This window comes from Acidaminococcus nyctereutis (assembly GCF_052216985.1).
Classification (GTDB): Bacteria; Bacillota; Negativicutes; order Acidaminococcales; family Acidaminococcaceae; genus Acidaminococcus; species Acidaminococcus fermentans_A.
On record NZ_JBQOUY010000013.1, the window covers coordinates 1 to 57671 of the forward strand.

The window sequence follows — 57671 nt, forward strand, 5'->3', positions numbered from 1 at the left end:
GATTCCGTTCTCGGATTTTACTGCTTTCGATGGTGAAATTAAAATAAAAACAGACATGAGCAAAAATCGCTCACGTCCGTGTGTGGTAGATGAATTGGAGCTTACCCCAACATTTGACAAAGAACCAGACAAAAGAACTGCGAAAGCTGCTGATAAATCATGTATGGCAGCTTTCGCAGTTTTTACTTATTTTACCGGGCACAGGGCTTTTTACTCTTGGCGGAAAGGATATCGGCGAACTTCCGGTCACCGTGCCAGAAGTTCCGGCGGGCGGCGATATAGAAGCCCAGCCAGATGATGAAGCTTCCGATCCAGATCTGCCAGGCCGGCAGTTTGGTGGACAGCAAAGGACCCAGAACTACATAGGGAATGGCCAGGGGATACAGGAGGGAGACAGCGGAAGCGACGGATTCCTGGCCGGTGGTCTCGAATTTAGGGTCTACTACCCGCAGCAGCATCAGGCCGGTTGCCAAGACGCCGCTTTCCAAACCGTAGCTGGCTACGGCCCGTTCGAACCAGTCCACATCGAAGATCTTCCAGGGGAAATAGAAGTTGGCAGCCAGGTTGACCAGGATCATTGCGGTGATGGTGACCAGAAGAGGCACCATGTACAGGGAGAATACCTTCAGGGATAGGGTGGCGATGGCGGCGCAGAACAGGTAATCCAGGGCTACTCCAGAAATCCGGTTGATGGTGGCACGGTCGATGTAATCCTGCCAGTCCAGTTTCCGCATCACGTAATTGAGGAAAGCTCCCAATACCATGGCACAGGCGAAATGAGGGATCTCTTTTAAAAGAGGATGGATCATCGTCAAGCCTTTGGACATGAGAGTGGCACCGCCGAAAATCAGGCCGGTGATGGCCAGCTGGAGTGCCAAAGGATCCAGGGCGTCATTGTAGGTGACGCCTTTGCCTATGGCAGTCCGCTTTTCCAGGGGGACGATCCCTTCCCGGATGTCCTGGGGAATTTCCTGGGGCTTCAGGACTTTTTGGGCATAGCCCCGGCGGACTCCGATGTTGATGACGATCATCCCGATGACGATACCGGAAACTAGACCGGCGGTGGCCATGGTGTTGGCTACGGAGATCCCTTCTGCCCAGCCGTACTGGGCCAGTGCCACACCCACGGCGTTAGCGGTCCCGTGGCCGCCGTGGAATCCGTAGACCGGGGTCAGTCCGAAGCTGACGGGCAGATTGGGGAAAAAGGGAATCAGCAGGATGGTGAGGCCCAACCCCACCAGTACCTGGGTCTGATGGACCAGGCCGGAAACCGTTACGGCAGAAGCGGCGACTCGACCGAAATTCTTGCTGGGTTTGGTTCCTACAAAGCCCAGCCCCAGGACTACAGAAGTCAGCTGGCCGGGCCATTGGGTGATGGTTTTGCCGATGGGCAGGGAAACGCCAGTGAAGTGACCCAGGATCTGGGGCCCCAGCAGCAGGCCGATGAATCCAGCCAGCAGGGAAGCTGGCAGGTAGAGGTTCTGGAGAGGCCGGCAGTGTTTGCGCAGGGCCAGGCCGGCCATCAGCAGGAGGCTCAAAGTGAAGAAATCAGCGAAAGCAATTTTTAAGGGGTTCATTTGTTCTATCCTTTCGAGAAACAGGGCTCATTGCAGAGAAACCTGGCATCAGGCTTCTTCCTCTTCTTTGATGGCGGCGGCCAGCCGGGGCAGATCATCTTCCGTAAGGACGGTCCCTGTCCCTGGGGCAGAGAGCTGACAGATCTTTGCATAGAGGCGGGGGAGTTCTTCTTTTGACAGGGAAAGATGCTGCTTTCCGGCCAGGAGCTGAAGGACTTCTTCCGTGATGTTCTTGGAAAGGAAAGCAATGCGCCGCCCTCCGAAAGTCTCCGGACGGATCCCTTCTACGGCAAAGGGATCTTGGAGGGATAGGGCGATATGGGCTGCCAGGCTGTCGGAGAAAGCGTATTTTCCTACAAAAGGTGCATTGGACGGCACTGGGATGCCGGAAATCTCCGCTACGTAGCGGGACAGCTCCAGCAGCTTGGACAGCTGGACACCGGTGGGGATGCCATAGAGGCCTTCCAGAGCCACGATGATCTCGATGAGGGAGGCGTTGCCGCAGCGCTCGCCCAGGCCGTTGACGGAACCATCGATCAAGGTGGCACCGCCCCGGATGCCGGCCAAGGCATCTGCCAGCCCCAGACCGAAATCATTATGGGTATGGATCCCCAGGATCACCGGGTGGAATCCTGCTGCCTGACAGGCCAGCTGGCACATGTTCTGGATCCCTCCCGGGGAAGCGACGCCCACTGTATCGGCCAGGCGCACCCGGGCTGCTCCGGAGCGAGCAGCAGCTCCCATCATGCGCTGGAGGATCTGGGGATCGGAACGGGTGGAATCCAGCAGGCTGATATTGCATTCGATATTTTTGCCGGCAATATATTCTGCGGTTTCTTGGATCTTCCGTTCTCTTTCGCACAGTTCGTTTTCTCCGGCTGCCTTCAGAGAAAAAGAAGCATGGATCACATCTGGATGGGTCTCTGCTTGGAGGTCGATCATCTGTTTCAGGCGAGGCAGGTCCGATGTGTTGAAATTCAGGACTTCCGTTTTGATTTGTCTGCGGGGCAGGGCGCACAGGCCTGCATTGATTTCCAGGGCCTTTTCATCGGGCTGGTCCCCGTGCCAGGTGTTGTAGAGCTGAACTTGCTGGATCCCGGCTTTATCCAGCCTCTGCACCAGGCCCATCCGTTCTTCCTGGGAGAAGGAGACACCGGCTGTCTGTTCCCCTTCCCGCAGGGTGACATCGCACAGGACCAGAGGCCCGGAAGGGGCCAGATTTTCGTTGTAAGGGCTTACGCTGCGTTCCATTGACAAAATCCTCCGTTCTTTTTTATAGTATAAGGAATAGCAGTCAAGAGGTGAGTCAGATGTTTTCTAATCCCAATCCTCATTATTTCATTGTATTAAGCCAGTCCGACAGTATTTCTGCCGCTGCGGAGAAGCTCCATGTTTCTCACCAGAACCTCAGCAAGTACATCAAAAACCTGGAACAGGAATACCAGATCACGCTTTTTACCCGTGTGCCCCGGCTGAAGCTTACGGAAGCCGGAGAAATCATGCTGGAAACCATGCGGGAACTGGCTTTTTCTGAAGAAAATCTCCAAATCCGGTTGGAAGAAATCCGTCATGCCAAAATCGGGAAGCTGCGGATAGGGGCGCCGGAGGGCCGGTTCCGCATTGTCTTTCCGGAACTCCTGGTCCGCATGAAAGAACTGTATCCCCAGGTGCGGATCGAAGCAGTGGCTGCGCCTTCCCATGCTCTGCAGAAGCTGCTCAGGGAGAACGAACTGGATCTGGCGCTCATCGACCGGTATTTTGCCGATGTCATCCAATTCCGCCATCTGTATCATCTGGACGAAAGGCTCTTCCTGGTTATTTCCCACAATCTGCTGCAGACTGTTTTTTCAGAAAAATCAGCGGAACGTCTGACAGACTTCCAGCAGGGAATCTATTTGGAAGCGTTTGCTAAGGTCCCGTTCATCCTGAATTCGCCCAATTCGATTTCCCGGTATTATCTGGACCGGTGGCAGGCAGAACACCAGCTGCAGCTTCCTGCCATCATGGAACTGCCCCAGCTGGATATGCAGATCCTGCTCAGTGCCAGGGATTACGGGGCCAGTTTCTGCTGGTCCATGTACCTTCCCAGTATCCGGCAGCAGAACCGGCTGCATCCGGATAACCCTCTTTATGCCTTCCCGATTTTGGAATTTCCCGCCCGGAACCAGGTGGTCCTGGCTGCGCTGAAAAATAAGAAACTGTCTGCTTTTGCGGCGGCATTTGCTCGACTGCTGCGGGAACAGTGTGAAAAGCTCGCTTCTTTCTGAACGACTTTACCATATCATATCTATTTGCAACAAAAAAGAATTTTATACTTGAATGGATGCAACTGAATAGTTGCAAGTATTTCTATGGAAAAGGGAAGTGCTGCCTGAGAAATATCACCGTCACGGTCAAATGCCGGAAATACAGAATATAAATAAACAATGGGCTCTACCGGTTTTGGTCGGCAGAACCCATTGTTTTAAAGTCGTACAAGGTTCTTTTAAACGTTTACTGTTTTGAGTCCGCTCTCTTGGGGGGATAAGCAGCGGTTTTTCGTTTCCCGCTTCTAAGTTTTCCTGATTGGATTCACCAAATCTGCTTCTGGGGAAATAGTTCCGCCAGTTTGGCATCTACAGCATGTTTTGTGCCATGGAAGTACGTTGTCAGAAGGCGTTTGAATAAGGTTATCTCGTAGCGCCGCAGTTTCGCGGTATTGCTTTCTACCGCCAGAAAGACATCGTAGGTAGGGTTCGATCCGGCCAGGGCAGAAATGGCGCACTGTTCTCCATTGGCCAATTGTTCTTTTACAAAACAGATCGGTGCGAAGAACCAGTAGTCGTTTTTCATCAGTTTCCAGGCGAGTTGGTAGGAATCGACAGAGTAGGTAGGCGTGACTCCTATGGGAACGTAGCGCTGATACCATTTCCGGAAACTGTGGCCACAATTGATGTAGATCATTTTTTCCATATCCAGTTCCCGCGGTGTCAGCAGTTTCTTTTTGCGGATGGGGTTTGCACTGAGGATGAGCAGAGGTTCTGAATACAAGAGTTTGGTGCTGATGCCGGGTTCCAGTTTTTCCTCAAGGCAGAGTCCCAAGTCCATTTCATTCAGGCGGAGCTCTTCATAAATGGATGCTGTATGGGTGGTCCGGATGGTAATTTTCCACTTCTTTTCATTCCTTCCAAGGGATTCGAAAAAGGCGCGGAGCAGGTAGTTGTTGATGCTATTCGTGCTGCCGACTTTCAATTCCAGAGATTCTTTGTGCTGGGCGAAGTTTATTAGGGCGTTGTCCATATCCAGCCATGACTGGGCTAGAGGGAGAAAGCGCCTGCCATTTGTGGTCAGCAAAGTCTGGCGGGTCCCTTTGCTGCGCTGGATCAGAGGCGTGCCGAGTTTCTTTTCCAGCAATTTGAGCCGATAGCTGACTGTTGCCTGGGATACATAGAGCATCTTGGAGGCTTTGCTGATATTATTGACCTTGGCAATGATAAGGAATGTTTCAATCAGTTCTTTTTCCATGGTATGCAGGACCTCCACGAAAAATACAAAAAGAATTAATATATTACATAATATCATTGATAATTAAAAATCACAAGAACAAATGAAAAATTCTGAAATTTAGAGACGGAGCGATTCTACTGATTAAAAATAGTGCAGGGAGGATTTAATTATTGATTTTTTTGATATTGGTTTGAGTGTTATTTTATTTTTAATTGAGACATAAAGAGCGTAAAATTTGAAATGCAAAAATTATTAAATAATTCAATCAATATACAGGAGGCAATGGATATGAAAATCATGGATTGTACGCTTCGGGACGGTGCGAATGTGGTAGGCGCCGGCTTTTCCAAAGAACTGACTGAGCTCATGCTGGAAGGCCTGATTGAAAGCCATATTGATACCATTGAAATGGGACACTGCACCGGACTTGGCAGCATGAAGCACGGCGGTAAGAAAGCCCCTGTCACCGATGAAGAATACTTTGATGTCATGGCACCTTTCGCTGGAAAGGCCCATATCGGGATGTTCCAGGCTGCTGCCAATGCAGACGAGGAGCTGATTGCCCTGGCGAAAGCCAAAGGTCTTTCTTTCCTGCGGGTCGGCATCAATGCCAGTGATGGGGAAAAAGCGGAAAAAGCGGTCAAGATGGTCCGCAATGCTGGTCTGGAATGCAAATTCAGCCTGATGAAAGCCTACGTTTCCACGCCGGAAGAACTTGCCGAAGAAAGCAAAATGCTGGAATCTTTTGGTGTCCAGGCCATCACAATCATGGATTCGGCCGGATATATGTTCCCGGATCAGGCCGCTGCCTATACGGAAGCCCTTGTGAAGGCAGTATCCATTCCTGTCGGGTTCCATGGCCACAGCAATATGGGACTTGCCATTGCCAATGCTCTAGCTGCTGAAAAAGCCGGAGCCGCTTTCATTGACTGTGGACTGATGGGCATGGCCAGAAGTGCTGGCAATATCCAGACCGAAGTTGCCATTGCTGCTTTCCAGAGGGAAGGTAAGGCTGGGGAATATCCCCTCTACACACTTCTTGATTTTATCGACCAGCGTCTGATGCCGGCCATGGACAAAGAAGGGTACCATAATCCGGTGAAACCCCTTGACCTGATCCTGGGGATGTCCGGCTGTCATTCCAGTTTTGTCCCGGTTTTCAGAGAAGTGGCTGCTGATAAGGGTGTCAGCCTGTACGAGCTGATTGTAGAGACTTCTAAGATCAACCGCAAGAACCCAGACCGGGCTCTGATGGAAAAAGTGGCTGATTCCCTAAAAAAATGAGGAAAGAATCATGCTTGTTTATTTGACTGAATATCTTATGCCTTACATCGTATAAGGAGGTAATGGAATGAATATCGCAGCTGGCAAAGTATTTATGACAGCGACCAATGATCTGGCGCTGCTTATGGTCTTCATGGTCATTGGCGTAGTACTCCTGCAGGTGGTAAAACCCCTGCAGAAACTCTTCCTGCCGGCCGGACTCATCGGCGGCACCGTTGCACTGATCCTGGGGCCACAGGTCCTGGGGCTTATCCAGCTCCCCAAGACATGGGGAGGTCTGCCGACACCTATGATCAATGTGGTCCTTACCTGTGCTCTTTTTGGTGTAACCATCAATCGGACCAAGATGAAAAACTATCTGGGCGCTATCAACCTGATTGTGCTGACCTATTTTGCCCAGATGTTTGTAGGGACCCTTGTCGGGATCGGACTGGGAACGATCTGGAAAGACCTGCCGTATAGCTGGGGCCTTATGACGGTCTACACCTATTGGGGCGGGCACGGTGCGGCTACTACAGCTGGTACAGTCTATGAATCTCTGGGCATCCAGAACATGGTCAGCTTGGGCATCATCATGGCCACGTTCGGTCTCATCATCGCCATGGTTGCCGGGATCCCTCTCGTCAATTATGGGGTGCGCAAGGGATGGGCGACCAATATGTCAAAGGAAGAACTGAATGTAGGTGCTCCGACGATCCTGCTCCCTGAAGAGAAACGGAAACCGCTGGGATTTGCTTCCGTGACTTCTGAATCTATCAATGGCTTGGCTTTACAGCTTGGTTTTATCCTGCTCAGTATGTTCATCGGAGGAGCCCTCTTCAAATCACTGGCCAAGGTGCCAGTTCCGGCTTTTGCCTCCGTCATGAAGATGATACCCGCTCTGCTGCACGGAATCATCGGCGCCATCATCTTGTGGGCTTTCATGCGCAAAACTGGGACTGATAAATATGCGGATATGGCATCTGTCAACACCATTTCCGGTGTGGCACTGGATATCTGTGTCTGCTCAGCTACAGCTACACTGAACTTGAAGTTGTTTGCTTCGTTCCTGGCCCCTCTCTTGATCCATATGGTTTGCATCATTGCGCTCATGCTCTTTATCTGTGTGACTTTGCTGCGCCGCTGGATGAAGCATGACTGGTTTGAGCTCTGCCTGATGGCCTTTGGCCAGGGCCATGGCTCTACGCCTTCTGGTCTTGCTTTGGCCCGCTGTGTCGATGCAGACCACAAATCAACGAGCTGGGAAGGATTTGGCGTGGCTCTCGGCGTGTTCACCCCGATTACGTCTACACTGGCTGCATTGATGCCTTTCATAGCCGTCCAGAACCAGTGGATTCCCGTGGGAATCGGACTCGTTGTGACGATTGGCTGTCTGCTCTTTGGTGAACGCGTGATCATGCGTCAGGCTTGATTGGAATTAGAAAGTTAAAAATAAAGGAGAATGGTCAATATGGCAAAAGTATTATATACGGAGAATGTGGATCCTATTGGTCCGGAGATGCTGCAAAAAGCCGGTATCGAGGTCGTTATGGCTGACCGTAATGAAGAAATCATCAAAAAAGAAATGCTGACGGCTGATGCAGTAGTCGTCCGGATCTATGAATTGCCGATTCCTATGCTGGAAAAAGCTGCCAATCTGAAAGTCGTCAGCAAACATGGCGTGGGGTATGACAATATCCCTGTGGACTGGTGCAAGACCCACGGCATCGCTGTTACGGTAACCCCTGGTGCCAACAGCCAGTCCGTAGCGGAACATACGATTGCTTTGATGATGGCGCTTGCCAAAAATCTTGCCATCGTTACGAAAGCCTATAAAGAAAAAGGCTTTGCTGCAAAAAATACGGCTCCAGGGTTGGAAATCCTTGGCAAGACGCTGGGCATCATCGGTATCGGTCATATCGGAAGCCGGGTGGCTAAGATGGGGCTGGGCCTTGGCATGCGTGTGATAGCCTATGATCCGTATGTGGAATCTGTGCCGGAAGGTGTAGAACTCGTCAGCGATAAGGATGAAGTCATTAAAAATGCAGACGTCCTAACCCTGCACCCAGTGCTGAATGAGGAAACGAAAAACATCGTGGGGGCTCGGGAAATCGGAATGATGAAGCAGGGCGCTATCTTTATCAATTGCGGCCGCGGTCCTCTTGTGGACGAAGAAGCACTGATCAAGGCTCTCCAGGAGAAAAAGCTGGGCGGAGCAGGTCTTGATGTGACAGCTAAGGAACCGTGCGATCCCGATTCTCCACTTTTTGCAATGGACAATGTCCTGCTGACACCGCATTATGCGCCGACGACCAACGAAAGCGCCATCAATGTGTCTCGTATGGCGGCTCAGAATATCCTGGATATCCTGGCAAGCAAAAAGCCGGAAGGGTTGCTCTGAGATAGAACTTCATACAAAGTTGCAATTGCCCTAATCGAAAGGGAGTGTGGAAATAAGTATCCACACTCCCTTTTGCGTTCTTTTAAATCGTATACTTCTTTTCCAGTTCCTTGATGGTCCCGTCTTTCAGGCAAGCCTGGACAAAGTCTTCGGGCACTTTGGAAAAATCAGAGCCTTTTCTTATTACGATCCCATAATCCTGGGGAGCGAATTCTTCCTTAATGAAAACCCTGTTAGGAGTGAGAAATTATTGCTTTTCCAATAATGTTCGATTCGTATCGAACTGTATAAAAAAAGCATCCTTACATAGAGAAAACAAAAATTATCAAAATTATAAAATAAATGTATTTTACCTCTGATAATCCCTAAAAATGGCTTAATTTGTTAATAATAATAATACGGAAAACAGGTGTGTATACAGTATAATGTGAAAAATATGTGAAGTTATACTCAACGAATGAAAAAGACGATAATATAATAATCGTTCATAATAGTAGTTTCTTCAAGGGAGGGGTCAATGATGACAACATCAACAGGCACCAAGAAAAAGACAACTTGGGAAAGAATCAAAAATATGGGACCGGGAGCCATTGTGACAGCAGCGGTAGTCGGGCCTGGGACGGTCACCACCTGCGGCCTGTCTGGGTATAGTTTTGGATATTCCCTGGCCTGGGCGTTGATCTTCAGTGTGATCGCCATGGTGATCATGCAGTTCATGACATCCAAGATTGGGATTGTAGGGGAGATGGGATTAGCCGATGCGGTACATAAAGTATTTTCCAAAAGTCCCTTTCGGGGGCCGTTGTTCCTTTTGCTCATCGTTGCCATCTTTTGCGGGAACTGTGCTTATCAGGCAGGTAATGTGGTGGGGGCTTCTGTTGGCCTCGGCATCGTCTTTGCCCCGTATCGGACTCTCTTCTGCATCATTATCTCTGGGTCTGCGCTGGCTCTGGTGCTGAGCGGCAAAATCAAATATATTGCTAATGTGCTGACTGGGCTGGTTTTCCTGATGGCTGTTGTATTTTTGATTACGGCTATTATCGTTGGTGTGGATGTGAAGGCTCTGCTGCGTGGGATGTTCGTTCCCAGCATCCCTTCTGGATCCCTGCTCAACGCCATCGGGCTGATCGGGACCACTCTCGTTCCGTATTGTCTGTATCTCCACGCTTCCACCACGGCCAGTGAAAAGGCAGTGGATAAGGAAGAAGCTTTGATCGATGCCAAATATGATTCTGTGACCAATGCCGTCCTGACGGCTATCATTTACGTCAGCATCATGGTGGTAGGCTTCAGCCTGTTCCAGCGGGGTGAAACGGTGAAGGGTGTGGCTGATTTGGCCATGGGTCTGGAACCTCTGGCCGGGACGGCTGCCAAAGCGATTTTCTCCATCGGGATCTTCGCTGCCGGGATCAGTTCCGCTACCACGGCTCCTCTGGCTGCTACCTATGTAATCACCGGGATATTAGGGTGGTCCACGGATCTGAAGGATAAGAGATTCCGTGCCATCACTACGGTGGTGTTCATCCTGGGCTGTGTGGTGGCCATCATGGGCGGCACTCCTACCAACATCATCACCATTGCCCAGGCTATCAATGGGGTGGCACTGCCTCTCAGCGTCTGCCTGGTGGTATATGTGGCCAATGATGTGGGTGTACTGGGCAGCTACAAGAATACCGCCATCCTGAATGTGGAAGGTTTGGCTGTTGTAGTTATCACCCTCTTCATGGCATATCGTACTTTCATGGTCTATGCACCGAAGATGGCCCAGATGATCGGCTGAGAAATCTCACAAAAAAAGAAAAATTCCATCGGTTGTTCTATGATACACTGGATGGAGCTTTTCTTTTTCTCTCATGATTTTGTTTACTAATAGAGGAGGATGCAACGATGGAAAACAAATATGCTCATTATACACCCCAACAGGTCCGGGAACTGATCCGCAAGGGAGATATCACGTCCAGTACGTCCGGAATGGCTACCGGATATGTCCAGGCCAATCTAATCTGCCTGCCGGGGGATTATGCTGAGGAATTCTACGAATTTGCCAAACTGAACCCCCAACCCTGCCCGGTCTTGGAAGTCTTCGAGAAAGTTCCGGTCTCTACTTTCCTGGCTCCGGGAGAAAATGTCCTGAGCAGCATTCCCTGGTACAATATCTATCGGGACGGGAAACTGGAAAAGACCATCCTGGATGCCAATGCATACTGGACGGAGGATATGGTGGGGTTCCTGATCGGCTGCAGCTATTCTTTTGAAGAAGCCCTGCTGAAAAATGGCATCGAGATCCGCCATATGACACTGGGGACACCGGTCCCTATGTTTCGGACCACCATTGCCTGCAAGCCTTATGGCCGGTTCCATGGGAATTATGTGGTCAGCATGCGTCCTATGACGCCAGAAAATGCCGAAAAAGCCAAAGAGATCACCGAACAGTTCCCCCGGGTCCACGGCGGCCCTGTCCAGATCGGAGATCCGGCGGCCATCGGCATCAAAGATGTGGACCAGCCGGATTATGGCCAGCCGGTTCCCTTCCATGAAGGAGAGATCCCTGTGTTCTGGGCCTGCGGGGTGACGCCCCAGTTCGTAGTGGAAAATGTCAAGCCGCCCATCGCCATTTCCCACCGGCCCGGGTACATGTTCATCAGCGATATCTTGAACACTGAAATCGAAGAAAAACTGGCGGCCAAGGAGAAATAAAAAAGTAGGGCTGTTGTACGCAGCGTGCAACAGCCCTACTTTTTTATTTATGCTTATGCTTCCTTATAGATTTTGGCGCAGGCTTCTGCCAGGCGTTTGCAGCCTTCTACGATATTTTCGTAGCTGTTGGCGAAGGAGAGCCGGACGTAATATTTTCCTTCCGGTCCGAAGACACTGCCAGGGACCAGGGCCACCTTGGCGTTTTCCAGCAGGTAGGGAGCAAATTCATCTCCCGTCATCCCTAGTTTCTTGATGTTGATGAAGATATAGAAGGCTCCTTTGGGATTCTTGCAGCTGAGGCCGGGGATGGCATTGATGGCTTTCACTGCGTAATCCCGGCGGCGGGCATATTCTTTCACCATGTCTTCTACTTCATCTTTTTCTTCGGTCAGGGCCACTACGCCGGCTTTCTGGACGAAGGCAGGGGCACAGGTAGTCACATGCTGATGGAGCTTGTTCATGGTCTTGATCAGCTCTTCATTGGCTGCAGCATAGCCCAGGCGCCAGCCGGTCATAGAATAGGCTTTGGAGAACCCGTTCAAGGTGATGGTGCGTTCCTTCATACCGGGCAGGGAAGCGATGCTGAAGGTTTCCGCCCCATCATAGCGCAGCCGTTCATAGACTTCATCGGAAATGACCATGATGTCATTTTTGATGGCGATGTCAGCCAGTTCTTCCAGTACCTGTTTGGACAGGATCCCGCCGGTGGGGTTGCTGGGAGTGATCAGCACCAGGGCTTTGGTCTTAGGGGTGATCTTGCTGCGGATTTCGTCCAGATCCAGCTGGTAGTCATTTTCTTCTTTCAGGGTATAGAAAATAGGGACAGCTCCCAGCAGTTTGGGGACATTCTTATAGTTCAGCCAGCCCGGGTTGGGTACCAGGATTTCATCCCCTTCGTTCAGGATGGCTTCCATGGCGCAGAAGACGGCTTCGGACAGGCCGACGGTGACCAGGATTTCTTCCGGTTTATAGTCGATGCCGTTCTGGACCTTCAGCTTGTTGGCGATGGCTTTCCGCAGTTCCATGGTGCCGAAATTGGAAGTGTAGAAAACATCCCCGCCCTGGATGTCCTTGATGCAGGCGTCTTTGATGTAAGCAGGGGTATCGAAATCCGGACGGCCCAATTCGAAATGGATCACCGTTTCTCCAGCCCGTTCCATGGCCAGTGCTTTTTCATTGACTTTGCGGATCCCGGACGGTTCCAATTCGTTCATTCTTTCAGCAATGAAATTTCTCATAAGCAGACTCCTTTACAACATGCAGACTAGGCTTTCGAGCCCTGAAGGCTTATCTTCTTTACGGGTTTAGTATACTCTTGCCTTCAGGAGGAAATCCAATACCAAAGCTTTTATAAAGGAATAAAAAATCCTTTATAGAGAAAATTGCGATATGAAATGTTCGATAATATTCAAATAAAAAATGAAGTATAATATCTATAGTTCGGAAAATAAAAGATGAGTTTGAGGATAGAGGCCTCTTTTCTTTTATCCGAGCTGCAAAAAGTGTAAAATAGGGCAGAGAGAATGAGAAGGAGTCATTTATGAAAAACCACGACTATGAATATGTCCGGACCATTGTCCAGGAAGGGAACTTTTCCAAGGCTGCCCAGAAACTGTATATCTCACAGCCTGCCCTGAGCGCGGCCATCAAAAAGATAGAAAAAGATTTGAACGGGATTCCCCTGATCGACCGGAGTGTAAACCCGGTCAGGCTGACGGCGGAAGGGGAGTACTGGCTGGAAAAAGCAAGAGAGATCGACCGGATCGAAAAGCAGATCCGGGACCATTTTGCCGCTGCTGCCGGAATCTGGAGCGGGACGATTTCTGTGGGGAGTTCGGCTTATTTCTGTGCCTATCTCCTGGCCAACTTGATCCGAGAATATCACCGGCGCAATCCGTCCTGTGAGATCGACCTGACAGAATGTGATGCCACCTCCATGGACCGGGGACTGCGGAAGGGGAACCTGGATGTAGGAATCGATGTGGAACAGTTGGATCCGGAACTGTTCGACAGTTACAATCTAGGGAAAGAATACCTGCTCCTGGCCGTCCCAGCTTCGTTTTCCATCAACCGGAAGGTAGCGGAGTTCCAGATCCGGCGGGAACAGATCCTGGACCGGAGTTTCCTCCAGGACGAGGTGCCATCTGTGGATCTGGGCCTTTTCCAGAAGGAACCGTTCGTGCTGCTGAAAAAGAACCAGGACAGCTACCGGAGAGGCATGGCGCTCTGTGAGGAGGCCGGATTCGAACCGGATGTGACCTTGTATCTGGACCAGCTTCTGACAGCCTACAGTGTGGCCCGGAATGGGCAGACCGGCTGCGTATTCTTCCGGGATACCATCGTCCAATATGCGGAAGATACGGATAAACTCTGTTACTATAAACTGGGCAGTCCTTTGGCCGCCCGGGATATTCGGCTTTCTGTACGGAAGAATCCCAAACCAACGAAACTTGTCCGGAATTTCATCCGGTTCATCCAGGAAAAGATGCAGGGCCAGGCCCTTTCTGCAGCAGGGGCTGATCTTTGCTCTCAAGGGAAGGAGGCGCAGGGATGAGCAGTTTCAGTGTGGCAGCAGGGGCCGTAGCTCCTTTGATGTTTTTCATGGTCCTGGGATTCTGTGTCAGTCGGAAGGCCTATTTTGACGAGGTGGCCATCGCCAATTTCAATAAGCTGGTATTCAAGGTATTCCTGCCAGCCAATATGTTTTCAGCCGTATACTTTTCTGATATTTCCAAAGTCCTGGATCCCCGGCTCATCTCTTATGCAGCGGGAGGAATCTTGACCGTCTATCTCCTGGCCTATTTCTTTGTGGTCCGGCTGGTCCGGGATGACCGGAAACGGGGGGCCATCATCCAGATCATCTATCGGAGCAATTTCGTGATCCTGGGGGTCCCTTTGGTGGAGAATATCTATGGACCGGAAGCGGTGAACATGCCCTTGATGTTGGTCACCATCATTCCGCCTCTTTACAATGTCCTGGCGGTGTTCACCCTGGAAAAATTCCGGGGTGGCAGGATGGACTGGCGCCATATCCTCCGAGGCGTTGTGACCAATCCCATGATCCTGGGGGCACTGATCGGGGGGGCAGTCAAAATGCTGCCTTTCCCCCTGCCAGATTTCCTGGCGAAAGCTCTGAAGGAAATGGCAGTGGGGACGACACCTCTGTCCCTAATCGTCCTGGGGGCTTCCTTCAATTTTGAAAGTGCGGTAGGAGAACTCCGTACTCTCCTTGTCTGTATCCTTTCCCGGCTGGTTTTGGCTCCAGCGGTTTTCCTGGCCGGGGCAGTCCTCTGCGGTTTCCGAGGAATCGAACTGGCCACTCTTATGTGTGTAACCATCACTCCCTGTGCGGTGGCCAGCTATACTATGGCTCAGCAGATGGACAGCGATGGAGAATTGACCGGGAACTGTGTGGTCTTCACTTCCGCCTTGTCCTGTGTGACTATGTTCCTATGGATCTTCTGTGTGAAAACCCTGGGACTGATTTAATACAATGAAAGCAGGGCTAGATTTTTATGCAAAAATATGCATAAAAATCTAGCCCTGCTTATTGGTAAAAACATTCTCTCTTTTCTTTCTTTAAAAATATGGAATCCTTTTTAAGAATTTCCGAAGAATAGTTACACTATTATAGTATAATAGGCAAAAAGTTATAATGTAAATAAGATAATAGAAATTACAAGTTTTTTCTGGAAACTATGAAAACTGAGTGGTATAATATCCACGTATCCAGTTTGAAGGCTGCTGAAAGGAGGGGAAAAGCATTCTTCAAACTTCTATCATACAGGAGGACGAACTATACAAATTCCGAAGACTGTATAGAGCCAGGAAGGCAACCTGCTATAATAATTTATCTTTCATAGATGGAGCCGGCTGTCCCCCTGTGTTGAATTGATGCGAAATTTCTTGTTTTCACAGACAAGATTCCAGAAAAAAGGAGAGGAGAAAACCATGCAGTTTGATATCATGCATTTTGAAGCTTTGGGTGCTGAATCCCAGCATTTGGAAGAGGCTACCAAGGAAGCCCAGGCAAAGGGCCTGCTGCCAAAAGATTTAAAGTATGAAATCACGCCGGATGACCTGCAGACCTATCTGAAAAAACATCCTGACACTGTCCTGCCAGACATCATCACCACCAAGACCCATTCTGTTTTGCCGCCTGAATATCTGAAAGGGACCAAAAAGAGTATCGTGACCCGGAGTGCTGGATATGATCATTTTGAAGCCCTGGCTGATGCAGCCAACATCACTTCTCTGCGGAATTACTGTGTAAATGCGGTGGCCCAGACCGCCATCAAATTCGTGTACTGCACCTGCGGCATGCTGAACCAGTACACTAAAAATACGGCAACTTTTGAAAGAAACAAGGCTACTTCTTTCATGGAACTGAATGACAGACGGACTGCCACCGTTTACGGGGTAGGGAAAATCGGCAAACGGGTCTATGAACTGCTGGAAGCCAATGGGCTGAAAGTCAAGGCTGTGGACTTGCGGGCCAAGGAACTGGACAAGCTCTACAACCATACGGTGAACTTCGTTTCCAAAGAAGAAGGCATCAAAGATACGGATATCGTCGTGAACGTAATGAACCTGACCCGGATCAAAGAAAGTCCGCTCTACAATGTGGGGTATTTCTCCAAGGAATACCTGCTGCAGGCAACCCGGCCCATTGAATTCATCAATGTGACCCGTGGGGATATCGCTCCGGAATCCGGTCTGCTGGAACTGTACAAGGAAGGGAAAATCCTGGGGATCGGCACCGATGTATTCACCGACGAAACGGCCTTCTCCGAAGCCCTGAACGGCAGAGGGGAATTCAATACGCCGGATTTGAAGGCTGCCAAGGAAATTCTGGACAAGGCTATGGACCGCAGCGAGAACTTCTATGTGCAGCCGCACCAGGGCTTCAACTCTGACCGAGCTGCTCTGGAAAAGGCCAAGGACGCCATCATCCACGTCTGCGAATGGTATAAGAATGGCGGCAAGAAGTTCGATGAACAGCTGCCTTATTACACCCTGAAATAATCACCGGGTACTTTCTAAAAGAAGGAGTCTGTAAAAGGCTCCCTACATACGAGAAATGAGGGATTGATATGTCAAAAGCAATTTGGCAAGTCTTCATTGATTTCGGCATCATGGCGATCCTCCTGCTGATCGGCCAGATCTGCCGTGCAAAGATTTCATTGTTCCAGAAAGCATTGATTCCTGCCTCCCTGATCGGCGGGGTCCTTGCCTTGATTTTCGGGCCCAGAGGCTACGGCTTCCTGCCCCTGTCTCCCCAATTCGGCGTTTATGCCGCTGTGCTGATCGTGGTCATCTTCGCTGCTACCCCTATCGGGGATACTCCCAGCAAGGATAAGGTCAACAGCAAGGTCATCGGGGGCATGTTCTTCAACCTGACCGGGATCGCCATCCTGCAATATGCGGTTGGTATGTTCCTGACCATCTATGTGATCCAGTTCATCTGGCCGGAAGTTACGGATCCCTTTGGCCTGATGATGGCTACTGGGTATTATGGTGGCCATGGTACGGCAGCGGCTGTAGGGCCTGTGCTGGAAAGCCTGGGCTATGCCAACATGACGGACCTGGGGTACACCACTGCAACGGTGGGTATTGTAGGCGGTATCCTGCTGGGGATTGTGATCATTGGCTGGGGTACTAGAAAAGGCTATACCCATTATGTAACTGACCCGCAGGAACTGCCTGTTGAACTGCGGACTGGTTTGGTTCCTCCTGAAAAACAGAAAGCTGCCGGCAGAGGCACCATTTCCGCCATCTGCCTGGACCCCATGGCCTTCCATGTAGGTCTGATCCTCCTGGCTTCCATGCTGGGGTATTACAGCTCTGCCTGGTTCAAGGTATTCACCAAAGCCACCATCAACTATGGTGTACCTATCCCGGCATTCTGCCTGTCCCTGATTTGGGGCTTGATCATCAACAAGTTCTTGAACAAATCCGGCGCCATTAAATATTGTGACCGGTATTCCATCAGCCGTATCCAGGGCATGAGCACTGACTTCCTGATGGTTTCCGGGATCGGTTCCCTGAAACTGAGCGTAGTATTGGACTTTGCAGGCCCTCTGCTGATTGTCTGCTTGGCCGGTTTTATTACCAACTGGCTGTGGTTCATCTATATCGGCGGGAAGAGCTCTTTCAGCGACTGGTTCGAACGGAACATGATGGTCTGGGGCCATGCTAGCGGCGTAGCTGCAACGGGCCTGCTGCTGCAGCGGATCGTTGACCCTGACCTGAAATCCAGAGGGATTGAAGACTCCGGTATCGCCGATATCTTCAACCGTCCGCTGATCATCGGCTATCAGGTCATTCCGCCCATCATCATGAACTTGTATCCGCAAAATGGCGGCGTCATCGTCACCTGGGCAACCTTCGGGATCGTGGCCATCATGTGGATCGTAGCCTATAAGTGTGGCTGGTGGGTTCCTTCCATGAAGCTGCAGAAATATGATCACAGCAAGGATGCTGCGTAATTGAATAAGTAAGTTGAAGGGGCTGTTGCATAGGCGACAGCCCCTTTTTTTATCCCCTCGATGCGGGCTGGAGACGCCAGGCAGCCAGGGCCAGGAACAGGGCCGGCAGCAGGATGGCTGTGTCTCCCCGGATCTGGGTGAGGACGTAACCCCAGGCGGAGCCCAGGCAGAATATGCCATTAATGAGGACATAGATCAGGGCTTTCCGGAGGGAAGCGGGCTGGTGGTCTTCCAGATAGGATCCGAAGGCTTCCACTGTCCGTTTCATGTTCCCCATGACCATGATGCTGGTGTATTCCCTGTCTCCCACCCGGTGGAAGGTCTCCATCTGGAGACCGCTGGCGCAGCCCATGAGGCAGAGGGAAAGCCGAGTCATCAGGGCCGAGGCAGGGAGCTGGCTGGTCAGGAGCAGGAGGAAACTTTCCAGCAGGAGGATGTATTTCTGGAAACGGACTTGGTCGGCCAGCCGTTTTTCCAGCTGCCGGGCGGCCAACAGGCCCAGCATATAGGAAAGAGCCGGCAGCAGGAAGGGGATGATCTGCCAGAGATGGCCAGAGGCCAGGACGTGGCCGGAATAGATGATGTTCCCGGTCTGGGCGAAGGCAAAGACACCGCCCCGGGCCAGGAAGCTGTAGGAAGCGGAAAAACCGCCGGCAGCCGTTACCAGGATCAACAGAGGCCAGGAATCTGTCAGGAGACCCAGGGCCAGGGTCCTTTTTTCAGTTTGCAGGTTTTGTACCGTGGAGCAGGTAGTCATAGGGCATCTCCTTTCTGTACGGAGAAAAAGTACAGGATTTTTTCTTGGACTTAGTATATAATGGAAAAAGCAATTTGTATAATATATTTTATTTGTTATGATATAGAAAAGATCTATTGGAGGAAAATGTGAACCTGATCCAGCTGCGTTATTTCCAAACGGTCTGTGCCTGCGGCAATATGACCCAGGCCGCGGAACTTCTGAAAGTCTCCCAGCCGTCCCTATCCAGTGCCATCCAGTCCCTGGAAAAAGAATTCGGAGTGGTCCTGTTCATCCGGCAGTACCGGGGCATGGAGCTGACGGCGGAAGGAGAACGGCTGCTGAAGATGTCCCGGTCCCTGACGGAAGATGCGGACAAGCTGACCCGGATCATGGGGGACTTGGGAGCCGGACGCCATACCCTGCGGTTGGGGGTCCCTCCCGTCCTGGGAGGATGGCTGCTGCCCCGCCTGTATGAAGATTTTTTCCAAGAGCATCCCGATCTCCAATTGGACATCCTGGAAGAACGGCGCAGCGTAGTCCAGCAGAAACTGGAACATGAACTGCTGGATATGGCTTTTGTGATCCATACCCAGCCCCTCAGCGGGAATTATAAGACCCTGTGTGCAGCCAAACTGGAATCGGGTGGGATCCTCAGCCGGCGGCACCCGCTGGCGGGAAAAGAAAAACTCCGGCTGGAAGAGCTGACGGGAGAAAAGATGGTCCTGATGCCGGAATTGTTCTTTCAGTCGGAACTTTTGGAGGAACGGTTTGCCAAGGCGGGGATCCAGCCTCAGATCTTGTTCCGGACTTCCCAGATCTATACCATGCTGCAGCTGGTGAAGAAACGGCAGGCTGTGGGATTTTTGTATCGGGAGATGGTCCAGGAAGATCCGGAACTGATCTTTGTGCCCTTCCAGGATCCCATGGAAATCCAGCTGAGCCTGATTTGGAAAGAACACCATTACCGTTCAGCCGGGATGGCAGAGCTCCTGGGCTTTTTCCGGGAAAAGGAGCGGCAGGGATGCTGTGCTGGAAAGCCCGGACGGGCTGGAGCCCTGACGGGAACCATGGTATAATATACAAGTTCAGTCTGTCAGTGAAAAATCATCGGGAAGGAATTTGGGTGGAAATCATGGAAAGCAGTCTGCCATTTATGCTGGCCAGCCCTTTGGCGGTCATCGGTCTTACGCTTTTTAGCTGTGTGGTTGTGAAACGGTTTGTATACTGGAAGGTGGGCATCATCCATTATCTCCTGGGGGTGGCCTTGCTGCTGTATTTCTTTGTCCGGGGGATGGTGAATGTATCCGGGGAACAGCCTTTGTTCGCCCACAGTTCCTGGGTGATCTTGCCCGTGGGACTGACCCTGGCCTTCCGGGGGCTCACCGAATGCCTCCGGTCCGAATTCCTGTTGACCCAGGACCGGAAACTGGTCAGCAAGTTCGAATGGACCAATCGGTGCTTCGGGTACTGCTGCTTCTTGGATTTGATGATCCTGTTTGTGTATGTGGGGTCGGTGTTCTTTTAAAAGATTAAGGGGTTGTTGCACGTGTGAAAATCATCCACGTGCAACAACCCCCTTTTCATTGATACCCAAAAATCTCTGCAATCTCCTTATGGTAGCGTTTGATCTCGGTGGACAGGATCCGGAGGAAATCCTGCATGTACCGGGGGACGAAGGGGCGTTTGGGAACAAAGAGATGGGTCTGGATCCGATGGTCGGCGTGGAGGATCCGGAGGGGGACCAGGGGGGCCGAGCCAGGGAAGGTCCGATTGCATTCTTGGATCACATGGTACATGAAGGAAGAAGAAAAAGTGGCTGCCAGACCCTTCTTGCAAAGCTCGAACTGGGTCCCATAATCACTGATGGATACGATCTGCTGGGCGTAGATATTTTGGCTTTTGAGGAAAGCGGTGTACAGGTGCTGGACGGTACTTTTCTGCCGGTTCCCCACCAGGGGTAGGGCCACGAACTGCCGGAAATCCAGGAAATCCCCGGGATGGAGATCCTGCCAGGGACCTGGACCCCGATAATGATTTTTCAGGAACTGGTTGGTGGCGGTGAGAATCAGGATCTCTTCTCCCACTGGAATCGGGGTCAAGAGAGGATCCGGAGGATAATCCACTCCCAGCAGCACATCTAATTTCTGGTTTAGCATCAGCTGGACCAGTTCCTCTGTATCCTGGAGGGTGATGATAATGTTCACTTTGGGATACATCCGATGGAACTGGGGCAGGATGTTGGGGAGCAGGATATGGGCTCGGGTGGCATTGAGACCCAGATGGATCTCCCCGATCTGTCCTTTTTCGATTTCCTGGATTTTCTGGGAGAGGTTCTTTTCCAGATTGGAGATCCGCAGCAGGGTCTTCCGCAGGGCAATGCCCGATTCTGTGATGGTCAGCCGGGGCGTGCGCTGGAACAGCTTGGTCCCCAGTTCCGTCTCCAGATGCTTGATATGTTCACTGAGGCACTGCTGGGTCACATGGGCCCGTTTGGCGGCCCGGGTGAAGTTCATTTCTTCTACGGCCAGCAGGAACATCTTCTGTGAGGTATCCATGGCTTCCTCCTTCAGGGTTCAGGAAAGATTTGCTTTCTCTATTTTATCACAAGGTAATCATTGTGAATATAGTGAAGATGTTTTGTTTTACATTGTGAGAAAAATGTGTTACTTTTATTATAAAAGTCAGAGAATAATGAAAATACTGCTAGAGAAAAGAGGTGGAATGACCATGCTGAGAAGAAGCCTGCGTATCCATCCGGAAGATTCCGTCATGTGCGTGCTGGAGGATGCCTATAAGGGAGATACCGTGGAAACTCCGGAGGGAGAGACCATTGTCCTTCTCGAAGATATCGAATTTGGCCATAAGGTGGCAGTCAAGGATTTGAAAAAAGGCGACTCCGTCATCAAATACGGAGAAGAAATCGGATATATGCTCAGTGATGCACCCAAAGGGACCTGGATCCATATGCACAATATGGGATGTGACCGTGGGAAGATCTGACGGACGATAGGGGGTAAGATACATGGAACGTACATTTATGGGATACCAAAGGGCGGACGGCTCGGTGGGGACCCGGAACTATCTGGTGATCCTGCCTTCCGTGTTCTGTGCCAATTCCACGGTGCAGAAGATTGCTGCCCAGATTCCGGGAGCCGTCCCCATGACCCACTGTGTGGGCTGTGCTCAGGTGGGACTGGATCTGGAACTGACGGCTAGGACATTGAAAGCCATGGGATGCCATCCCAATGCAGGGGCAGTAATCGTGGTAGGTCTGGGCTGTGAGCGGTTCGACCCAGAAGAATTGTACCAGGCTGTCAAAGCCACCGGGAAACCCGTGGCGAAATTCGTGATCCAGGAAGAGGGGGGACCGACGAAAATCGTAGAAAAAGCTGTGGCCACAGGAAAGAAATTTGCAGAGATCTTGGCTCAGCAGCAGCGGGTGCCCTGCCCCCTCAGTGCCCTGATGGTGGGGACGAAATGCGGAGGGACCGATGCCACCAGCGGTTTGGCTTCCAACCCGGCGGTAGGGAATATGGTGGACCGGCTGGTAGATGCAGGTGGCAGTGCTATCCTCAGTGAGCTGAATGAACTGCTGGGAACAGAAAAGTTCTTGGCCAAACGGGCAGTGAATGCTCAGGTGGCACAAAAAATCTACGATGCGGTTTATGAAATCGAAGATGTACTCCGGGGTGGGTTGGACTTCAGCCTGCCGGAAAACCGGAACCACCTGATCAGCCGGGGCAATTTTGCCGGAGGGGTCAGCAGCGTAGTGGAAAAGGCACTGGGAGGCGTCCACAAAGGCGGGACCCATCCTATCCAGGATGTACTGCCCTATGCCATTCCGCCCCAGAAAGGGCAGCACGGGCTGTTCCTGATGGATTACGAAAGCCAGGACGGGGAAGTAGTCACCGGGGAAATCGGATGCGGCAGTCAGCTGATCGCCTTCACCACAGGACGGGGCCATGCTACGGGGCATCCTTTGGTGCCGGTGCTGAAAGTGACGGGGAATTACAAAACTTATGCTGCCATGATGGAATGCTTCGATTTCGATGCCTCTCCCATCATCAGCCAGGGAGCCAGTATCGAAGAAGAAGGGGAGAGACTGCTGGATCTGGTGATCCGGGTGGCCAGCGGAGAACAGACGGCAGCGGAAAAGCTGGGAGGTACGGAACTGTTCTGTGTGGCCCGGCGCCATGGATACCACAAAAAGGACCCGGCGGAGCTGCGGAAACACGAAAAAGAAGTGGGTAACTGCTGACATCATATAAAGAGACAGGAGAGAGACGAATGGGACGGTATGATAAGATTACGGATGCGTATTATCAGGGGCTGATGGCTTCAGTGGGGTATCGGAGAAAAGATATCGACAAACCCCTGATCGGCATCGTGAATTCCTGGAATGATGTGAATCCGGGCCACAAACCCTTCAAGGAATTAGCCCAATATGTGAAAGAAGGGATTTGGGCAGCAGGGGGAACGCCGGCCGAATTCGGAGTGCCGGCTCCCTGTGACGGGATGTCCCAGATGCTGGGGATGCAGTATGTTCTGCCCCAGCGGGATATGATCGCGGCTTCAGCAGAAGCCATGGCACGGGCCCATCATTTCGACGGGATGGTGTTCCTGTGTTCCTGTGATAAGATCGTCCCCGGTATGCTGATGTGCGCTGGGGCTCTGGATATCCCAGCATTGGTCCTCACCGCAGGGTCCATGGTGCCTTATCAGATCCCGGGACGGGATCATCCCATGGCTACAAGCGACCTGAAGGAATCCATAGGGGAAGTGAAGGCCGGTCGGATCACCCAGGAGCAGTTCCGGGATTATGAAGACCATGTGTGCTATTCCTGTGGCACCTGTTCCATGTACGGGACTGCCAATACCATGGGGGTCTTTGCTGAAGTACTGGGCCTCTGCCCTCCAGATTCTACCGCTATGCTCTATTGTGCCTCTGATAAAGTGAAACAAGCAAGGAATGTAGGAGAAAAAATCGTCGAATTGGTAAAGAAACAGGTAAATGCCCGGACCTTTATGACCCGGGAATCCTTGGAGAATGGAATCCGCCACGTGTCTGCCACCGGAGGGTCTACCAACTTTGTCATGCACGTGATGGCCATTGCCAAGTGTGCGGGAGTTTCCCTGACTCTGGATGAATTCGATGCCATCCAGGAAAGCGTGCCGGTGGTAGCCAAGATGAAACCGTCCAGCAAATACAACTTGTGGGATTATTACCTGGCCGGAGGCGTACGGGCTTCCCTTAACGAAATCCGCAGCCAGCTCCATCTGGATGTGCCCATGGCCTTTGGCGGGACCATGCGGCAGCTCCTGGACAGCTTCCAGGGACCGGTGGACCGGGACGTGATCCATACGGCGGAAGATCCTTTGTATCCGGACGGCTGCTTTACCATCCTCCACGGGAATCTGGCTCCCCGGGGCGCCGTGGTGAAAAAGAGTGGCGTGGACCCGGAGATGTTCCATCACAGAGGACCGGCAGTGGTCTTTGAAAGCGAAGAAGAACTGATGCAGTCCTTCATGGCCGATAAAATCAAACCGGGCTGCGTGCTGGTCATCCGGTATGAAGGGCCCAAAGGGGGACCGGGCATGCGGGAGATGTCCATCCCAGCTGCCACTTTGGTGGGGATGGGCCTCCATAAATCCGTGGCCATGATTACTGACGGACGGTTTTCCGGAGCCTCCCGGGGTCCCTGCGTAGGCCACATCTGTCCGGAAGCCTATGAGGGCGGTCCCATTGCTGCGGTGCGGGACGGGGATATGATCACCATCGATCTGGACAAGAAAATTCTGGAATTGGAAGTGCCGGAAGAAGAAATCGCCCGGCGCCTGAAAGAGGCCAAAGCCCCGGACCACAAGGCTCCCGGTATGCTGGCAGCCTACCAGGAATGTGTCCATGGGGCGGATGAAGGGGCTCTGTGGCTGTATGATCGGAAGAAATGATAAACCCCGGATAGTCCGCGGGCTGGTTATTGCTCCAGAAAGAACAAACAACTGAAAATGGAATAAGGCTGTGAAAGAAGCTCCCTTTCTTCGAATCGGAATCTTTGCACAGCCTTATTTAGTTTTCTATACGTCTACTTTTATTTTAAAAGCCGATAGACTAGCTTGGGACGGCCTCCTGTATGATAATCGATGGTTGTCTTTAATTTCTGTTGGTCTACTAGATAATTTAGGTATCGTTGGGTGGTGACAATGGACAGCCCGGTACCCACTGCTACTGCTTTACAAGTAAAATTTTCTAGAGAAGCGATAAAATCTAGGACTTTTTTCAGGGTTTGGGCTTGCAGGCCTTTGGGGAAAGATTGAGATTTATCCAAAGGTTCCACTGCGGCGATAGCATCGATGGTTCCCTGGTCCAGTGTGGTTTTGGATGTCATTAAATCATGTTTATGGAAGAAATGCTGGATTGCCTGTTGGAACCTGTCAAAATCGAATGGCTTGACCAGATAATCCATAACCCCCAATCGCATGGCCAGCTGGATTTCGTCACGGTTCCTGGCTGCGGTGACCATGATTACGTCCGTTTCGATTTTTTCCTGACGGATCTGCTGGAGCAGTTCCAATCCATTGAGGACTGGCAGATATACATCCAGGATGACCAGATCCACCGGCTTTTTGTGAAGGTAGTCCAGAGCACTTTGCCCATCTTTGAAGGCTCCGACGATTTTCAGTTTGGAAGAAGATTTCAGCAAATACTGTTTGTTAAGGGCTGCTACCATGGGATCGTCTTCTACGATGATGGTGCGGATCATGGGTGAGGCCTCCTTTCTTTGGATTCATTTTTTATGGAAACGGTAAATATGGTCCCGTTGTTTTCTTCAGTGGTGACCTGGATATCACCATGATAGGATTCTACCAGATCTTTGACCAGGAACAATCCAGTTCCCCTATACCTGCCTTTGGTAGAAAAACCCTTTTCAAAGATGTGAGGGAGGACTTTTTTTGGGATTCCCTGCCCGGAATCGCTGAGGGTCAGGAAAAAACCTTCTTCCGTGTAAAAGATCCCCAGATTGATTTCACGGACCTTTGCTTTGGAGAGATCGATGCTTTCCATGGCATTTTCCAGGAGATTCCCCAAGATTGTGGCTATAGCGTTTTCCGGCAGGAAGGCTTTCGTATCATCCACAATGCTGTTTTGATCGATGTCGAAGGCGATGTTCAGTTCGTTGGCACGGCACATCTTGCCAATCAGAAGGGCGGATATGGTGGGGAGTTTGATGGTGTTCATGATCATGCTGATCTTGCCCTTTTGGAGGGTGGTGATGTGCATGATATAATCCACTGCTTTTTCCCGGTTGCCGCTCTGGATCAGGCCCAATATCACATGGAGCTTGTTAGTGAATTCATGGGTATAGGCCCGCATGGCATCTACCATATGATTGACTCCGGTCAGCTGTTCGGAGAGCTTGATGACTTCTGTGTGGTTGCGGAAAATGGATACGGCACCGATCAGGTTCCCCTTTTCAAAGACGGGGATACGGCTGGTGATCAGATGGATCTTATTCAGCTCCAGATTCACGTTGTATTCTGCTTTCCGGGTTTCCAGGGTCCTGGGAAGCAGGGATTGGGGAAAGACGGACAGGACGGGCTTCCCAATGGGATTGGGGTCAGATATATCCAGCATTTGGATAGCAGAACTGTTCAGCAGGGAAATCCTGGCATGCTCATCGATGGCAAGCAGCCCTTCATCCAGGGTATCCAGGACTTCCTGGTGCTTGATGATCAGATTTGCAATCTGTTCCGGTTCATAGCCCAGCAGAAGCTTCAAGAGGAAAGTATGGATCTTACTGGCAATCAGGATGCTGACGAAAAGAGCGATGATGCCGATGATGAAATAGGTCAGCAGCAGCTGGTTCCGGATCAGGAGAAGATTCCGGACCAGGACGGAAACACAGATGAACCCCAGGAACTGGCCGCTGTCCGGATCCTTGACGGCGTGGAAATATCTCCGCTGCAGCCCCAGTGTACCTACAGCTGTATTGAAGTAATTCTCATGGCCTGTCAACATAGCACCTTCGTCTCCGCCGACGATGTGCTTGCCGATTTCTTCTTTGTTTTTGTGATACAGCCGAGTGCCCTGGTCATTGCAGATGGTGATGATGTCGAGATTCTTTGTGTCAGCAAGGACGGCATCACAGTACTGGCTGACAGAAGAGCTGGGAACGTCTTTTTCCAATGCTTCTCGGACCGCGGGATTTTCCGCCGTCATGATGGCGGCGTTGCGCAGGGTGTCATCGATGGAATCGCACAGCTGACTGTAGCACAGATCGAACGTTGCCAGCAGTGTGAAAAATAGGATGACCAGTGTGAGCAGGGAATAGGAAAAAGAAATCTTTTCTTTCAGGGACAGTCGGGGGATTGCTTTTTTCAGGATATCCATAACTAGCAGACCTCCAGGGGGAAAGCTATTTTTATTATAGCGGATCCCCTTGATTCAGCAACCTCCGGATCAATTAAATTATGAAAAAAAGCTGAAAGTAACTTAAAAATTATTCCAAAAATTCAGAAAAAATAAAATAATAATGGCAAAGGGCTTTGGAAAGGAGTGTTGGAGATGGACGAAAAAAGAACCCTGTTTGGAATGGAACTGCCTTATTTCATCCTTGTATCGGCAATCACTGCAGCAGCCATGTATTTGGGCTATCTTCCCAAGGGAATGGTAGGTGCTTTCCCCGTAATGATCTTTATGGGGGTCATCTTGAACGTGATCGGTGACCATGCTCCCGTGATCAAGACCTATTTTGGCGGGGGTGCCATTGTCTGTATTTTTGCTTCTGCTTGGATGTGCTGGCAGCATCTGCTTCCTACTGGTACGATTAAGGTTATCACCAGCTTCATGAAAGGGGAAGGTTTCCTGGATTTCTATATCGCTGCCTTGATTACCGGAAGTATGCTGAGCATGAACCGGAAATTATTGATCAAAGCTGCTTTCCGTTACATGCCTGCAATCCTGGGTGGGGTAGCTGTGGCTCTGGGGCTGGCCGGTTTCATTGGCGCCGTTTCCGGCTATGGAGCATTGAAAGCCGTCCTGTTCATCGCCATTCCCATTATGGGCGGCGGCATGGGGGCAGGCGCTGTACCTCTTTCCCAGATCTTCGGGACTGGGATGGATGCTTCTCCGGAAAAGATCCTGTCCATCATGGTGCCGGCTGTAGCACTGGGGAATGCCCTGTCCATTGTGGCCGGCGGGCTTTTGGACCGGGTAGGGAAAGTGAACCCCCATCTGACCGGCAACGGACAGATGCTCCGAGCTTATGATGCAGCTTCTGAAGAAAATTCCCTGGAAACCCAACAGGAAAGGGATACCTGGGATAAAATCGATGTTAAAATAATGGGTGTGGGGCTGTTCACTGCTACAGGTTTTATGATCTGGGGAATCCTGATTTCCAAACTGTTTCCCAGCATCCACTATTATGCTTGGATGATCCTGAGTGTTGCCCTGTGCAAGGCCTTTGACTTGGTGCCTTCTTCCATCTGCAGAGGCTGTTACCAGTGGTTCCAGTTCATCATGAAGAATTTTACGGCGCCGCTCCTGATTGGTATCGGTGTCGCCTATACGGATATGGGGACCATTGTGCAGTCGCTAAGTCCTATCTATATCCTCCTGGTAGTGGCGACGGTCTTGGGGGCCATTATCGGCTCCGGCCTGGTGGGCTACTTGGTGGGCTTTTATCCCATCGAGGCATCCATTACGGCAGGCCTTTGCATGTCGAACATGGGAGGGACGGGCGATGTGGCCGTTCTTTCCGCATCCCACCGGATGGTGGTCATGCCCTTTGCGCAGATTTCCTCCAGGATCGGCGGGGCGTTCATGCTTCTGCTGTCCAGTCTGATCCTGCAGATCATGAAATAGGAGGCTGACATGGTTATTCAAAAGAAAGCGTTGGCGGGTACGTTGGAATCCAGTGACTGCCTGGTCCGGATCGAACCGGCGGAGGGGATCTCCGTAGTAATCCATTCGGTGGTGGAGCAGCAGTTCGGGGAACAGATCCGGCAGGTGGCCTGTACCGTCTTAGAAAACTTGGGCGTTACAGGGGCTGCTGTGGATATCCAAGATTACGGCGCCCTGGACTGTGTCATTGCAGCCCGGGTGGAAACCGCAGTCCGGCGGGCAGGGAAGGAGGCATGAACATGAGACGGTCTATGCTTTTTCTGCCGGGGAATACCCCCAATATCATCATGAATGCAGATGTGCTGGGCGCGGACAGTGTCATTTTGGACCTGGAAGATGCTGTGGCACCGGATCAGAAGGATGCGGCCCGGATCTTGGTGAGGAATACCCTGAAAACCATGAAGTTCCAGGACTGTGAAGTGATTGTCCGGATCAATCCCCTGTCATCGGGAGAATGGCAGCAGGATCTGGATGAAATCATTCCCTACCGGCCGGCCATCATCATGCCCACCAAGATCAGCTGTTCCCAGGATGTGCAGCAGATCGCTGCCTATATGGGAACAGTGGAAAAGAAAGCCGGGAATCCGGTAGGGTCCACCCGGATCATGCCCTTGATCGAAACGGCTCGGGGCGTGGAAAATTCTTATCACATTGCGGAAGCGGATCCTCGGGTGTGTGCCATTTTCATCGGCTGTGAAGACCTGACGGCGGATTTGTGCTGCGAACGGACCAAGGCGGGGAATGAAGTGTTCTATGCCCGGAGCCGGGTGGTCTGTGCGGCAAGGGCGGCTGGAATCGATGTGTACGATACGCCTTTTACGGATATCAACGATGGGGAAGGACTGCGGAAAGATGCTGCCTTTGCCAAAGGCCTGGGCTATACGGGGAAAGCCTGCATCTCGCCCCGGCAGGTGGATATCGTCAATGAAGTGTTCTCTCCTTCGGAAGAAGACATCGCCTATGCCAGGATGGTCTTCGAGGCCATCGAGGAAGGAAAGAAACTGGGCAGGGGGGCTGTGGCCCTCCATGGGAAGATGATCGACAAGCCCATCGTGGATCGGGCTGCCCATGTACTGGAAATGGCTTCCCATATGAAAAAGGAGGTGTTCCCGGATGACTAAACTGGTAGCTTCGCTGACCGAGGCCATACAGAAATGCGGGCTGAAGGACCATATGACCATTTCGTTCCATCACCATCTCCGTAATGGGGATTATGTGCTCAACAGTGTCTTGGACGCCGTCCGGAGCCTGGGCATCAAAGATCTGACGGTCAATGCCAGTTCCCTTTTCGATGTCCATGAACCCTTGCTCCAACACATCCAGGAAGGAACGGTGGGCGGCATCGAAACCGATTACATGGGGAAGGCCGTTGGGGAAGGGATCTCTCACGGGATCCTGGCCAAACCAGTGGTGTTCCGGACCCATGGGGGACGTCCGGCTTCCATCGATACAGGGCGGAGCCACATCGATGTAGCGTTCATTGCGGCGTCTCAGGCAGATGAACAGGGAAACTGCACCGGAAAGTATGGAAAATCTGCCTGCGGGGCCCTGGGGTATGCCATGAGCGATGCGGCCCATGCCGATAAGGTGGTGGTGGTCACCGATGAACTGGTTCCCTATCCGCTGGGAGGATTTTCTATCCCGGAAACAGAAGTGGATTATGTGGTCCAGGTGGAAGCCATCGGGGATCCCAAAGGGATCGTTTCCGGGACTACCCGGATTACCCGGGATCCAGTGGGACTTCGGATGGCGGACATGGCGGTCAAGGTGATCCGGGCTTCCGGCCTGCTGAAGGACGGATTTTCCTTCCAGACCGGTGCCGGAGGAGCATCCCTGGCAGCTGCCGTATTCCTGAAAGATCTGATGGTGGAGAAAAAGATCAAAGGAAGTTTCGTCATGGGAGGCATCACCGGATATCTGGTGGATATGCTGGAAGCCGGCTGTTTCCAGAACATCTTGGATGTCCAGTGCTTTGATCTGAAAGCGGTGGAATCTCTGGCCCATGACCCCAGGCATGTGGAGGTCTCTGCCAGCCATTATGCTTCGCCTTTGGCCAAAAGCAGCATCGTGGACAGCCTGGATGCGGTGATCCTTGGGGCCACCCAGGTGGATGTGGATTTCAATGTAAATGTCCATACCAATTCCCAGGGCGTGATCATGGGCGGCAGCGGGGGCCACAGCGATGCAGCGGCCGGGGCCAAACTGGCTATGATCGTGGCGCCGCTGAGCCGGGCCCGGATGCCCCTGATCGTAGACCGGGTCCAGACCATTTCCACGCCCGGAAAGAGCATCGATGTAATCTTGACCCAGCGGGGAATCGCCGTCAATCCCCAGCGGGGGGACTTGCTGTCCAAATTCAAGCAGGCCGGGCTGCCCGTGCGGTCCATCCAGGAACTGAAAGATATGGCGGAACAGATCAACGGCATCCCCCAGCCCCTCCAGACCGGGGACCGGGTAGTGGCCAAAGTGGAATACCGGGATGGGACGGTGATCGACGAAATCAGGAATGTGCTGTGAATGGAAGAGGGGCTGCCGCTGATCCGGCGGCTCTTTTTCTTTTGGCTGAGCGGGGCTGGCTGCCGGATCCTCGGATGAAAAAAAGATAAAAAAGGGATTCCGAGACAGGAAAAATAAAAAGAAACACGAAATAAAAAAATAAGGAAAGGATGATCCTGGACCATAAAATCATTGAAGGAGGCTGAAAATGAAAAATGTAAAGATTTTGGGATTCCCACTTTGGCTGTATGCCGTCCTGACCCTGATCATGGTCATCCTGGGGGCCATGGATTGGCTGCCAGGGAATATGTTGGGTTCTTTGGCCTTTGCCCTGATCGTGGGAACGCTGCTGGGATATATCGGCAACCAGATCCCCGTATGGAAGACCTGGTTCGGCGGAGGGATGCTGTTTACCTGCCTGGTGGCAGGAGCCATGAACACGTTCCATCTAATCGGACCCAATGCCCAAAAGGCCATCAATATCTTCAACGGCAAAACCGGTTTCCTGGACTTTTATATCTGCATGCTCATTACCGGATCTGTGCTGGCCCTGGAAAGGAAAGTCCTGATCAAATCCTTTGTAGGATATATCCCCACCATCTTGGGCGGCGTGGTATGTGCCCTGGGTCTGGCTGGGGCTGTAGGGCAACTGACAGGAATCGGTTGGGTCAACGCAGTATGCAACTACGCCATCCCCATCATGGGAGGGGGGAACGGCGCCGGGATACAGCCCATGAGCCGGATGTGGGGCGCAGCTACCGGGATGGATGGGAATTCCTGGTACGCCACTGCTTTTGCAGTGATTTCCCTGGGGAATCTCATGGCTGTCATCATGAGCGCCTTCCTGAACAAGCTGGGGGAGATGAAACCGTCTTTGACCGGGCACGGACAGCTGATCCGGGGAGCCGAGAACCTGACGGCCGACAAGCAGGAATTCCATCCTGAATTCGCTGATTATGCTACCGGTCTGGCGCTGGGTTTGGTCTGTTATTGTACAGCTGATCTGTATGCAGCCCATGTTTCTGTCATCAACAATTATTTCCATCTGGGTTTCACCATCCACAAATTTGCCTATATGGTGGTCTTCATCGCCCTGCTGAACGTTTCCAACATCCTGCCCCACAATGTGAAGGCAGGAGCCATCGGGATGCAGCGCTTCTTCGTCAGCTATATGTCCTATCCGTTGATGATCACGGTGGGGATCGGCACCACCCTGGAAGACTATGCCAAGGTGTTCGTCAATCCGGCCAACCTGCTGGTCATCGTGGTGACTGTCTTCGGTGCCATGCTGGGGACCCTGCTGGTGGGCTCTCTGTTCCATTATTATCCTGTGGAAGGCATGCTCACCGCCGGCCTCTGCATGGCCAATGGGGGCGGCTCTGGAGACGTCCAGTGCCTGGGGGCAGCCAACCGGATGGAAATGATGTCCTATGCCCAGATCTCTTCCCGGATCGGCGGGGCCATCATGCTGGTGATCGCCAGTTATTTCTTTGGCAAATTCTTGTGACGGGATCTGCAGGCCGCAGATCCTAAAGGCAGTCATGGTTTTACAGGAGGCAGAAAATGAATGTATTAGCGGATCATTTATCCAAGGAAGTCCAGCAGAATCTCTTTGGCAATGCGGACCTGAACATGCTCTGGTCCTGCCAGGCGTTTCCCCAGTTCTGTTATTGGGTCCATGTGCCGGATGCCTGGCGGACTGAAGAAAATCCCCATTGCAATCTTTTGGTGATCATCCATGGCACGGGCTGTGCTGCAGAGAACTATGTCCGGGAAGCCACCCAATGGGCGGATGCACACCATACGGCAATCCTGGCGCCCCTCTTTCCCAGCGGGCTGATCGACCGGAACGATTTCAACAGCTACAAACTGCTGGCTTGTGACGGGATCCGGTATGATCAGGTCCTTCTGGCCATGATCCAGGAAATGGAGAAGCGGTATCCTGGAGTGGATGGGAAAAAGTTCTTCTTATTCGGCCATTCCGGAGGAGGACAATTCACCAACCGGTTCCTGCTGGTCCACCCTGACAGGGTGAAAGCCGTATCCATCGGGGCACCGGGCCGTCCCACTTTCCTCGATTTCCAGACGGATTATTTCTGGGGCGTACGGAATTTCCGGGACGTCTTTGACAAAGACTTGGATCTGGATGCAGTACGGGAAGTCCCTGTACAGATTACCGTAGGGGCTCTGGATACGAAATATATCGGAGAATCCCCTTACGGGACCAACCGGGTGGCCAGGATGAAGAGCCTGGAAAAGAATTTCAAGGACAATGGAATCAAAGAGGTCGAACTGACAATCATCCCTGGAATCGAACATGTGGACGGGGACCGGGAACGGATCGAAGCCTGTACGGCTTTCTTTGCCAAGTTCCTGTGAGGGAAAACAAAAATCCATTTTAAAAAGGCTGTGAAATGCTGTCGGCAAATTGTGCCGGCGGCTTTCACAGCCTTTTTTCAGGAGTCTTTCCTGCCCAGATAGGCAAGTACATTGTCTTCACTGCGGCGGATATGTCTTTCCATGGCTTCTTTGGCAGCCTGTGGCTGATGGTCCCGGATATTTTCCAGGATTTGGATGTGTTCTTCCGTAGACAGGCGGTAATGTTTCTGTTCTTCGGGGATGGCATGACCGGTGCTGGGGCCGTTCCACAATTCCATCAGATAGGTGGTCAGCTTTTGGTTGTCCGCAGCTTCCCAGATGGCCATATGGACGGATTGATTCAGTTCTTCATAGCTTTTGTCATCGATGGAATCCAAACGGCTTTCCATGTCCTTCAGCCTTGCAATATATGTATCTGCATCCTTCAAGCCTTTTTCAGCAGCTTTGTAAGCGGCTGTGGATTCCAGCAGGATCCGCATTTCAAACGTATCCTGGATGAATTTTTGATCGATTTTATTGACGATGGCACCTTTGCTCATCCGTAAAGTGATCAGGCCTTCCGCCGCCAGGGTCTGGAAGGCTTCCCGTACAGGGGTGCGGCTGATGCCCAGCTGCTCGGCAATGGCCGTCAGGCTCAGTTCCTGCCCGGATTTGTATTCTCCGCTGTAGATGGCACGTTTTAAAATAGAAGTCACCCGAACCCGTGTGGGGACCATTTTTAGGGTTTGCATGGTTATCACAATCTCCTATTTACATTCTTCCATTCTATTTTATGCGGTTTTTGGCAGGAGTTCAACAAGTTTTCTTTGGAATCAAAGAAGAAAATATCGTATACGATATACGATTTGTAGCTAAATATCAGAAAATTTCATTTTTGGATTGTGTTTTTGGAAGAAATATGGTAAAAATACCACATACGAAATATCGTATACGATATATGATATTTAAAAACAGATCCAGGGAAAACAGGGGGAGGAATATCCAATGCATGCCATTGAGAAAATCTTTGCAAAGAATGCCGGCAAAAAGACGGTAGAAACCGGTGAAATCGTGATGGCCAAGGTGGATTTCGCAGAGATCAATGATCTGTATCTGCAGACGGTCTACTCTTTTTATGAGATGGGAGGGGAAAAGGTCTGGGACAATACCCGCTGCGCTTTTGTCTTCGACCATTATGCTCCCTGTCCTACCATCAAGAGTGCCCAGAATCATAAGGAAATGCGGGAATTTGCCCAGAAGAACAACCTGAAATACCATTTCGACACCAACTGCGGGGTCTGCCATCAGGTCATGCCGGAAGCCGGCCTGATCTATCCTGGGATGATCGTGGTGGCTACGGACAGCCATACGACAACCCATGGCGCCTTTGGTGCAGTGGGCACGGGCTGCGGAGCCACGGATATGGCCACCATCCTGATGACGGGGGAACTGTGGTTCCGGATCCCTGAAATCATCGAAGTGCGGCTGGAAGGGGAAGCCCCCAAGGGCGTATTCCCCAAAGACGTGATCCTGGCTGTGCTGGGAAAGATCCGGGCCGATGGAGCGGTGTACAAAGCCATCGATTTCACCGGTAGCTATGTGGAGAACCTGAATGTGGCAGGACGGATGACCATCTGCAACATGGCTGTGGAAATGGGCGCCAAGACGGCCTATATACAGCCGAACCAGGCCGTGCTGGATTACGTAAAGGCACGTGCCGTCCGTCCCTTTGAAGTGCAGTACACCGACCCAGGGTATACCTATGCAGAAAGCTATACTTTCGATGTTTCCCAATTGGAACCGGAACTGTCCTGCCCCAGCAGTGTGGAAAATGTCCATACCCTCTCCAGCGTAGTGGCCCAGGGGCCGGTGAAGCTGAACCAGGGCTATATCGGATCCTGTACGGGAGGACGGGAAGAAGACATTGCCATTGCCGCAAAGATCCTGAAAGGGAGACATATCCCGGAATATACCCGCCTGGTGGTGATCCCAGCTTCCAATGAAGTGATGGAGAAATGCCTGGAAAAAGGGTATATCCAAGATCTGATCAAGGCTGGGGCGACCATTTCCACCCCTGGATGCGGGGCCTGCCTGGGAGCCCATGAAGGGGTGCTGACCGCCGGAGAGGTCTGCATCACCAGCACCAACCGGAATTTCCCGGGACGGATGGGATCCACGGAAGCCCTGATGTACCTGGCCAGCCCGGCTACGGTGGCAGCCAGCATGGTGACCGGATATATCACGGATCCCCGGAAGTATCTGTAAGGTGAAGGAGGAAGCAGAGATGGAAACAAGGGTAACGGGAAAAATCATTGTAGTGGGAGACAACATCGATACGGATCAGATCTATCCGGGGCGGTATCTGGATATCGTAGACCCCAAAGAAATCGGCAGCCACTGCCTGTGCGGAGTGGATGAAAACATCGCTGCCAGTTTTCCCAAGGGAGGCATGGTGGTGGCCGGCCGGAATTTTGGCTGCGGGTCTTCCCGGGAACATGCCCCTATCGCGCTTTTGAATATGGGTGCCAAAGCGGTACTGGCAGATTCTTTTGCCCGGATCTTTTTCCGGAATGCCATCAATCTGGGACTTCTGCCCATTATCTGCAAGGGATTGAAGGACAAGGTGAAAGATGGGATGACCCTGATCCTGGACCTGGAAAAGTATCAGGTGACGGTGCAGGAAACCGGGGAAACCTATCCCTGTGAGAAACTGGGACCCCAGGCCATGAAGATCCTGGAAGCCGGGGGCATCAAACCGCTCATGCGGGCAAGATTCGCCAAAGAAAAAACGGGCAAGTAAAACGAAAGGGGGAAGTACATCATGCCTATCGAGCTGGTGTTTGTCATCGGGATTGCGGTACTGCTTTTCCTGTGCCTGAAAGTGAAAGCCAATGCGTTCATGGCACTCCTGGCTACGGCCCTGGTCATGGGGATGCTCTCCGGTCTGGGAGGACCGGCAACGGTGAAGACCATTACTTCTGGGTTTGCCGGGACGGTAAAGAGCATCGGGATCGTCATCATTTTCGGGATCCTGCTGGGGAACTATCTGGATGCAGCCAAGGGGACCAATCGGATGGCCATCGATGCGGTCCGGCTGGTGGGGCAGAAGAGAGCCAGTCTGGCCATGGCCATCACAGGATATCTGGTTTCCATCCCTGTTTTTTCGGATGCTGCCTGTGTCATCCTGGCTCCTTTGGTGAAAGCCATCCATCGGAAGACCGGGATTCCCTTGGCCGTACTGGCGGTCAGCCTGTCCGGGGGACTCCTGGCCACCCACGTGTACGTGCCTCCTACACCAGGGCCCCTGGCTGCGGCAGGACTGCTGGGCATCGATATCGGCCAGGCCATCCTCTGGGGAGCTTTTGCTGCTGTATTTATGACGGCAGCCGGCTGGATCTTTGCGGAAACGTATCTGCGCAGCCGTCCGGAATGCTATTACCATTTCCAGCCAGATGCACAGAAAGAGGAAGAAGCCGCTTTTGATGACAATACGGATGATCTGCCGGGGACTTTGGCCAGTCTCATCCCTCTGGTGATTCCTCTGCTGCTCATTGTGGGGAATACTACGGCTGCCATGCTGCTGCCTAAGAAACATCCGCTGTTGGCTGTGACTTCCTTTATCGGCGATGCCAACATCGCCCTGGCAATCGGTGCACTCCTGGCCATCCTTACCTTGGGAAAACGGATGGGGGGAGAAAAGGTACTGAAAATCATGGATACCACCCTGAAAGACGCCGGGCCCATCGTATTCATCACCTCTGCCGGCGGGGCATTAGGTGCTGTGCTGAAAGCCTCCGGAGCTGGTGCCAGCCTGGCCCAGATGGTCATCGACACCGGGCTGCCCTTCATCTTGATCCCGTTTGTCATCTCTGGATTGCTAAAAATCGTCCAGGGCAGCGGCACCGTTGCCGTGACCACCGCTGCCACCTTGTGTGCTCCCATTGCCAGCAGCCTGGGACTGAATCCCATCCTGATCTTCCTGGCTTCCGGAGCTGGTGCCAGATCTTGCTGCCACGTGAACGACTCCTATTTCTGGGTGTATACCAATTGTATGGGCTTTGATATGAAAACTGGGCTGAAGACCCTTTCCATCAGCAATATCTTCATGGCGTTGGGAGGTCTTCTGGCCACGTATGTCGCCAGTTTCTGGCTGTAAGGACTTATAAAACTTTTTGAAAATGGATCGGCTCTCTGGAAAACCTTCGGACGGAGGTCTTCCAGAGAGATTTTTTTTGCAAAAATTGGACAAGAATACTTATTATAAAAACTTTGCTTACACATAAATAAAGAAAATAAAAATAAATGCAAAGAAATGGTTGCATCCCATCATTTATTATAATATTATAATATTATAATAAATGATGGGGAGGGGAAAATATGACGTGGCAGATGATTTTGGTCATTGCATTATTTTTCTGGATTTTCATTGCATTGAATTGGAAAATCGCCGATCCGGTGATTGTGGGGATTTCCATTCCAACGATCCTGGCTTTGGCCGGCATCTTGAAACCGGCTACCGCCTTTTCGGATTTCTCCAATTCCACCTGTATGTTCTTCATGAGCATGTTCGTCATTGGTCGGGCCATCATGAAAACAGGGCTGGCCGATACCATCGGAAGTACCATCATCAACTTGATCGGGAAAACGGAAAAACGGCTGACTTTGAGTGTAGCTGTGGTTGCTGCTAGCATGAGTGCTTTTTTGAATGATACAGGGACGACCGGCTGCCTGATGCCCATCGTGGGGGCTATGGCACAGAAGGCACAGGTCAAGCTGTCCAAGATTTATATGACGCTGGCGTTCTTTGCTTCTATGGGAGGAACCATCACCTTGATCGGTACGACCCCTCACATCATCGCCGGCGGCCTATTGGAAAAATCCGGGTACCAGGGGTATGGGTTCTTTGAATTTACGAAAGTCGGCCTGCCCATTACCATCATCGGACTGATTTATATGTATTTTTTCGGGTATCATACGCTGCCTGAAGTGGAAACCAGCTATGATCAGGTCCCTCCCGTCGCTCATAAAGACAAACGGGGAATGATCATTACCTCTGTTGTTTTTGTGATTTTGGTGATTGCCCTTGCCACGAAAATCATGCCGTTCCATTTGGCAGCCGTCCTGGGAGCCATGATTGTAGTGGTGACTCGGTGCATTACGGTAAATGATGCCCTGGATTCTTTCAGCATGCCCACCTTATTCCTGGTTGCCGGGGTCTTTCCGCTGAGCGGAGCTATGGCCAAAACCGGTGTTACCCAGATGATCATCGACTTTACTTCTCAATATGCAACATCTGTCAGCCCTTATGCGGCCATCCTGATCATTTCCGGGCTGACTGCTTTCTTGACCCAGTTCATGATGAAGACTTCTCTTTCGGCCATTATGCTTCCCATGGGAATCGTTTATGCCCAGTCTCTGCATTTGGATCCACGGGGTGTGGTCATGGCCATCGCCGTTGCTTCGTCCCTGGCTTTCTGCACGCCTTTTGGTACAGGGCCCAACCTGTTGGTCTGGAAACCGGGCGGATATGAGATCAAGGATTATTTCAAGACAGGACTGCCGCTCCTGGTGATGGCATGGCTTGTATCTTCAACGATTATCTGGTATTTTTACGAGTTTGCCAAATAAAAGAGGTTCAATTTAGAGGAGGTCTTTTTTATGTTTTTGATGAAAGAGCGTGTCCAAGGTGTAACTGACGAACTGCGGAAATTGTACGAAGACGTTTGTCCGTCCAGCATTGGCCATATGACGGATTTTGGTTTCATCACAAGTCTGAAGCCATTTCAAAAGGATTTCCACTTTGTAGGGAATGCAGTGACCGTTCAACTGCCTCATATGGATTCCATCGCAATCCATAAGGCCATCGATGTGGTGCAGCCTGGGGATGTGCTTTGTGTCAATACCTGCAATGAATATGACAGAGCGCCTCTAGGAGAACTGGTAGGCTATTCCTATAAGAAAAAAGGTGTAGCAGGCGTCATCATCGATGGCTGCATCACTGATGTCAAAGCGCTGCAGGCCATGGATCTGCCCATTTTCTGCCGGGGTGTCAGTGCCCTGACGACCAGAAGTGTAGGCATTGAAGGGATGATTAACGTACCCATTGCCATCGATAATGTGGTCATCAAACCGGGAGATCTGGTGGTTGCAGACGATGACGGGATTTTTGTGGTGGATCCGCAGTTTGCCAAAGAATATGGCGAACGGGCTGTTGCCAAACAAAATGGAGAACCGGCAACGAAAAAACGGATCGATGCAGGGGAAAGCCTACCCCATATCAACGGAAATTATAAATACTTTGAGAAAGCGTGACCGGAATGGAGAAGGAGATTGCCTTACTGAGCCAGTTTGCAGAGGAAGATCAGGAGTATATCAGAGCACTCAGACGACAGTTCCATCGCCATCCGGAGCTGAGTTTCCAGGAATTTGGGACTACTCGGACCCTTGCGGAAGAATTGCAGAAATGCCCTGGCATGGAAGTGACTACCTGGGACGGAAAAACCGGTGTGCTGGGCGTACTCCGTGGAGAAAAAGCTGGCAAGGTAGTGGCACTGCGGGCAGATATCGACGCCCTTCCGCTGGAAGAAAAATCAGGGCTTCCTTTCCCTTCCGAACAATCTGGAGCGGCTCATTGCTGCGGCCATGATCTGCATATGTCCGTGCTGATCGGAGTGGCTCGGGTCTTAAGCCATCATCCGGAGCTGTTCAGCGGGACGGTAAAGTTTATTTTTCAGCCGGGAGAAGAAAAGCTGGGCGGTTCTGAAACCATGATTGAAAGAGGCGTTTTAAAAAAACCGGATGCCCAGGCCATTTTTGCCATGCACACCTGGCCAGCGGTGGATGCTGGCAGTGTGGGTTTCCGGGCAGGTGCCTTTATGGCATCTTCCGATGATATCGATCTGAAAATCATTGGGAAATCTGGGCATGCTGCTCATCCGGACCAATGTGCTGATCCGATTGTTGCCTCTGCCGCTGTGATTTCCGGACTACAGACCATCGTTTCCCGTGAAATCAAACCGACGGATTCTACTGTCCTGACAATCAGCATGATCCAAGGGGGCAAGGCGCGGAATGTGATTGCACCGGATGTAACGCTAAAAGGGACGGTGCGGACCATCAGCAATGCCGTACGGGACAAAATGCCCGCCATGATCCAGGACCTGGCTGGCACCATTGCCAAAGGCTATCATTGTGAAGCAGAAGTCAACTATACAAAAGGAGTGGCAGCTGTCATCAATGAAGAAGGACTGAATAACCTGGCCAAAAAAGCAGCGGCGGAAATCTTGGGAGCTGAAAAGACCGTGGATCTGAAAGAAGTCTCTCTGGGCAGTGAAGATTTTTCTGCCTATCAGCAGGAAATCCCCGGTGTCCTGTTCCGTTTGGGAACAGGGAGCGAAGACCCACAGACTCGCCTGGGGCTCCATAATTCGGCAATCCGCTTTGATGAAAAGGCCCTGCTGGCGGGGGTTAAAGCACTGAGTGCGGTGGCTCTTGCTTATTTGGATGCATGAATTCCTTCAATTGATCCCAAAACGTTGAAAACCCCAAAGAACAGCTTTTAACCAGCCTGTTCTTTGGGGCTTTTAGTTTGGGGTAGACGTCCAACGGGTTCCGGGCAGAGTCACTTTTCCTGGTAATGGACCCTGTACTTCCATTCTTCTGTTAAAACATAAAAACGGACAAATTCCAAGAGCCTGTCTTTTTCCCTATAGGTCTTTCGATTGATGAGCAGCACAGCCGTATGGGGAGGGACTTTTAAGAGTTCAGCCACCTGTTGAGGGGCAGGGACGGCCTGCAGCTCATCTTCCGTACGGATAATGGGAATGTGATTTTGGTCATAGATGGCGAGCAGAGAAGAAAAATTCCCTTCTTTTTTGATGAGAGTACTGTCCACTTCAAAGATAAAGTGATGGAGATAATAGAGCGGTTTATCTTTGAAATACCGGATGCGGCGGACACTTACCGCAGGAGTACTGGCAGGGATCCCTACAGCTTCTGCAATCTCCTTTGGCAAAGGCTGATCTTCTACAGAGAGGGTTTTACAATAGAGATATTGGTTGTTTTCTTCAAAATCCTGTTCGAATCCTCCTAGATTCAAATGGGGCCATTCTCGTCGTCCTGCAATGAAAGTACCCTTGCCCGGCCTCCGTAGGATGAATCCTTCCTGCTGCAGACGATCCAGTGCCTGGCGTACTGGCGCTTTGCTGGCGTTGTACTGCAGAGCCAGTTCAGCCTCCGTAGGCAGCTGATCCCCTTCCTCATAGAAATGGGTTTTGATTTTATGCAGTAATTCGTTATAGATCTTTTCATGCAGTGATTCTGTCATAATGGTTCTCTCTTATCTTTTTCTTTTAAGGATACCAGGTACCGGTTATAAATTCAAATTTTTTGTGGCTGTTTTTTTCTGAACTGCCATTGGAGGAGGGCCGATCATTCTCTTTTTCATTACAAATAAGTCACTGTCGGCTTGAAAATATCCTCTTTATACAAAACAAACAGACTGTGAAAGAAGCACCATAAAACATGATCCACGTCTTTCACAGTCTGTCGTTGGGTATCCAGTGCCAGGAGAGTTGGAGTCTTTCTCTGCTTGGAATTTATTTCTTCAGCCCTTCAATAAAGCTGATGACACACTGATTGAACTCTTCCGGCTTTTCCCAGAACAGCATATGGCTGCAGTCCTCAAAAATCTTTGTTTGGGCGCCGGGGATGTTTTCTCCGACCCAGGCACTTCCGTGCACATCGAAGACCTTGCTTTCCCGGGCGCAGCAGACCAGGGTAGGAAGCTGGATGTGAGGCAGGAAATCCCTCCAGTCCAGGTTGGTGTGGTCCCGCATGATTTCGATCCGCACATAGGGCGGGCATTTGCAGATTTCATCTACCAGCATTTTGTGGTCCTCGGCTGAAGGAGCATGTTTCAGACAGGCCCCCACAAGCCCTTCTGCAGATCCTCGAGGATCACTTTTGGCGGCGAAACAGGTTTCCATGAAGGTTTCTACATCGAAACAGGCTTTCTGTCCCCAGGGCCAGTCAGGTTTCACATATTGGGCCGGAGACTGATCCACGCAGATGAGGCTGTCGATCCGATAGTTCCCAAACAATTCGATATAGCTCCAGAGGATGGAAGCTCCCATGGACCAGCCCAGTACCGTAACATCTTTCAGGTCCAAGGCATCCAGCAAATTCTTCACATCCATGGCGTACCGGGAAATGCGGTGGCTGTGGAGCACTTTTTCAGATTCCCCATGGCCCCGCATATCCATCAGGACAACCTGGAAATGCCGGGAAAGTTCCTCTACATTGTATTTCCAGAATTTCGTAGAACAGGTCCAGCCGGGAAGCATGAACAAAGGCTTTCCTTCTCCATGGATTTCGTAGTAAATGGATACATTGTCGTTGGTTGTAATAAATGGCATGGTCCTACCTCCTGTGAAATAAAAATGGAAGATTCTGAATTAAGTATATCACAGGGAAAGACAGCTGAAAATCGTGAGGGGAATGGTAGGAAAACGAATACAAGTTTTTTCTTGTGCTGAAACAAACCTAATAATGAAAAACAAAAATAATAGCAGCCAAATGGAAGTAAAAACGATTGAATTTTTCGAAAAAACAAACTAAAAAGTATAAAAACAAGTTTTAACTTGTTTTTATACTGAAATTACTTGTTTTTCCTTGTATAAAATCCGTGCTACAGTATATTTGGACAAAGCGAAACGGACCGGTCCCCCATGAGCTTTGATGACCAGAAATGTGTCAGAAATTGTGGGAGATAAAGTATGGATAAAAAAATTTTGCTTCAAAAGGCAATGGATTTGCAGAGGGGTGCCTATGATTTACATGTACATTCTTTACCATCGGTATTCCCGAGAAAATTGGATGGTGTAGAACTGATCCGAGCCGGCGAACAATACGGTATGGCAGGGATCCTCTTAAAAAGTCATTATGAACCGACGGCATTACGGGCCATGCTGATCAATAAATACTGCCATTGCCAATGTAAAGCATATGGGGGCCTGGTTTTAAACTGGCCTGTGGGGGGATTGAACCCTTATGCTGTATATGAGGCCGTACGGGCGGGGGCGAAAATCATTTGGATGCCTACCAGGGATGCAAGAAACAGTCTGAATTTTGGCAATATGGACGGAGATTTTTTTAATAGACCGGGAATCAGTATCCTGGATGAGAACGGCCGGATAAAAAAAGTTGTTTATGAAATTATGGATATCATCAAGGAAAGAGGTGGATGTCTGGCAACAGGTCATATCAGTCCGGAGGAATCCATTGTATTATGTAAAGAAGGACGTGCCCGAGGAGTTCCAATGATTTTAACCCATCCTGAATTTCAGAGAACAAAGATTTCAGGAGAGATACAGAAAGAGCTTGCGGAGCAAGGCGTCTTTATTGAAAAGAATTGGTTAAATCTTGTAACGGGGTCCGTGACAGCTGAAGAAATGGCTGCCAATATCCGATCTGCAGGCGTGGAGCACGTGTATTTGGCAACGGATCGAGGGCAGCAAACGGGTCCTTCTCCCGTAGAAGAATACAGGAACTTTATTCTAGCAATGCTGGAACAAGGCTTTACAGAGAAGGAACTCTTCATCATGACGCATCAGGTTCCTGCACAGATTATCCATCTATCTGCATAAAGGTCAGGGGGAGTCAAATTATGAAAACGAAAAAAATCCTATTGGGGCTGCTTATGACAGCACTGGTGGTGAGTGTATCCGGATGTGGATTGTTTTCATCTGGAAAGAAAAAAGATGGGCCGATAACCATCGGAATTGGATATACTACCGCATCGAATCCTGACGATCCTTATCATGTAACTGCATTAACTTTTAAAAATTATGTGGAGAAGCATACAAATGGACGGATCACAGTACATGAATACCCCAGCAGCCAATTGGGCAGTGAACCGGAAATGTGGGAAGGGATGCAAATCGGGACTTGTGACGCCGCTGTTTTAACAAATGCTTACGTAGCTTCCTATGTCCGTGCAAATGGAGCATTGGACCTTCCCTTTATTTTCAAAAATGTAAAGCAAGCTAGAGAAATTTTGGATGGCGAGTTCGGACAGGAACTGATGGATAATATGAAAGAAACGGGCGTTACCTGCCTTGCTTATTCAGAAGGAGGGTTCCGGCAGCTATGCACTCGGGACAAGGCGATTCGGAAACCAGAAGATTTGGTTGGCCTGAAAATCCGCTGCATGGAAACCAAGACGTATTTGTCCGCTTATCACTCTTTGGGAGTAAATGCAACGCCTATGGCTTGGGGAGAACTTTTGACAGCATTGCAGCAGGGTGCTGTAGACGGCTGTGATGCTCCTCTTAGTGTGCTTTATACGAATGGATTTCCTGATATCTGCAAATATATCGATAATGTGAATCTGTTTTATTCTCCGCTCCCAGTCTGTGTGTCTACAAAAGTTTATAACAGCCTGACTCCGGAAGATCAAAAGATTTTAAAAGAAGCTGCAGTTGAAGCGGCAAAAGCAGCTCGGAAAAATAATGATGATTCTGCAGCACGTATGGAAAAAGATTTAAGCAGCAAAGGAATGACCATTATTCCAGAAAAAGAAGTTGACAGCGAAGGCTTCCGGCAGGTCGCAAAGGCTTGTTATGAAGAAATGGAATCTTATATCGGCAGCAAGTGGGTGCAGAAGCTGCAAAAAGAAGTAGGCCTTCTGTAAGTTTTATGGAAGGGGAGAGCACAATGGAAAATTTAGTAAAAGTATCGGATCGGATCAATAAGATTGTAAGCTATGTGGGTGCTGTTTGTTTTGTTGTACTTATCTTTGCCTGTGTCTTACAGGTATTCTGCAGATTTATCTTGAATCATTCTCTGTCTTGGACGGAAGAACTGGCACGGTATGCTTTTATTTGGATGCATATGATTGGAGCTTCCTTGCTTATTGGAAATGGAGGCCATGCAACGGTAACGGCTATCCTGGATTTACTGCATGGAGGATTGCGGAAGAGTGCAGACCTGTTCATTGAGGCAGTAATCCTTATTGATGGGGTACTCATGACCTATGCTGGCACATACCTTTCTTATGCTTCTCGAACCAATTTGAGCACAGCGATGTCGGTCCCCATGTGGTGTATCAACTCATCAGTTGCTGTTGGAGGTGTCCTTTTGATCATCCAGGCTTTGGTGAAAATGCTTGTGCTCTGGAATGACAATAAGTAACAGAGAAGGGGAGATTGAATATGAGTATAGTATTTGTTGTCCTTTTTGGACTGATGCTGATCGGTGTCCCTGTTGCCTTTGCTATTATGAGTTCCGGAGTTGCCTATCTGGCAATCACAGATACGAACGTAGCAGTTTTGGCACAGCGTATGGTCTATGGAATGAATTCCTTTACTTTGCTTGCCGTACCTCTATTTATTCTTGTAGGAAATTTAATGGACTTTGGCGGAATCTCTAGACGGTTGACAGACTGGGCGAAAAGTCTGCTTGGCTGGCTGCCTGGTGGCTTGGGTGTTGTTACGGTATTTAGCTGTGCAATTTTCGCGGCATTGACGGGTTCTGGACCGGCAACGGTAGCTGCTATCGGATCAATTATGCTTCCTGCTATGACCAAGGCAGGCTACTCGAAAGAAACGAGCGCTGGGCTGGTTGCTTCTGCCGGGGCATTGGGGCCGATTATCCCTCCCTCCATTCCAATGATCGTCTATGGGGTAACGATGAATCTTTCCATTCCTGCGATGTTCGTGGCTGGAATCATTCCTGGATTGGTGATTGCTGCAGCACTTTCCGTTGTAAATGTTATTTTTGCATACCGGAATCCAGAGGTCTTAAAATTTGCCGGAACTGTAAAATTTGATGGTGCTTATTGCTTGAAGATGTTTTGGAAAGCCTTAGGCGCATTGGGACTTCCTGTTTTGATCTTGGGAGGTATCTATGGCGGGATTTTTACTCCGACTGAATCTGCGGCTATCGGGATTGTCTATGCACTGATTTTAGGGTTTGCTTTGGGAGAATTAAAAGTCAAGGATCTTCCTAAAATCCTCATTTCCTCTCTAAAAACTTCTACAATGGTGAATTTCATCATTGCGGCAGCATCTTTGTTTTCCTGGGTCGTTTCCAAGAGCCAGATTGGTGTAACGATTTCTCAGGCCTTTATTTCTATAGTTGCAGGAAGCCGTACCATTTACTTATTGGCACTGGTCGTAATTCTGCTGATTGTTGGCTGTTTGATGGATAATATTGCGGCGACTCTTATCCTGGCACCCATTATGATCCCTGTTGGCATCAAACTGGGATGCAGCCCACTCCATCTTGGCATGCTGTTCTGTATTTGCTTGGTCGTAGGCTTCGTAACCCCTCCTTTTGGCTATAATCTGTTTACAGCCATTTCAATTTCAGGCCTTAACTTTAAACAGATTGTTCGAGGATCCTTACCTTTTTTAATGGTCGAAATTGCCCTCCTGTTTGTGTTTGCCTTTATTCCTGGAATCATTACTTGGCTTCCGGTTCTGATGGGATTTAAAATTTAAGGATTACGGAATAAAATGTGAGAAAGCAGCTCTTCCTTGTGAGATGGGCTGCTTTTCTCTATAATGGGAAACAAGATGTATCATTTCTTTAGTTTATGGATGGGAGAATCTAATGAAAATAGGATTTGAAGTTTTTTTGGTAGTGTGTGAAGAAATGAGCGTTACCCGGGCAGCCCGACGGCTTTTTATTACCCAGCAGGCGGTCAGTGATCATATCAGACGGCTGGAAGAAAAATATGGGATCAGTCTTTTTCAGAGAAAACCAGATTTTCATCTTACAGCAGAAGGTGAAATTATGCGCAGCAGTCTGCAGCAGATGAAAATTATGGAAAGGAATATGGAAAGGACACTCTCTTTTTATTCAAAAGGAAGTATGGGGAACTTTACAGTAGGAATCAGTACTTCCAGAGCTCCTATCATCCTGCCGCTGGTCTTGCCAGAGTTTTCACAGGAATTTCCCCTTGTCCATGTTTCTTTCGATGAAGAAGATACACAAATCTTAGAAGAGCGGTTGCGGCAGGGAAATATTGACTTTTTTATCGGGGTCAATACTACGCCTGATGATAATTTTGAAATCCATACGATTGCTTACGATGAAATCATGCTCGTGATACCGGAAACCCTTTTGGAGCAGTATTTTTCTGCCGAACAAGTCAATTCAATGAAGGGAACTGCCGATTTGAGAGATTTTACTGAGATCCCTTTTGTGTTGCCCAATTTCACCACAGGAAAAGTCAGCCATGTTATACAGGAATACCTTGCTTCACACCATGTGCAGCTAAATGTCCAGTATAATATCAGCGACAGCGAAACCCAAATCGATATATGTTCAGCGGGACGGTGCGCCGCGATCTGCCCCCGTATGTTGTTGGGATATGTGGATCAGAACAATCGCCTTGCTGGAACAAATGTCCAATTGAGGGTGTTTTCGCTGAAAGATATTTGGGAAAAATTAAGTATTGATTTGGTCATCCATAAAAGTGTCGTATATCCACCTTATGTGATACGTTTTATGGAATTGGTAAAAGAGAAGATTGGAACGCCGATGCATTGATCCCACTTTCTATCGTAAGACAAGAGGCCTTGTGAACAGAAATGTCCACAAGGCCTCAATACTTATTATAAAATGATCGGTTTTCTTATTCCTGGCTTATTCCCTCCAACACTATATGGCCATCTGGCAGAAGAGCTCCACCACAGCCGTCTACTCGCTGTGTCCCAGCTGCGTAATACTCTCCATTTAGGCACATGACACTGTTGAGCATGGTACTCATGGCTTGATCCCTGGGAACCTGTACAATGGTATGACCACGTTTCCGCAGCAGATTTAAAGTATCCTCTGAAATTCCCAGTTCCACTTCCAGCCCCTGTTTTTGTGTCTGGCAGTGGATGTAGGGAAGGCCCACCAGCCGCTCTGGTGTCAGGCCAAAATCAACTCCGTTGACAATTCCTTGTACAATGCCCGTGATAATCCGAGGACCTCCTGCAGCTCCAATGGCTAGGAAAGGCTTCCCATCCCGGCACACCATGGTGGGCGCCATACTGGACAAAGGTGTCTTTCCGCCGGCAATACTGTTGGCCATGCCATAGCTCAGGCCCTGACTGGTAATAGCCCCGGCTTCTGCGGAAAAGTCACTCATGGCATTGTTCAGGACGAAGCCTAATCCATCCACCACAATACCGCAGCCGAACCAGTCACGGACGGTCTGAGTCTGGGAAAAGGCATTTCCCTCCTTGTCCATGACTACGAAATGGGACGTATTCCCAGGATAGTCTTTGGCGGCAATATTTTCTGCTGCTGCAAATTCTCCTGCAGCTTCCGTCATGAGTGCCGCCCGTTCCTCGGCAAACTTCTTGCTCACTAGGCGGTCCGTATCCACTTGGACAAAGTCTGGATCTCCCAGTGCCTGGCTTCGGTCAGCAAATCCCAATTTCATGGCTTCTGCCAGGGCATGGATTGTGGCAGCCGTATTCTGTCCCGTTTTTCTTACATCTCGGGTTTCCAGGATATTCAGCATTTCCAGGACAGCACAGCCCCCGCTTGGCGGGCCAAAGGACACCACATCTGTCCCGTGATAGGAAGTGTGAAGGACATGGCGGTATTTGGGCCGGTATTCCGTAAAATCTTCCAGGACAAAACAGCCGCCCCTTGCATTGATCAGATCCACCATCTGCCGGGCGGTCTTTCCGGTATAAAAAGCATCAGCCCCTTTTTCTGCCAACTGTTCCAACAGTTTTCCGATTTCCGGATTGGTCTGTTTTTCCCCAAAACGGTATTGGCTGCCGTCCGGTTTCAGATACAATTTCCGGAAGGCAGCTGAAAGTCTCCGTTTCCGACGGACGGAATCATCCTCCATGGTCAAAGATTCCGTATACCCTGTGCCGAACCCTTCTTCTGCCAGGCGGATGGCTGGTGCTGTCACTTCCTTCCAGGTCAGAGTTCCATATTTTTCCAACACTTCTTCCAGTGTCCGCAACAGACCGGGAACGGTTACCGATTGTCCTCCCAGATCCTTCCATTCATCCTGGACTTCTCCATCTTTAATAAAGAGATTCGGACCGGCTGCTTTGGGAGCGATGCCTCGGCCGTCCAGAGCTATGAACCTGTTTTCTCTGGCCACATACAACAGGGAAAAGCATCCGCCTCCCAAACCAGAATGATGAGGTTCTACTACAGACAGAGCCAGGGAAACTGCCACTGCCGCATCAAAGGCATTGCCGCCGTGTTTCAAGATTTCCAATCCCGCTCGGGTAGCATAGACACTATTGCTGCTGATGGCACCGCGGGATCCATGAGCTACCGGCCGGCTCCAATAAGCGGGCCACATATAGATTCCTTTTTTTGTCTGGGTCATACTGCTTCCTTCTTTCCGGTCATCAAGGATACGATGATCCCTACAGAATAAGTTACGATTACCACAGGGTATACTGCTTCCAACATATCCGTCAGTTTCAGGAGCATCCAGGCGACCCCCACGACCATTCCGCAGAGCATGCTCCAGAAGGCTCCCTGAGGAGTAATCTTCTTCCACATGATTCCGGCCAGGATGGAAAAGCTTACTGGTGCCGCAGCCACATGCTGCAGAGTCAGGAACAGGTTGGTCAGAGCGTTGCTGGGAATCAGGTTGGCTGGAAGCAGAGTCAGATACGCAAAGATGAAGGTGATCCACTTGGAAATCTTCAGAACTTGGGCATCATCTGCCTTGGGATTGATTTCTGTCTTGTACACATTGGTGATGATGGTACCGGTGGCCAACATCATGGTAGCCATAGTAGCCGCGATAATCATGGTAGCAAAAGCAAAGACCACGCCCGCAAACAGCGGACTGCTGAAAGCTTTGATGGCATAGGCAAAAGCCGTGGTCCCGTTCCCCAGATCAGCTCCAGAAGCTTTAGAGAACATACCGCAAAGAGCTGTCAGGATGCAGATAGGAGCAGCAATTACATACCCCAGGATGGACCCGGTCCGGGCCGCTTCTGGAGATTTGGCCGACAGCAGAGGTTGCAGAACCGACTGCATCACTGCTGTACTGATGCACCCGCCTACGATCCAGGCAATGATCCGATGGGTAGGCATATTGTGCCAAGAGGCATACTGGGTAGGCAGCTTGGCCAGCAATCCACTGTAGTTCCCGAATTTGGGAAGCGTGGTGAAGACAAAAGCCATCAGCAGGATATAGGTCCCGATGCAGACCACCCGGCCAACAGCGGATGCACCCCGCATACCGGAAAAGCTGGTATAGACTACCGCAATGGTTACTCCAATCAGCATGGCCCAGCTGATGCTCAATCCTGGCAGTACAATCTGCACAATACTGGAAACCGTCTTCAGCTGGATGGGAATGTACAGGAACCCGTAAATAATCCAGGCGTAAGAATACAGCCGGGCCGTTTTCTGTCCAAATTTCAGCTGCAGATATTCCGGTACTGATTCGCTGGGCAGATTTTCCCGGATCATCTTGGCAAAAAAAGCAAGGAAGATAAAATAAAAACTGCCCGCAATGGAATACCAGGCACCTGAAATGCCCAGATTGTATCCATTTTGAGCAGCTCCTACGATTGCCATGCCGCCAATCTGCCAGGCTGCAAAAACACATCCCAGAGACCAGGCTCCCAAAGTACGGTCTCCCCCTGACCACTGACTGGCCGCCTTGATGCTGGAACCAGCATACACGCCGATACCAATAATCAGGCAAAAGGTAATGACCCAGATTGCCACCAACATAATAATCCCTCCCTTGAAAAATATGATTGCAGCAGCCTGCCTTGTGACAGACTGAAACAGCCGGATACAGGAAATATGTTGATATATGCCCTAAATCTCATTAAAGAAATATATTTCTATTGCTTTAAAAGGATGATTTCAAACGCATTATCTCTTTGTTTCTTTCAGTATATCTGATTTTTTTCTGGATTTCAATGCTATTTATCATATTAATTTTACTTAAGTAATATATTACTCTTTCCAATATTCAGGTAAGGTCCGGGCAAAAGAATTTTTTAAATGGGTTTCCATGGCCTTGTAGGCTTTCTTTTCATCTTTTTTGACAATGGCCTCGTATACTCTTTGATGTTCAGCGTACACTTTTCGAGCATCAATAGAATTGTTATAGACACTCTTTACTTCAAAACGGAGATAATGATCCAGTACCACATCCAGGAAACGGTAAAAGATTTTGTTGTGGGCAGCTTGGATCATAGCCCGGTGGAAGCTGTGGTCGATTCGGTACAGCCGTTGTCCGTCTTCCGATGGAAGACCTTCTTGGAGAGATGTCAGCAGACTGTTCATTTTCTGCAGGTCTGTTTCGCTGGCTCGTTGGGCTGCCAATTGGGCGCAGATGGGTTCCATGGTTATCCTGGCTTCCAGGATATCATGGGCTTTTTCATAGGATACTGGCTGAATCAACACCCCTCTGCCCCGGCAAAAAGTCACATAGCCATCAGTCTGGAGTTCCAACAGAGCTTCCCGAAGTGGTGTTTTGCTGATATCCAGTTCTCGGCAGATACTTTCCTGAGAATAGATGGCTCCAATTCGGAATCGGTTGAATAAAATGGCATCTTTGATTCGTTCATAAGCAATATCCTTATAAGAAAGTTTCTCTGCAGCTTCTTTTTTATGTTCCATAACGGGCCCTCCTTTTTTTACAACTGATTTTATTATAGCCGGTGCCGAAAGCCATGAAAAGTAGCAGCAATACCAAACTGAGAAGAGTGGCAATTCACCAGATTCATATGACTGTAGTGTAACGATTTCTTAGCCTAAAGAAATTAACATACGATTTTGGATTTGGCTGATGCCAAAAATCAGCTTGGAATTTTAGTCTCCAGACCAATGAAAAAATAACGGGGTTTGCTATAATGAAGTTAGAATTATTTGTCTATTCATTGACATTTGTTGAAGAATGGGGTGAGGCGATGAAACTGGTTACGCTGATGGACAACTGCGCTGGAGAGAATCTTGGCCTGAAGCATGAACACGGCCTGTCTTTCTATGCCCAGTTCCCGGATGCAAAGGTCCTGTTCGATTTTGGACCGGGCCCGGACACAGTGGAAAATGCCCGGAAGCTGGATGTGCCTCTGGAAAACATCCAGTTTGCTGTGGGCAGTCATGGGCACTATGACCATGGGGGAGGATACCCGGCTTTTGTGGAAGCGGGGGTCCGGGCGCCTTTTGTGACCGGGAAGGGATATTTTACAGAAAAATATGCGGTGGAAGACATCCGGGCCACCTATCTGGGGGTTGGTTTCGACGAAAATTTCCTGGAAGAGAAGGGTATCCTCCACAAAGAGTGCAGCGGAGTGCTTCCGCTGTCACCTTCCGTTTCCGTGATGACAGGATTCCGGCGGAGCCATTCCTTCGAAACCATTCCGGAGCGGTTCCGGCTGCGTCAAGGTGAGGAATGGAAACCGGATTTCTTCGACGATGAGATCTGTTTGGTCCATCAGCTGAAGGAAGGGCTGTTCGTGTTGGTGGGCTGTTCCCATCCGGGAATCTTGAACATCCTGTCTTCTGTACAGGAACAATACCGACAGCCCATCATCGGGGTGGCCGGCGGTACCCACTTGATGGAAGCTTCCGAAGCGCGGATCGGGGAAACCCTGGTGCAGATGAAGAAGTTCGGGATGAAATTGATCGGCTTCAACCACTGTACAGGGGAAACCTTCCGGGAACGGGTCAGGAAAGAACCGGATCTCCATGCCATGTATCTCGGGGCTGGAGATACCTTATTCCTGGAATGAAAGGAAGACTATGAACCACTTGAAACAGACGGAATTTGCAGCTCTGGCCCAGGCTTTTGTAGAAGCGACATCTCCTCTGGTCAGTGGGCGGACCATCAACATCATGGCGGCGGATGGGACCATCTTGGCTTCTACAGAAAAGGAACGGATCGGGACCTATCATCATGGAGCCCGGCTGGCGGCGGAAACCGGAAAACCGGTGATCATCGATGCGCAGAATGTGAGCCGATATCCTGGGGCCAAAGAAGGCGCCAATCTGCCCATACTGGATAACGGACAGGTCATCGGGGTGGTGGGACTTTACGGAGAAGAAAAAGAAATCCGGGATGCGGCGAATCTGCTGGGGGTTTATGTGACCCAGTTCTTCCGGCAGCAGAGGCAGTACCGGGAAAAGAAATCCCGCCAGAAAAACCGCACCCGTTTGCTGCAGATGCTGCTTTCCGGGATCCGGGAAGAAAATGATGAGGCCCGGAGCCTCTGCCGGGCGCTGGGACTGCAGCTGCAGCCGCCTTTTATACTGCTGGGGATCGGAGCGCAGCAGGACACGGAAACGCTCCAGGACTTGGCAGAACAGATGGACAGTTGGTGGGAAACGGACCGGCTGCTCCGCCGAGGAAATCTTTTCGGGATGCCGGGCCAGATCCTGCTGGTGCTCCATTCTCTGGAAAAAGGGGAAAGGGAACGGCTCCGGAATGTAGGAGAAATCCGAGAGGGTCTCTTGGGAAAACTCCTGGATCAGGCAGAACGGAAATCTTTTCTGAAGCTGGCGGCCAGCCATTGCTGCGGAACCTTGGAAGAACTGCCGGAAGCGGGAAGGGAAGTGGAGCTCCTTCTGGAGGAGGGGGAAGGAGCTGTTGCTTCTGCAGAAAATCCCCAAGATGCCGTTTGTTATCTCTTGGCCCGGATGGAAAACCATGGGGGTGGTGCCCTGGCCCGACGGAAACTCCATCAACTGGAGCAGGAAGTCTCTCCTGACCAGGTACGGATGCTGCTGGATACGGCGCGGGCTTATTATGAGGAAGAAGGAGCTCTCCAGAAAGCGGCGGACAGACTTGCCATCCACAAGAACACCCTGCAGTATCGGCTCCTCCGACTGTATGAAGGACTGGGCCTGGAGAATACTTCAGGGTTTGCCAGAGAATTTGTGATCCGTCTGCTGCTGGCAGAGAACAAGGGGAAAAAGTAAGGAGGAGTATCATGTTCTATTTTCTGGTGATTTTCGTTGCTGTGCTGCTGATGATCATTGCCATCCAGAAATTCAATATGCATCCGTTCCTGGTGATGACGGTGATTTCTGTCCTGGTAGGGCTGGTCTGCGGGATCCCATCGGAAAAGGTCATTGTCATCATCAAAAATGGGTTCGGCAGCATCATGGGGAATATCGGTATCGTCATCCTCTGCGGGACCATCATCGGGACCATCCTGGAAAAGACCGGTGCGGCTCTGACCATGGCCAATACCATCCTGGGACTGGTGGGGAAAAGCCGCAGTGTGCTGACCATGGCCATTACCGGGTATGTGACCGGGATCCCGGTTTTCTGTGATTCTGGATTTGTCATCCTGAGCCCTATTTCCCGGGCTTTGGCAGCTCGGTCCAATATTTCCCTGGCGGTCATGGCTACGGCCCTTTCCGGAGGCCTTTATGCCACCCACTGCCTGGTTCCACCGACCCCTGGCCCCATTGCCATGGCCGGGACCCTGGATGCGGATCTGGGGCTGACCATCCTGGTGGGGTTGGTGATTTCCATCCCGGCTACCTTGGCAGCCTATCTCTATGCCAAATACATTTCTTCCAAGATCGATATTCCGGCCAATCCAGAATTCACAGTGGAAGAACTGGTGGAAAAATACGGAAAACTGCCGGGGGCTCTCCACAGTTTCTCTCCCATCCTGGTTCCCATCCTGCTGATTGCCATCAAATCCATCGGGGATTTCCCTTCTGCTCCTTTTGGGAATGGGGCAGTGAAATATTTCTTCTCCTTCATCGGGAATCCGGTGATCGCCCTGATCCTAGGGGTGTTCCTGGCCATGACCCTGATCCCCGGCAGTGAACAGAAAAATGTGCTGGACTGGGTGACGGAAGGGGTCACCAGTTCTGCAGGGATCCTGGCCATTACTGGGGCCGGCGGGTCCTTTGGGGCCATCATCCAGAAGCTCCCCATTGCCGATGTCATCAGCTCTTCTTTGATGGGCATGGGGGTGGGGGTGTTCCTGCCCTTTATCATCGCGGCACTGCTGAAATGCGCTATGGGGGCCTCCACAGTGGCCATGATCACCACATCCGCCATGGTGGCTCCTATGCTGGGGGCCATGGGCTTCACCTCTCCTCTGGGACGGGTGCTGATCATCATGGCCATCGGGGCCGGTTCCATGACTGTTTCCCACGCCAATGATTCCTATTTCTGGGTGGTCTCCCAGTTCTCAGATATGAGTACTTCCCAGGCTTATAAATGCCAGACCGGTATGACCGGAGTCATGGGGATTACCACCATCATTGTGGTATACATCCTGTCCGTCCTGTTTGTGCACTGAGAAAAAGACCGTACAGCGTTCCCTATGCAAGAGGGCTGCAGAAGATATCGGCAAGCAAAACCGATGTCCTGCAGCCCTGCTTTTTTTTTTCGGGCCAGCCAGGCAGTTCCCAGCACCATTTTCTATCTGTTATACTAATAGAAAGAATATAAGGAAACAGGAGGCCGTTATGTCGCGTCAAATCGAAGAGCAGGCAAAAGGAAAGCACAGAGAGACGAAAGGGGATAAGACCAAAAAGGAGCTTTATACAACGGCTCTCCGGCTTTTCCGCGAAAAAGGGTACGAGAATGTTTCCATCAGTGAAATCGCCCGGGAAGCAGGGACGGCCAAAGGGACTTTCTATATCCATTTCCCCTCTAAAGCAGCCGTGGTTACAGAAATGCTCCATTACTATGACGATACGTATGAAGAAACGGCAGCCCGGCTTCCGTATCCTTGTTCGCCGCTGACAGCGATCCAGAACTTGATTGGGGAATCCTGCAGATTCACCTGTGAAACCATCGGAGTGGATCTGATACGGGTTTTATATATTCAACAGCTGCATAAAAATCCGGCAGAGCAGGGAGAAATGGATTACCATCGTCCGCTTTATCAGCTTTTCAAGCATTTTTTTGAACAGGGGCAGGAACAAAAGATCTTTTGCCGCAAGTGGACCGCTCACACAATGACCATCTGGCTGATCCGTGCCATCAGAGGGGTATTTTATGAATGGACCATGGAAAATGGGAATTTCGATTTGCGGAAAGAGACAAAGGATTTTACAGACGCATTGCTGCAAGGTTTTCAAAAATGACTTTTTCAAACTGCCTTATCTAGGAAATTGACACAGGGAGTCCCCTGCACTATAATCAATGTATAAATATGACCGCGGTCATATTTAAAAATCGAGTGAAGAAGGGATGTTTATGAAAGCGGCAGGGAAGAATATGGCTGAAAATGCTGCAGCACCAAAAATGAAGGGGTTTTTGGGGACCATTGAGCGAATCGGGAATGCATTACCTCATCCGTTCATCCTTTTTCTGTACATCACAGGAGCTTTGATGGTCCTGTCAGCCGTCCTGGCTGGGATGGGGGTCCAGGTCACCAATCCGACCAACGGCAAAATTGTCGCTGTCCGCAGCATCATCAGCCGGGACGGTCTGGTCTGGCTGCTCCAGAATATGCTGAAGAACTTTTCTAATTTTGCCCCTCTAGGGCTTGTGCTGGCGATGCAGATGGCCATTGGCCTGGCAGAGGGGGCCGGACTCCTGACCACGTTCATGAGAAAAGCCATCCTGGGGGTTCCCTTGTGGGCGTTGAGCGCAACGGTCCTATTTTTGGGGATCAACGGCAGCATTGCTTCCGAAGCTTCCATTATCGTTGTGCCAGCCCTGGCGGCGGCCGCGTTCCAGGCAGTGGGGAAAAATCCTTTGGCAGGGCTGATCGCAGGCTATGCGGCTACCAATGCGGGATTTACAGCGGCTGTGATCCTGACGGGGACGGATGCGCTGCTGTATGGGGTCACAGAGCAGGCGGCCCAATTGATCGATCCTTCTGTCACTCTGACTCCTGCCATCAACTGGTATTTCATGTTTGTTTCTTGTTTCACGCTGACGGCAGTGGGCGTCTTTGTCAATGACAGGATCATCACGCCTCGGCTGGGTGTGTATCAGGGAACGGAAAAAGCGGAAGAACGGCAGATCACCGATATTGAAAGAAAAGGCCTGCGGAAGACCGGCTTGTTCACCCTCTTTTTCCTGTTCCTGCTGCTGCTGTGCCTGGTGCCGGAAAACGGCCTGCTGCGCGGGAAAGAGGGCAGCATCATCAATTCTCCCTTCATCAACGGACTGGTACCGATCCTGATCCTGTATTTTGTCCTGGCCGGCATTGTTTACGGAAAAACGGTGGGGACCATCCAGGACATGAACCAGGTTCCGGTCATGATGGCTGATTCCCTGCGCTCCTTGACGGGGTATATTGTCCTTGTCTTTGTCATTGCCCAATTCATCGCC

The 57671-nt window shown here is 50.6% G+C and carries 51 protein-coding genes (1 of these 51 running past the window's edge); 37 read left to right on the forward strand and 14 right to left on the reverse strand.

The features are described from left to right. Positions 1 to 191 precede the first annotated feature (191 nt). Together ACTUHY_RS07535 and ACTUHY_RS07540 are read right to left on the reverse strand one after the other, a co-directional pair. Positions 192 to 1577, reverse strand: coding sequence for a sodium/glutamate symporter (locus ACTUHY_RS07535; protein ID WP_442827227.1), 1386 nt, complete (start codon positions 1575 to 1577; stop codon positions 192 to 194). A gap of 48 nt (positions 1578 to 1625) precedes the next feature. Continuing rightward, the gene (locus ACTUHY_RS07540; RefSeq protein WP_442827228.1) at positions 1626 to 2828 is read right to left on the reverse strand and encodes a LeuA family protein; all 1203 of its coding nucleotides are present in this window, start codon (positions 2826 to 2828) and stop codon (positions 1626 to 1628) included. 59 nt (positions 2829 to 2887) lie between these two features. Here ACTUHY_RS07540 and ACTUHY_RS07545 point away from each other — a divergent pair, with 59 nt between their 5' ends. After that, complete coding sequence (locus ACTUHY_RS07545; RefSeq protein ID WP_442827229.1) at positions 2888 to 3844, forward strand: LysR family transcriptional regulator; 957 nt, start codon at positions 2888 to 2890, stop codon at positions 3842 to 3844. A 304-nt stretch (positions 3845 to 4148) separates the two neighbouring features. On the opposite strand, the gene ACTUHY_RS07550 is transcribed toward ACTUHY_RS07545, so the two are convergent. Next, positions 4149 to 5081: a LysR family transcriptional regulator gene (locus tag ACTUHY_RS07550; RefSeq protein WP_442827230.1), complete on the reverse strand. Its 933-nt coding sequence runs from the start codon at positions 5079 to 5081 to the stop codon at positions 4149 to 4151. Between the two features lie 270 nt (positions 5082 to 5351). Here ACTUHY_RS07550 and ACTUHY_RS07555 point away from each other — a divergent pair, with 270 nt between their 5' ends. The 5 genes from ACTUHY_RS07555 to ACTUHY_RS07575 all read left to right on the forward strand — a co-directional run bounded on the left by ACTUHY_RS07555 (position 5352) and on the right by ACTUHY_RS07575 (position 11424). Then, entirely contained in the window at positions 5352 to 6347 is a 996-nt protein-coding gene (locus ACTUHY_RS07555; RefSeq protein ID WP_442827231.1) for a beta/alpha barrel domain-containing protein, read from the forward strand. Positions 6348 to 6414: 67 nt separating this feature from the next. Beyond that, on the forward strand, positions 6415 to 7758 hold the full coding sequence (locus ACTUHY_RS07560) for a sodium/glutamate symporter (protein WP_442827232.1): 1344 nt from the start codon (positions 6415 to 6417) through the stop codon (positions 7756 to 7758). A gap of 39 nt (positions 7759 to 7797) precedes the next feature. Further along, positions 7798 to 8727: a hydroxyacid dehydrogenase gene (locus ACTUHY_RS07565; RefSeq protein ID WP_442827233.1), complete on the forward strand. Its 930-nt coding sequence runs from the start codon at positions 7798 to 7800 to the stop codon at positions 8725 to 8727. Positions 8728 to 9247: 520 nt separating this feature from the next. Then, positions 9248 to 10507 carry an Nramp family divalent metal transporter gene (locus tag ACTUHY_RS07570; RefSeq protein WP_442827234.1) on the forward strand — a complete coding sequence of 420 codons (1260 nt, stop codon included), beginning with the start codon at positions 9248 to 9250 and terminating at the stop codon, positions 10505 to 10507. Between the two features lie 107 nt (positions 10508 to 10614). Next, on the forward strand, positions 10615 to 11424 hold the full coding sequence (locus tag ACTUHY_RS07575; protein WP_442827235.1) for a putative hydro-lyase: 810 nt from the start codon (positions 10615 to 10617) through the stop codon (positions 11422 to 11424). Between the two features lie 53 nt (positions 11425 to 11477). On the opposite strand, the gene ACTUHY_RS07580 is transcribed toward ACTUHY_RS07575, so the two are convergent. Next, positions 11478 to 12662 (reverse strand): pyridoxal phosphate-dependent aminotransferase, encoded by a 1185-nt coding sequence (locus tag ACTUHY_RS07580; RefSeq protein WP_442827236.1) that lies wholly within the window; start codon positions 12660 to 12662, stop codon positions 11478 to 11480. Positions 12663 to 12964: 302 nt separating this feature from the next. On the opposite strand from ACTUHY_RS07580, the gene ACTUHY_RS07585 reads away from it, so the two are divergent. The 4 genes from ACTUHY_RS07585 to ACTUHY_RS07600 all read left to right on the forward strand — a co-directional run bounded on the left by ACTUHY_RS07585 (position 12965) and on the right by ACTUHY_RS07600 (position 17912). Further along, the gene (locus tag ACTUHY_RS07585) at positions 12965 to 13978 is read left to right on the forward strand and encodes a LysR family transcriptional regulator (protein WP_442827237.1); all 1014 of its coding nucleotides are present in this window, start codon (positions 12965 to 12967) and stop codon (positions 13976 to 13978) included. Further along, a complete protein-coding gene (locus ACTUHY_RS07590; RefSeq protein WP_442827238.1) occupies positions 13975 to 14913 on the forward strand; it encodes an AEC family transporter in 939 nt (312 codons plus the stop codon). Before ACTUHY_RS07585 ends, ACTUHY_RS07590 begins: the two co-directional genes overlap by 4 nt. Before the next feature lie 462 nt (positions 14914 to 15375). After that, positions 15376 to 16449, forward strand: a complete 1074-nt coding sequence (locus ACTUHY_RS07595; RefSeq protein ID WP_442827239.1) for an NAD(P)-dependent oxidoreductase — start codon at positions 15376 to 15378, stop codon at positions 16447 to 16449. A gap of 68 nt (positions 16450 to 16517) precedes the next feature. After that, positions 16518 to 17912: a sodium/glutamate symporter gene (locus ACTUHY_RS07600; protein WP_442827240.1), complete on the forward strand. Its 1395-nt coding sequence runs from the start codon at positions 16518 to 16520 to the stop codon at positions 17910 to 17912. Positions 17913 to 17961: 49 nt separating this feature from the next. On the opposite strand, the gene ACTUHY_RS07605 is transcribed toward ACTUHY_RS07600, so the two are convergent. After that, entirely contained in the window at positions 17962 to 18669 is a 708-nt protein-coding gene (locus ACTUHY_RS07605) for a YoaK family protein (protein WP_442827241.1), read from the reverse strand. Between the two features lie 128 nt (positions 18670 to 18797). Here ACTUHY_RS07605 and ACTUHY_RS07610 point away from each other — a divergent pair, with 128 nt between their 5' ends. Continuing rightward, positions 18798 to 19727 (forward strand): LysR family transcriptional regulator, encoded by a 930-nt coding sequence (locus tag ACTUHY_RS07610; protein WP_442827242.1) that lies wholly within the window; start codon positions 18798 to 18800, stop codon positions 19725 to 19727. 56 nt (positions 19728 to 19783) lie between these two features. Beyond that, positions 19784 to 20176: a hypothetical protein gene (locus tag ACTUHY_RS07615; protein ID WP_442827243.1), complete on the forward strand. Its 393-nt coding sequence runs from the start codon at positions 19784 to 19786 to the stop codon at positions 20174 to 20176. A gap of 55 nt (positions 20177 to 20231) precedes the next feature. Here ACTUHY_RS07615 and ACTUHY_RS07620 read toward each other — a convergent pair whose 3' ends face one another. Continuing rightward, on the reverse strand, positions 20232 to 21206 hold the full coding sequence (locus ACTUHY_RS07620) for a LysR family transcriptional regulator (protein WP_442827244.1): 975 nt from the start codon (positions 21204 to 21206) through the stop codon (positions 20232 to 20234). A 172-nt stretch (positions 21207 to 21378) separates the two neighbouring features. Between ACTUHY_RS07620 and ACTUHY_RS07625 the strand changes: the two genes are divergently transcribed. Genes ACTUHY_RS07625 through ilvD form a run of 3 tightly spaced genes read left to right on the forward strand, consistent with a single transcriptional unit; the run spans position 21379 to position 24600 of the window. After that, positions 21379 to 21651 (forward strand): UxaA family hydrolase, encoded by a 273-nt coding sequence (locus tag ACTUHY_RS07625; RefSeq protein WP_278674517.1) that lies wholly within the window; start codon positions 21379 to 21381, stop codon positions 21649 to 21651. Positions 21652 to 21673: 22 nt separating this feature from the next. Then, positions 21674 to 22909 (forward strand): UxaA family hydrolase, encoded by a 1236-nt coding sequence (locus tag ACTUHY_RS07630; RefSeq protein ID WP_278674516.1) that lies wholly within the window; start codon positions 21674 to 21676, stop codon positions 22907 to 22909. A gap of 29 nt (positions 22910 to 22938) precedes the next feature. Continuing rightward, entirely contained in the window at positions 22939 to 24600 is a 1662-nt protein-coding gene (ilvD, locus tag ACTUHY_RS07635) for a dihydroxy-acid dehydratase (protein ID WP_442827245.1), read from the forward strand. Positions 24601 to 24740: 140 nt separating this feature from the next. On the opposite strand, the gene ACTUHY_RS07640 is transcribed toward ilvD, so the two are convergent. Next, positions 24741 to 25412, reverse strand: a complete 672-nt coding sequence (locus ACTUHY_RS07640; RefSeq protein ID WP_442827246.1) for a response regulator — start codon at positions 25410 to 25412, stop codon at positions 24741 to 24743. Further along, positions 25409 to 27040, reverse strand: a complete 1632-nt coding sequence (locus tag ACTUHY_RS07645) for an ATP-binding protein (protein WP_442827247.1) — start codon at positions 27038 to 27040, stop codon at positions 25409 to 25411. Before ACTUHY_RS07645 ends, ACTUHY_RS07640 begins: the two co-directional genes overlap by 4 nt. Before the next feature lie 174 nt (positions 27041 to 27214). Here ACTUHY_RS07645 and ACTUHY_RS07650 point away from each other — a divergent pair, with 174 nt between their 5' ends. From ACTUHY_RS07650 to ACTUHY_RS07675, 6 genes are all read left to right on the forward strand, one after another. After that, positions 27215 to 28513, forward strand: coding sequence for a 2-hydroxycarboxylate transporter family protein (locus ACTUHY_RS07650; protein ID WP_442827248.1), 1299 nt, complete (start codon positions 27215 to 27217; stop codon positions 28511 to 28513). A 9-nt stretch (positions 28514 to 28522) separates the two neighbouring features. After that, positions 28523 to 28789 carry a citrate lyase acyl carrier protein gene (gene citD, locus ACTUHY_RS07655; protein ID WP_442827249.1) on the forward strand — a complete coding sequence of 89 codons (267 nt, stop codon included), beginning with the start codon at positions 28523 to 28525 and terminating at the stop codon, positions 28787 to 28789. A 2-nt stretch (positions 28790 to 28791) separates the two neighbouring features. Further along, positions 28792 to 29673: an HpcH/HpaI aldolase/citrate lyase family protein gene (locus ACTUHY_RS07660; protein WP_442827250.1), complete on the forward strand. Its 882-nt coding sequence runs from the start codon at positions 28792 to 28794 to the stop codon at positions 29671 to 29673. After that, positions 29666 to 31069, forward strand: a complete 1404-nt coding sequence (gene citF / locus ACTUHY_RS07665; RefSeq protein WP_276693390.1) for a citrate lyase subunit alpha — start codon at positions 29666 to 29668, stop codon at positions 31067 to 31069. The genes ACTUHY_RS07660 and citF overlap by 8 nt, the downstream gene beginning before the upstream one ends. 187 nt (positions 31070 to 31256) lie before the next feature. Beyond that, positions 31257 to 32555, forward strand: a complete 1299-nt coding sequence (locus tag ACTUHY_RS07670; protein WP_281697070.1) for a 2-hydroxycarboxylate transporter family protein — start codon at positions 31257 to 31259, stop codon at positions 32553 to 32555. 56 nt (positions 32556 to 32611) lie between these two features. Then, complete coding sequence (locus ACTUHY_RS07675) at positions 32612 to 33427, forward strand: alpha/beta hydrolase family protein (RefSeq protein ID WP_303063897.1); 816 nt, start codon at positions 32612 to 32614, stop codon at positions 33425 to 33427. A gap of 77 nt (positions 33428 to 33504) precedes the next feature. On the opposite strand, the gene ACTUHY_RS07680 is transcribed toward ACTUHY_RS07675, so the two are convergent. After that, on the reverse strand, positions 33505 to 34158 hold the full coding sequence (locus tag ACTUHY_RS07680) for a GntR family transcriptional regulator (protein WP_270420503.1): 654 nt from the start codon (positions 34156 to 34158) through the stop codon (positions 33505 to 33507). A gap of 253 nt (positions 34159 to 34411) precedes the next feature. Between ACTUHY_RS07680 and ACTUHY_RS07685 the strand changes: the two genes are divergently transcribed. The 6 genes from ACTUHY_RS07685 (at position 34412) to ACTUHY_RS07710 (ending at position 40917) form a co-directional block, all read left to right on the forward strand. Then, a complete protein-coding gene (locus tag ACTUHY_RS07685; protein WP_442827251.1) occupies positions 34412 to 35671 on the forward strand; it encodes a 3-isopropylmalate dehydratase large subunit in 1260 nt (419 codons plus the stop codon). A gap of 19 nt (positions 35672 to 35690) precedes the next feature. Continuing rightward, complete coding sequence (locus ACTUHY_RS07690) at positions 35691 to 36206, forward strand: LeuD/DmdB family oxidoreductase small subunit (protein WP_442827252.1); 516 nt, start codon at positions 35691 to 35693, stop codon at positions 36204 to 36206. A 21-nt stretch (positions 36207 to 36227) separates the two neighbouring features. Continuing rightward, positions 36228 to 37562 (forward strand): GntP family permease, encoded by a 1335-nt coding sequence (locus tag ACTUHY_RS07695; protein WP_270420506.1) that lies wholly within the window; start codon positions 36228 to 36230, stop codon positions 37560 to 37562. A gap of 221 nt (positions 37563 to 37783) precedes the next feature. After that, positions 37784 to 39034 (forward strand): SLC13 family permease, encoded by a 1251-nt coding sequence (locus ACTUHY_RS07700; protein WP_442827253.1) that lies wholly within the window; start codon positions 37784 to 37786, stop codon positions 39032 to 39034. Between the two features lie 30 nt (positions 39035 to 39064). Then, entirely contained in the window at positions 39065 to 39718 is a 654-nt protein-coding gene (locus ACTUHY_RS07705; protein WP_270420508.1) for an RraA family protein, read from the forward strand. 5 nt (positions 39719 to 39723) lie between these two features. Next, complete coding sequence (locus ACTUHY_RS07710) at positions 39724 to 40917, forward strand: M20 metallopeptidase family protein (protein ID WP_442827254.1); 1194 nt, start codon at positions 39724 to 39726, stop codon at positions 40915 to 40917. A 110-nt stretch (positions 40918 to 41027) separates the two neighbouring features. On the opposite strand, the gene ACTUHY_RS07715 is transcribed toward ACTUHY_RS07710, so the two are convergent. Both ACTUHY_RS07715 and ACTUHY_RS07720 read right to left on the reverse strand, forming a co-directional pair. After that, the gene (locus ACTUHY_RS07715) at positions 41028 to 41732 is read right to left on the reverse strand and encodes a GntR family transcriptional regulator (RefSeq protein ID WP_442827255.1); all 705 of its coding nucleotides are present in this window, start codon (positions 41730 to 41732) and stop codon (positions 41028 to 41030) included. Between the two features lie 271 nt (positions 41733 to 42003). Beyond that, a complete protein-coding gene (locus tag ACTUHY_RS07720) occupies positions 42004 to 42822 on the reverse strand; it encodes an alpha/beta fold hydrolase (protein ID WP_442827256.1) in 819 nt (272 codons plus the stop codon). Positions 42823 to 43182: 360 nt separating this feature from the next. On the opposite strand from ACTUHY_RS07720, the gene ACTUHY_RS07725 reads away from it, so the two are divergent. The 5 genes from ACTUHY_RS07725 (at position 43183) to ACTUHY_RS07745 (ending at position 47962) form a co-directional block, all read left to right on the forward strand. Further along, positions 43183 to 44052, forward strand: a complete 870-nt coding sequence (locus tag ACTUHY_RS07725) for a DUF6282 family protein (protein ID WP_442827257.1) — start codon at positions 43183 to 43185, stop codon at positions 44050 to 44052. A 20-nt stretch (positions 44053 to 44072) separates the two neighbouring features. After that, the gene (locus ACTUHY_RS07730) at positions 44073 to 45098 is read left to right on the forward strand and encodes a TRAP transporter substrate-binding protein (RefSeq protein WP_442827258.1); all 1026 of its coding nucleotides are present in this window, start codon (positions 44073 to 44075) and stop codon (positions 45096 to 45098) included. Positions 45099 to 45121: 23 nt separating this feature from the next. Next, a complete protein-coding gene (locus tag ACTUHY_RS07735) occupies positions 45122 to 45598 on the forward strand; it encodes a TRAP transporter small permease (protein ID WP_442827259.1) in 477 nt (158 codons plus the stop codon). Positions 45599 to 45618: 20 nt separating this feature from the next. After that, positions 45619 to 46908, forward strand: coding sequence for a TRAP transporter large permease (locus ACTUHY_RS07740; protein ID WP_442827260.1), 1290 nt, complete (start codon positions 45619 to 45621; stop codon positions 46906 to 46908). A gap of 112 nt (positions 46909 to 47020) precedes the next feature. Beyond that, a complete protein-coding gene (locus tag ACTUHY_RS07745) occupies positions 47021 to 47962 on the forward strand; it encodes a LysR family transcriptional regulator (protein ID WP_442827261.1) in 942 nt (313 codons plus the stop codon). Positions 47963 to 48047: 85 nt separating this feature from the next. On the opposite strand, the gene ggt is transcribed toward ACTUHY_RS07745, so the two are convergent. The 3 genes from ggt to ACTUHY_RS07760 all read right to left on the reverse strand — a co-directional run bounded on the left by ggt (position 48048) and on the right by ACTUHY_RS07760 (position 52033). Then, the gene (gene ggt, locus ACTUHY_RS07750) at positions 48048 to 49763 is read right to left on the reverse strand and encodes a gamma-glutamyltransferase (RefSeq protein WP_442827262.1); all 1716 of its coding nucleotides are present in this window, start codon (positions 49761 to 49763) and stop codon (positions 48048 to 48050) included. Further along, positions 49760 to 51133 (reverse strand): sodium:solute symporter family protein, encoded by a 1374-nt coding sequence (locus ACTUHY_RS07755; protein ID WP_442827263.1) that lies wholly within the window; start codon positions 51131 to 51133, stop codon positions 49760 to 49762. Before ACTUHY_RS07755 ends, ggt begins: the two co-directional genes overlap by 4 nt. A gap of 231 nt (positions 51134 to 51364) precedes the next feature. Next, a complete protein-coding gene (locus ACTUHY_RS07760) occupies positions 51365 to 52033 on the reverse strand; it encodes a GntR family transcriptional regulator (RefSeq protein ID WP_442827264.1) in 669 nt (222 codons plus the stop codon). Between the two features lie 290 nt (positions 52034 to 52323). Between ACTUHY_RS07760 and ACTUHY_RS07765 the strand changes: the two genes are divergently transcribed. From ACTUHY_RS07765 to ACTUHY_RS07785, 5 genes are all read left to right on the forward strand, one after another. Beyond that, entirely contained in the window at positions 52324 to 53148 is an 825-nt protein-coding gene (locus ACTUHY_RS07765) for an MBL fold metallo-hydrolase (RefSeq protein ID WP_442827265.1), read from the forward strand. A gap of 10 nt (positions 53149 to 53158) precedes the next feature. Then, positions 53159 to 54334 (forward strand): CdaR family transcriptional regulator, encoded by a 1176-nt coding sequence (locus tag ACTUHY_RS07770; protein WP_442827266.1) that lies wholly within the window; start codon positions 53159 to 53161, stop codon positions 54332 to 54334. Positions 54335 to 54345: 11 nt separating this feature from the next. Next, positions 54346 to 55680 carry a GntP family permease gene (locus tag ACTUHY_RS07775; protein WP_075579222.1) on the forward strand — a complete coding sequence of 445 codons (1335 nt, stop codon included), beginning with the start codon at positions 54346 to 54348 and terminating at the stop codon, positions 55678 to 55680. A 169-nt stretch (positions 55681 to 55849) separates the two neighbouring features. Then, positions 55850 to 56473 carry a TetR/AcrR family transcriptional regulator gene (locus tag ACTUHY_RS07780; RefSeq protein WP_075579221.1) on the forward strand — a complete coding sequence of 208 codons (624 nt, stop codon included), beginning with the start codon at positions 55850 to 55852 and terminating at the stop codon, positions 56471 to 56473. A 133-nt stretch (positions 56474 to 56606) separates the two neighbouring features. Then, positions 56607 to 57671, forward strand: the 5' portion of a protein-coding gene (locus ACTUHY_RS07785; RefSeq protein WP_442827267.1) for an AbgT family transporter. The gene runs 453 nt beyond the window's last position; the window shows 1065 of its 1518 coding nt (coding positions 1-1065); its start codon is at positions 56607 to 56609; the stop codon falls past the right edge of the window.

Bases quoted from the DNA above. Each gene is read 5' to 3' on its own strand.
- ACTUHY_RS07535 (WP_442827227.1), bottom strand. From the start codon at position 1,577: ATGAACCCCTTAAAAATTGCTTTCGCTGATTTCTTCACTTTGAGCCTC.
- ACTUHY_RS07540 (WP_442827228.1), bottom strand. From the start codon at position 2,828: ATGGAACGCAGCGTAAGCCCTTACAACGAAAATCTGGCCCCTTCCGGG.
- ACTUHY_RS07545 (WP_442827229.1), top strand. From the start codon at position 2,888: ATGTTTTCTAATCCCAATCCTCATTATTTCATTGTATTAAGCCAGTCC.
- ACTUHY_RS07550 (WP_442827230.1), bottom strand. From the start codon at position 5,081: ATGGAAAAAGAACTGATTGAAACATTCCTTATCATTGCCAAGGTCAAT.
- ACTUHY_RS07555 (WP_442827231.1), top strand. From the start codon at position 5,352: ATGAAAATCATGGATTGTACGCTTCGGGACGGTGCGAATGTGGTAGGC.
- ACTUHY_RS07560 (WP_442827232.1), top strand. From the start codon at position 6,415: ATGAATATCGCAGCTGGCAAAGTATTTATGACAGCGACCAATGATCTG.
- ACTUHY_RS07565 (WP_442827233.1), top strand. From the start codon at position 7,798: ATGGCAAAAGTATTATATACGGAGAATGTGGATCCTATTGGTCCGGAG.
- ACTUHY_RS07570 (WP_442827234.1), top strand. From the start codon at position 9,248: ATGACAACATCAACAGGCACCAAGAAAAAGACAACTTGGGAAAGAATC.
- ACTUHY_RS07575 (WP_442827235.1), top strand. From the start codon at position 10,615: ATGGAAAACAAATATGCTCATTATACACCCCAACAGGTCCGGGAACTG.
- ACTUHY_RS07580 (WP_442827236.1), bottom strand. From the start codon at position 12,662: ATGAGAAATTTCATTGCTGAAAGAATGAACGAATTGGAACCGTCCGGG.
- ACTUHY_RS07585 (WP_442827237.1), top strand. From the start codon at position 12,965: ATGAAAAACCACGACTATGAATATGTCCGGACCATTGTCCAGGAAGGG.
- ACTUHY_RS07590 (WP_442827238.1), top strand. From the start codon at position 13,975: ATGAGCAGTTTCAGTGTGGCAGCAGGGGCCGTAGCTCCTTTGATGTTT.
- ACTUHY_RS07595 (WP_442827239.1), top strand. From the start codon at position 15,376: ATGCAGTTTGATATCATGCATTTTGAAGCTTTGGGTGCTGAATCCCAG.
- ACTUHY_RS07600 (WP_442827240.1), top strand. From the start codon at position 16,518: ATGTCAAAAGCAATTTGGCAAGTCTTCATTGATTTCGGCATCATGGCG.
- ACTUHY_RS07605 (WP_442827241.1), bottom strand. From the start codon at position 18,669: ATGACTACCTGCTCCACGGTACAAAACCTGCAAACTGAAAAAAGGACC.
- ACTUHY_RS07615 (WP_442827243.1), top strand. From the start codon at position 19,784: ATGGAAAGCAGTCTGCCATTTATGCTGGCCAGCCCTTTGGCGGTCATC.
- ACTUHY_RS07620 (WP_442827244.1), bottom strand. From the start codon at position 21,206: ATGGATACCTCACAGAAGATGTTCCTGCTGGCCGTAGAAGAAATGAAC.
- ACTUHY_RS07625 (WP_278674517.1), top strand. From the start codon at position 21,379: ATGCTGAGAAGAAGCCTGCGTATCCATCCGGAAGATTCCGTCATGTGC.
- ACTUHY_RS07630 (WP_278674516.1), top strand. From the start codon at position 21,674: ATGGAACGTACATTTATGGGATACCAAAGGGCGGACGGCTCGGTGGGG.
- ilvD (WP_442827245.1), top strand. From the start codon at position 22,939: ATGGGACGGTATGATAAGATTACGGATGCGTATTATCAGGGGCTGATG.
- ACTUHY_RS07640 (WP_442827246.1), bottom strand. From the start codon at position 25,412: ATGATCCGCACCATCATCGTAGAAGACGATCCCATGGTAGCAGCCCTT.
- ACTUHY_RS07645 (WP_442827247.1), bottom strand. From the start codon at position 27,040: ATGGATATCCTGAAAAAAGCAATCCCCCGACTGTCCCTGAAAGAAAAG.
- ACTUHY_RS07650 (WP_442827248.1), top strand. From the start codon at position 27,215: ATGGACGAAAAAAGAACCCTGTTTGGAATGGAACTGCCTTATTTCATC.
- citD (WP_442827249.1), top strand. From the start codon at position 28,523: ATGGTTATTCAAAAGAAAGCGTTGGCGGGTACGTTGGAATCCAGTGAC.
- ACTUHY_RS07660 (WP_442827250.1), top strand. From the start codon at position 28,792: ATGAGACGGTCTATGCTTTTTCTGCCGGGGAATACCCCCAATATCATC.
- citF (WP_276693390.1), top strand. From the start codon at position 29,666: ATGACTAAACTGGTAGCTTCGCTGACCGAGGCCATACAGAAATGCGGG.
- ACTUHY_RS07670 (WP_281697070.1), top strand. From the start codon at position 31,257: ATGAAAAATGTAAAGATTTTGGGATTCCCACTTTGGCTGTATGCCGTC.
- ACTUHY_RS07675 (WP_303063897.1), top strand. From the start codon at position 32,612: ATGAATGTATTAGCGGATCATTTATCCAAGGAAGTCCAGCAGAATCTC.
- ACTUHY_RS07680 (WP_270420503.1), bottom strand. From the start codon at position 34,158: ATGCAAACCCTAAAAATGGTCCCCACACGGGTTCGGGTGACTTCTATT.
- ACTUHY_RS07685 (WP_442827251.1), top strand. From the start codon at position 34,412: ATGCATGCCATTGAGAAAATCTTTGCAAAGAATGCCGGCAAAAAGACG.
- ACTUHY_RS07690 (WP_442827252.1), top strand. From the start codon at position 35,691: ATGGAAACAAGGGTAACGGGAAAAATCATTGTAGTGGGAGACAACATC.
- ACTUHY_RS07695 (WP_270420506.1), top strand. From the start codon at position 36,228: ATGCCTATCGAGCTGGTGTTTGTCATCGGGATTGCGGTACTGCTTTTC.
- ACTUHY_RS07700 (WP_442827253.1), top strand. From the start codon at position 37,784: ATGACGTGGCAGATGATTTTGGTCATTGCATTATTTTTCTGGATTTTC.
- ACTUHY_RS07705 (WP_270420508.1), top strand. From the start codon at position 39,065: ATGTTTTTGATGAAAGAGCGTGTCCAAGGTGTAACTGACGAACTGCGG.
- ACTUHY_RS07710 (WP_442827254.1), top strand. From the start codon at position 39,724: ATGGAGAAGGAGATTGCCTTACTGAGCCAGTTTGCAGAGGAAGATCAG.
- ACTUHY_RS07715 (WP_442827255.1), bottom strand. From the start codon at position 41,732: ATGACAGAATCACTGCATGAAAAGATCTATAACGAATTACTGCATAAA.
- ACTUHY_RS07720 (WP_442827256.1), bottom strand. From the start codon at position 42,822: ATGCCATTTATTACAACCAACGACAATGTATCCATTTACTACGAAATC.
- ACTUHY_RS07725 (WP_442827257.1), top strand. From the start codon at position 43,183: ATGGATAAAAAAATTTTGCTTCAAAAGGCAATGGATTTGCAGAGGGGT.
- ACTUHY_RS07730 (WP_442827258.1), top strand. From the start codon at position 44,073: ATGAAAACGAAAAAAATCCTATTGGGGCTGCTTATGACAGCACTGGTG.
- ACTUHY_RS07735 (WP_442827259.1), top strand. From the start codon at position 45,122: ATGGAAAATTTAGTAAAAGTATCGGATCGGATCAATAAGATTGTAAGC.
- ACTUHY_RS07740 (WP_442827260.1), top strand. From the start codon at position 45,619: ATGAGTATAGTATTTGTTGTCCTTTTTGGACTGATGCTGATCGGTGTC.
- ACTUHY_RS07745 (WP_442827261.1), top strand. From the start codon at position 47,021: ATGAAAATAGGATTTGAAGTTTTTTTGGTAGTGTGTGAAGAAATGAGC.
- ggt (WP_442827262.1), bottom strand. From the start codon at position 49,763: ATGACCCAGACAAAAAAAGGAATCTATATGTGGCCCGCTTATTGGAGC.
- ACTUHY_RS07755 (WP_442827263.1), bottom strand. From the start codon at position 51,133: ATGTTGGTGGCAATCTGGGTCATTACCTTTTGCCTGATTATTGGTATC.
- ACTUHY_RS07760 (WP_442827264.1), bottom strand. From the start codon at position 52,033: ATGGAACATAAAAAAGAAGCTGCAGAGAAACTTTCTTATAAGGATATT.
- ACTUHY_RS07765 (WP_442827265.1), top strand. From the start codon at position 52,324: ATGAAACTGGTTACGCTGATGGACAACTGCGCTGGAGAGAATCTTGGC.
- ACTUHY_RS07770 (WP_442827266.1), top strand. From the start codon at position 53,159: ATGAACCACTTGAAACAGACGGAATTTGCAGCTCTGGCCCAGGCTTTT.
- ACTUHY_RS07775 (WP_075579222.1), top strand. From the start codon at position 54,346: ATGTTCTATTTTCTGGTGATTTTCGTTGCTGTGCTGCTGATGATCATT.
- ACTUHY_RS07780 (WP_075579221.1), top strand. From the start codon at position 55,850: ATGTCGCGTCAAATCGAAGAGCAGGCAAAAGGAAAGCACAGAGAGACG.